At 73.6% G+C, this 57,671-nt stretch carries 45 protein-coding genes and 4 pseudogenes; 20 read left to right on the forward strand and 29 right to left on the reverse strand.

The window, feature by feature from the left end; genetic code table 11:
* Positions 1-134: 134 nt before the first annotated feature.
* Positions 135-1,055 (reverse strand): MBL fold metallo-hydrolase, encoded by a 921-nt coding sequence (locus RND61_RS26140; protein WP_315880563.1) that lies wholly within the window; start codon positions 1,053-1,055, stop codon positions 135-137.
* Positions 1,056-1,229: 174 nt separating this feature from the next.
* Between RND61_RS26140 and RND61_RS26145 the strand changes: the two genes are divergently transcribed.
* Positions 1,230-1,919, forward strand: a complete 690-nt coding sequence (locus RND61_RS26145; protein ID WP_315880564.1) for a TetR/AcrR family transcriptional regulator — start codon at positions 1,230-1,232, stop codon at positions 1,917-1,919.
* 422 nt (positions 1,920-2,341) lie between these two features.
* On the forward strand, positions 2,342-2,734 hold the full coding sequence (locus RND61_RS26150) for a hypothetical protein (RefSeq protein ID WP_315880565.1): 393 nt from the start codon (positions 2,342-2,344) through the stop codon (positions 2,732-2,734).
* 149 nt (positions 2,735-2,883) lie between these two features.
* Here RND61_RS26150 and RND61_RS26155 read toward each other — a convergent pair whose 3' ends face one another.
* Positions 2,884-3,837 (reverse strand): amidinotransferase, encoded by a 954-nt coding sequence (locus RND61_RS26155; protein WP_315880566.1) that lies wholly within the window; start codon positions 3,835-3,837, stop codon positions 2,884-2,886.
* Between the two features lie 944 nt (positions 3,838-4,781).
* Here RND61_RS26155 and RND61_RS26160 point away from each other — a divergent pair.
* From RND61_RS26160 to RND61_RS26180, 5 genes are all read left to right on the forward strand, one after another.
* Positions 4,782-5,516, forward strand: coding sequence for a 3-keto-5-aminohexanoate cleavage protein (locus tag RND61_RS26160; protein ID WP_315880567.1), 735 nt, complete (start codon positions 4,782-4,784; stop codon positions 5,514-5,516).
* Between the two features lie 334 nt (positions 5,517-5,850).
* Positions 5,851-6,900, forward strand: coding sequence for a pectate lyase family protein (locus RND61_RS26165; RefSeq protein WP_315880568.1), 1,050 nt, complete (start codon positions 5,851-5,853; stop codon positions 6,898-6,900).
* 15 nt (positions 6,901-6,915) lie between these two features.
* On the forward strand, positions 6,916-7,932 hold the full coding sequence (locus RND61_RS26170; RefSeq protein WP_315880569.1) for a pectate lyase family protein: 1,017 nt from the start codon (positions 6,916-6,918) through the stop codon (positions 7,930-7,932).
* 11 nt (positions 7,933-7,943) lie between these two features.
* A complete protein-coding gene (locus RND61_RS26175; RefSeq protein ID WP_315880570.1) occupies positions 7,944-8,963 on the forward strand; it encodes a pectate lyase family protein in 1,020 nt (339 codons plus the stop codon).
* A gap of 15 nt (positions 8,964-8,978) precedes the next feature.
* A complete protein-coding gene (locus RND61_RS26180) occupies positions 8,979-9,998 on the forward strand; it encodes a pectate lyase family protein (protein ID WP_315880571.1) in 1,020 nt (339 codons plus the stop codon).
* 434 nt (positions 9,999-10,432) lie between these two features.
* Here the strand turns inward: RND61_RS26180 and RND61_RS26185 are convergent, their stop codons facing one another.
* From RND61_RS26185 to RND61_RS26215, 7 genes are all read right to left on the reverse strand, one after another.
* The gene (locus RND61_RS26185; RefSeq protein ID WP_315880572.1) at positions 10,433-10,891 is read right to left on the reverse strand and encodes a nuclear transport factor 2 family protein; all 459 of its coding nucleotides are present in this window, start codon (positions 10,889-10,891) and stop codon (positions 10,433-10,435) included.
* A 401-nt stretch (positions 10,892-11,292) separates the two neighbouring features.
* Positions 11,293-12,114, reverse strand: a complete 822-nt coding sequence (locus RND61_RS26190) for a class I SAM-dependent methyltransferase (protein WP_315880573.1) — start codon at positions 12,112-12,114, stop codon at positions 11,293-11,295.
* Positions 12,111-13,364: an aminotransferase class V-fold PLP-dependent enzyme gene (locus RND61_RS26195; RefSeq protein WP_315880574.1), complete on the reverse strand. Its 1,254-nt coding sequence runs from the start codon at positions 13,362-13,364 to the stop codon at positions 12,111-12,113. The genes RND61_RS26190 and RND61_RS26195 overlap by 4 nt, the downstream gene beginning before the upstream one ends.
* A 3-nt stretch (positions 13,365-13,367) precedes the next feature.
* Complete coding sequence (locus RND61_RS26200) at positions 13,368-13,544, reverse strand: hypothetical protein (RefSeq protein WP_315880575.1); 177 nt, start codon at positions 13,542-13,544, stop codon at positions 13,368-13,370.
* A 392-nt stretch (positions 13,545-13,936) separates the two neighbouring features.
* The gene (locus RND61_RS26205) at positions 13,937-14,356 is read right to left on the reverse strand and encodes a hypothetical protein (RefSeq protein WP_315880576.1); all 420 of its coding nucleotides are present in this window, start codon (positions 14,354-14,356) and stop codon (positions 13,937-13,939) included.
* A 1,147-nt stretch (positions 14,357-15,503) separates the two neighbouring features.
* Positions 15,504-16,277, reverse strand: coding sequence for an MBL fold metallo-hydrolase (locus tag RND61_RS26210; protein WP_315880577.1), 774 nt, complete (start codon positions 16,275-16,277; stop codon positions 15,504-15,506).
* A gap of 323 nt (positions 16,278-16,600) precedes the next feature.
* A complete protein-coding gene (locus tag RND61_RS26215; RefSeq protein WP_315880578.1) occupies positions 16,601-18,247 on the reverse strand; it encodes a glycoside hydrolase family 27 protein in 1,647 nt (548 codons plus the stop codon).
* 366 nt (positions 18,248-18,613) lie between these two features.
* On the opposite strand from RND61_RS26215, the pseudogene RND61_RS26220 reads away from it, so the two are divergent.
* Positions 18,614-19,063: pseudogene (locus RND61_RS26220) on the forward strand (family 43 glycosylhydrolase); the annotation flags it as partial.
* A gap of 91 nt (positions 19,064-19,154) precedes the next feature.
* Positions 19,155-20,120: a glycoside hydrolase family 6 protein gene (locus RND61_RS26225; RefSeq protein WP_315880579.1), complete on the forward strand. Its 966-nt coding sequence runs from the start codon at positions 19,155-19,157 to the stop codon at positions 20,118-20,120.
* A 439-nt stretch (positions 20,121-20,559) separates the two neighbouring features.
* Here the strand turns inward: RND61_RS26225 and RND61_RS26230 are convergent, their stop codons facing one another.
* On the reverse strand, positions 20,560-21,012 hold the full coding sequence (locus RND61_RS26230; protein WP_315880580.1) for a VOC family protein: 453 nt from the start codon (positions 21,010-21,012) through the stop codon (positions 20,560-20,562).
* A 21-nt stretch (positions 21,013-21,033) separates the two neighbouring features.
* Between RND61_RS26230 and RND61_RS26235 the strand changes: the two genes are divergently transcribed.
* Both RND61_RS26235 and RND61_RS26240 read left to right on the forward strand, forming a co-directional pair.
* On the forward strand, positions 21,034-21,636 hold the full coding sequence (locus RND61_RS26235; RefSeq protein ID WP_315880581.1) for a CGNR zinc finger domain-containing protein: 603 nt from the start codon (positions 21,034-21,036) through the stop codon (positions 21,634-21,636).
* 5 nt (positions 21,637-21,641) lie between these two features.
* Positions 21,642-22,037, forward strand: coding sequence for an SRPBCC family protein (locus tag RND61_RS26240; protein ID WP_315880582.1), 396 nt, complete (start codon positions 21,642-21,644; stop codon positions 22,035-22,037).
* A 350-nt stretch (positions 22,038-22,387) separates the two neighbouring features.
* Here RND61_RS26240 and RND61_RS26245 read toward each other — a convergent pair whose 3' ends face one another.
* From RND61_RS26245 to RND61_RS26265, 5 genes are all read right to left on the reverse strand, one after another.
* Positions 22,388-22,930 (reverse strand): NPCBM/NEW2 domain-containing protein, encoded by a 543-nt coding sequence (locus RND61_RS26245; RefSeq protein WP_315880583.1) that lies wholly within the window; start codon positions 22,928-22,930, stop codon positions 22,388-22,390.
* A gap of 557 nt (positions 22,931-23,487) precedes the next feature.
* Positions 23,488-24,732, reverse strand: coding sequence for an ornithine--oxo-acid transaminase (gene rocD, locus RND61_RS26250; protein WP_315880584.1), 1,245 nt, complete (start codon positions 24,730-24,732; stop codon positions 23,488-23,490).
* Positions 24,732-25,532: a dimethylargininase gene (ddaH, locus tag RND61_RS26255; protein WP_315880585.1), complete on the reverse strand. Its 801-nt coding sequence runs from the start codon at positions 25,530-25,532 to the stop codon at positions 24,732-24,734. The genes rocD and ddaH overlap by 1 nt, the downstream gene beginning before the upstream one ends.
* Positions 25,533-25,709: 177 nt before the next feature.
* Positions 25,710-26,237: an Lrp/AsnC family transcriptional regulator gene (locus RND61_RS26260; RefSeq protein ID WP_315880586.1), complete on the reverse strand. Its 528-nt coding sequence runs from the start codon at positions 26,235-26,237 to the stop codon at positions 25,710-25,712.
* Positions 26,238-26,660: 423 nt separating this feature from the next.
* Positions 26,661-27,692, reverse strand: coding sequence for an ArsR/SmtB family transcription factor (locus tag RND61_RS26265; protein WP_315880587.1), 1,032 nt, complete (start codon positions 27,690-27,692; stop codon positions 26,661-26,663).
* A 541-nt stretch (positions 27,693-28,233) separates the two neighbouring features.
* On the opposite strand from RND61_RS26265, the gene RND61_RS26270 reads away from it, so the two are divergent.
* Together RND61_RS26270 and RND61_RS26275 are read left to right on the forward strand one after the other, a co-directional pair.
* Positions 28,234-28,767, forward strand: a complete 534-nt coding sequence (locus RND61_RS26270) for a putative immunity protein (RefSeq protein ID WP_315880588.1) — start codon at positions 28,234-28,236, stop codon at positions 28,765-28,767.
* Positions 28,768-28,905: 138 nt separating this feature from the next.
* Positions 28,906-29,865, forward strand: a complete 960-nt coding sequence (locus tag RND61_RS26275; RefSeq protein WP_315880589.1) for a 5'-nucleotidase — start codon at positions 28,906-28,908, stop codon at positions 29,863-29,865.
* A 254-nt stretch (positions 29,866-30,119) separates the two neighbouring features.
* Here RND61_RS26275 and RND61_RS26280 read toward each other — a convergent pair whose 3' ends face one another.
* Both RND61_RS26280 and RND61_RS26285 read right to left on the reverse strand, forming a co-directional pair.
* Positions 30,120-31,415, reverse strand: a complete 1,296-nt coding sequence (locus RND61_RS26280; RefSeq protein ID WP_315880590.1) for a cation:proton antiporter domain-containing protein — start codon at positions 31,413-31,415, stop codon at positions 30,120-30,122.
* A 607-nt stretch (positions 31,416-32,022) separates the two neighbouring features.
* Entirely contained in the window at positions 32,023-32,739 is a 717-nt protein-coding gene (locus tag RND61_RS26285) for a TetR/AcrR family transcriptional regulator (protein ID WP_315880591.1), read from the reverse strand.
* Positions 32,740-32,912: 173 nt separating this feature from the next.
* On the opposite strand from RND61_RS26285, the pseudogene RND61_RS26290 reads away from it, so the two are divergent.
* Positions 32,913-34,518: pseudogene (locus RND61_RS26290) on the forward strand (CocE/NonD family hydrolase).
* 73 nt (positions 34,519-34,591) lie between these two features.
* On the opposite strand, the gene RND61_RS26295 reads toward RND61_RS26290, so the two are convergent.
* The 6 genes from RND61_RS26295 to RND61_RS26320 all read right to left on the reverse strand — a co-directional run bounded on the left by RND61_RS26295 (position 34,592) and on the right by RND61_RS26320 (position 39,544).
* On the reverse strand, positions 34,592-35,335 hold the full coding sequence (locus tag RND61_RS26295; RefSeq protein ID WP_315880592.1) for a class I SAM-dependent DNA methyltransferase: 744 nt from the start codon (positions 35,333-35,335) through the stop codon (positions 34,592-34,594).
* Positions 35,336-35,701: 366 nt separating this feature from the next.
* The gene (locus RND61_RS26300; protein ID WP_315880593.1) at positions 35,702-36,094 is read right to left on the reverse strand and encodes a RidA family protein; all 393 of its coding nucleotides are present in this window, start codon (positions 36,092-36,094) and stop codon (positions 35,702-35,704) included.
* A 395-nt stretch (positions 36,095-36,489) separates the two neighbouring features.
* A complete protein-coding gene (locus tag RND61_RS26305; RefSeq protein ID WP_315880594.1) occupies positions 36,490-37,044 on the reverse strand; it encodes a Clp protease N-terminal domain-containing protein in 555 nt (184 codons plus the stop codon).
* The gene (locus tag RND61_RS26310; protein WP_315880595.1) at positions 37,045-37,254 is read right to left on the reverse strand and encodes a sigma factor-like helix-turn-helix DNA-binding protein; all 210 of its coding nucleotides are present in this window, start codon (positions 37,252-37,254) and stop codon (positions 37,045-37,047) included.
* Positions 37,255-37,421: 167 nt separating this feature from the next.
* Positions 37,422-38,318, reverse strand: coding sequence for an RNA polymerase sigma-70 factor (locus RND61_RS26315; RefSeq protein WP_315880596.1), 897 nt, complete (start codon positions 38,316-38,318; stop codon positions 37,422-37,424).
* A 29-nt stretch (positions 38,319-38,347) separates the two neighbouring features.
* Complete coding sequence (locus RND61_RS26320) at positions 38,348-39,544, reverse strand: NAD(P)/FAD-dependent oxidoreductase (RefSeq protein WP_315880597.1); 1,197 nt, start codon at positions 39,542-39,544, stop codon at positions 38,348-38,350.
* A gap of 354 nt (positions 39,545-39,898) precedes the next feature.
* Here RND61_RS26320 and RND61_RS26325 point away from each other — a divergent pair, with 354 nt between their 5' ends.
* A complete protein-coding gene (locus RND61_RS26325; protein WP_315880598.1) occupies positions 39,899-41,113 on the forward strand; it encodes a cytochrome P450 in 1,215 nt (404 codons plus the stop codon).
* 42 nt (positions 41,114-41,155) lie between these two features.
* On the opposite strand, the gene RND61_RS26330 is transcribed toward RND61_RS26325, so the two are convergent.
* From RND61_RS26330 to RND61_RS26345, 4 genes and pseudogenes are all read right to left on the reverse strand, one after another.
* Positions 41,156-41,644, reverse strand: coding sequence for an acyl carrier protein (locus RND61_RS26330; protein ID WP_315880599.1), 489 nt, complete (start codon positions 41,642-41,644; stop codon positions 41,156-41,158).
* Positions 41,645-41,743: 99 nt separating this feature from the next.
* Positions 41,744-42,211 (reverse strand): annotated as a pseudogene (locus RND61_RS26335) (ketoreductase domain-containing protein); the annotation flags it as partial.
* A gap of 115 nt (positions 42,212-42,326) precedes the next feature.
* Positions 42,327-45,686, reverse strand: a pseudogene (locus RND61_RS26340) (zinc-binding dehydrogenase); the annotation flags it as partial.
* Positions 45,617-48,454, reverse strand: a complete 2,838-nt coding sequence (locus RND61_RS26345) for a type I polyketide synthase (RefSeq protein WP_315880600.1) — start codon at positions 48,452-48,454, stop codon at positions 45,617-45,619. The gene RND61_RS26345 and the pseudogene RND61_RS26340, both read right to left, overlap by 70 nt.
* Here RND61_RS26345 and RND61_RS26350 point away from each other — a divergent pair.
* A complete protein-coding gene (locus RND61_RS26350; protein ID WP_315880601.1) occupies positions 48,429-48,941 on the forward strand; it encodes a hypothetical protein in 513 nt (170 codons plus the stop codon). The genes RND61_RS26345 and RND61_RS26350 overlap by 26 nt on opposite strands.
* A gap of 298 nt (positions 48,942-49,239) precedes the next feature.
* Here RND61_RS26350 and RND61_RS26355 read toward each other — a convergent pair whose 3' ends face one another.
* Positions 49,240-49,671, reverse strand: coding sequence for an RICIN domain-containing protein (locus RND61_RS26355; RefSeq protein WP_315880602.1), 432 nt, complete (start codon positions 49,669-49,671; stop codon positions 49,240-49,242).
* 1,505 nt (positions 49,672-51,176) lie between these two features.
* On the opposite strand from RND61_RS26355, the gene RND61_RS26360 reads away from it, so the two are divergent.
* From RND61_RS26360 to RND61_RS26375, 4 genes are all read left to right on the forward strand, one after another.
* Positions 51,177-51,380, forward strand: coding sequence for a cold-shock protein (locus tag RND61_RS26360; protein ID WP_315880603.1), 204 nt, complete (start codon positions 51,177-51,179; stop codon positions 51,378-51,380).
* Between the two features lie 248 nt (positions 51,381-51,628).
* On the forward strand, positions 51,629-53,077 hold the full coding sequence (locus tag RND61_RS26365) for a DEAD/DEAH box helicase (RefSeq protein ID WP_315880604.1): 1,449 nt from the start codon (positions 51,629-51,631) through the stop codon (positions 53,075-53,077).
* Between the two features lie 114 nt (positions 53,078-53,191).
* Positions 53,192-53,497, forward strand: coding sequence for an SCO5918 family protein (locus RND61_RS26370; RefSeq protein WP_315880605.1), 306 nt, complete (start codon positions 53,192-53,194; stop codon positions 53,495-53,497).
* Between the two features lie 380 nt (positions 53,498-53,877).
* Positions 53,878-54,681 (forward strand): class E sortase, encoded by an 804-nt coding sequence (locus RND61_RS26375; protein ID WP_315880606.1) that lies wholly within the window; start codon positions 53,878-53,880, stop codon positions 54,679-54,681.
* A 311-nt stretch (positions 54,682-54,992) separates the two neighbouring features.
* Here RND61_RS26375 and RND61_RS26380 read toward each other — a convergent pair whose 3' ends face one another.
* Positions 54,993-57,008, reverse strand: coding sequence for a glycosyl hydrolase (locus RND61_RS26380; protein ID WP_315880607.1), 2,016 nt, complete (start codon positions 57,006-57,008; stop codon positions 54,993-54,995).
* Positions 57,009-57,671 lie beyond the last annotated feature (663 nt).

Below are 57,671 nucleotides of genomic sequence, written 5' to 3' on the forward strand. Positions count from 1 at the left end.
TGGGGCCGGGGGCGTGCCGGGTCCGCCCGCGGTGTCGCGTTCGAGCCGTCCCCCGGCGGCCCGGCCGGTGGGGAAGGAGCACGCGGTGCCGTCGCGGACGCCCCCGCGTCGGCGGGCGGTTCCCGCGCCGTCCCCTACGACAGGTCCTTCTCGGTGCCGCGCGGCCGCAGGTCGACGAGCTTCTCGGCGATGCCCTGCTTCTGGAACGCCTCCACGAGCGACTCCAGGTCCTCGGAGTAGATGTTCCAGCTGTCGGTGTGCAGCGGGACCACCTTGCGCGGGTCGAGGTCCTTGGCCACCACGGCCGCGTTCTCGGAGGTGAGCGTCAACGGAGCGTTGTCGAGGATCGCGGGGGTGCGTGCCGCGCCGGCGAAGAGGATGGCCGTGTCGAGCGGGCCGAACTCCTTCCTGACGCGCTCACCGACCTGCCGGGCGACCTTGACCGAGGCGTTGTCACCGGAGATGTAGGTGGTGGGGACGCCCTCGCCGCTGAGCACGAAGCCGGTGACCTCGCCGTCCGCGCCGCGGTCCACCCCGTCGGGGCCGTGCAGGGCGGGCACGGCGGTGACCTTGATGACGCCGCCGGAGGTCCTCAGCTCCTTGGAGGACCAGCTCGTCATGGCCGTGACGTGATCGCCGAGACGCTGGTGCGCGCCGGGCGTGGAGAGCACGACGGGTACGTCCTTGAGCAGTTCGCGGCCCGTGTCGTCGAGGTTGTCGTCGTGCTGGTCGTGGGAGAGCAGCACGGCGTCGATCCGGCCGAGCCGGTCGGGGCCGAAGGCGGGGGCCTGCGTCTTCTCCAGGCCACTCTCGTACCTCTTGGGCTGGTCGAAGGTCGGGTCGAGCAGGATGCGCGCACCGGCGATCTCCAGGATCGCGGTCGGTCCGCCTACGTGCGTGACGGTGAACGCGCCGGCGACCGGGGACGGACGGTCCGCGGACGGCGAGGTCTTCGCGCCGTCGGCGGTCGCCTCGCCGCCGCACCCGGCGAGGAGGGGCACGCTCGCGGAAGCCACGACGGCGGCCGAGGCGGCGCGGAGGAACGGACGGTTCATGGGTGGATACCAACTCTCTCGCTAATGAACGGCCGGCGGCCTCGACGGCGCGCCGACCCGGATGTTTTCAACGCTAACACAGTTTGTTATCGATGATTACGAGAGGGGTGTGGGTCGGGTTCTGAGTGAGGGTTCGCCCAGGTCCGGACTGTTAGCGGTGTTATCGTGGGCGCCATGTCGACGGCACGAGAGCGCATCCTGGGAGCCACCGCGGAACTGCTCGCCACCAAGGACGCGCTGGCGATCTCGACCCGGGCCATCTGCGAGCGGGCCGGCGTCGGCATGCCCGAGATCTACCGCCAGTTCGGCGACAAGCAGGGCCTGCTCACCGCCGTGGCCGACCTCGGTTTCGAGCGCTTCCTCGCCAACAAGAGGCGCAACCCGCACACCGACGACCCGGTGGCGGACCTGCGGGCGGCCTGGGACAGCCACGTCGCGTTCGCGCTCGGCAACCCCCACCTCTACCGGCTGATGTTCACGCCCACGGGAGACGTCAAGCCCCGGGGGATCGAGGAGGCGCGGGCCCTGGTCCAGTCGGCCGTGGAGCGCTGCCGTGACGCCGGACGGCTGCGTACGGCCCCCGAACTGGCCGGCCGGTCGATCCTCTCCGCCAACGTGGGCGTGTGCCTGATGGCCCTGTGCTTCCCCGACCTGTTCGGCATGCTCGACATCTCGCAGTCGGTACGTGACGCCGTCGTCGGGGCGGTCACCGGGGACGACCGGGAGGACACGAGGATCGGCACCGCGACCGTCCTCGCCCAGGCGCTGGTCGGCACCCTCACGGGGACGGCGGCCGTTGACGCCGCCGCCCTCGACGGCCTGGTCCGCGCCCTCCGGCCGCCGGCCCCGCCCTCCGGTACGTGAACCGGCCGGCCGCCCGGTACCGGCCCGCCGCCACCGGCTCGGGACGAACGCCGGGTTCGGCGACGGACGCCTTCGGGGGCCGTCGGACGCCGCTCGGTGCCGCCGCCCGGTCCCCTCGGGTGACCCCCACCGGCAGGCCCGGCGTGCCCGCCCCGCCGGTGTGAGGGGGGTGTCCGCCGTCCGGGGAGGCCCGTTCGCACGCGCGTGGCGCGTTCCGCGTCCGCGCGGTCCGCTCCCACGGTGGACGAGCCATCCGCACCACCGTCCGTCCGGTGCCCAGGCTCCCGTTCGGGGAGGCCGACGACCACCCGCTCAGGAGCGGGATCCGCTGTGCGAACGTGTACGGCAGGCCCGGCGGACCCCACCCCGTAGGGGGCGCCCTCCTCCCACCCGCCACGAGCCCGCGACGGGCGGCGACACCGATGCCCGGGCGCCTCGGTCGGCCCTGGCTCCAACTCGCCGGCACTCTCCTCTGGCCGATCCCGATGGTCGTCCCCGCGCTCTCCTGCTACCGCCACCCCGAGGCCACCGCCGTCTACCTGGTCGGCGGTGGGCGGCGCGGCATCGCCCTGTACGCCGCCCTGGCCTTCGGCCGGTTCGTCGTCCGGGGACCCCCGTACCGGCGCACGTGCGAACCCGGCCCCGGCTTCTGGCGCTCCGTCGGCTGGGGCCTGACCCACTCCGTCTACCTGCTGGCTCTCTACGTCGTCCCGTGGTGGGCCGTAGGACGCGTGGTCGCCGGCCGCAACGGCTGGGCCAAAACCCGCCGCAACGCCGAAGCGCCCACCGGCGGCCTCGTCGCCAAGGAGACCTGACCACCGCGAGAACGGCGTCCGGGCCGGGCCGGGAGTGGCCGTCACCCGTCACGCCCGTACGCCGCGCCACTGCTTCGTCATCCGTCACGCCCGTACGCCGCGCCACTGCTTCAGGCGGTCGCCGTGCCGCGCCGTGGCCGGCTGCCGCGTCACGCGTCCAGTTCGCGCACCAGAGGGTGGTGGGCGCAGCGGAAGCCCCCGGCGAACGCGGTCACCGCGTCGAAGGGAAGCGTGTGAACGGTGGCGTTCCGCGCGGTCAGCGCTTCGGCGAGCCCCGTCAGGCGCTCGTCGACGAGCACCTCGCCGGGACCCAGGACGAGGCTGTTCCCCGCCAGGAGGTTCACGGCGTCCCGCAGGCTGACGTCGATGAGCTCCCAGTCGGCGACCTGTGCCGGTACGCCGTCGAGGAACTGCTCCCGGCAGACGACCGCCAGGCCCTCGCGGACGGCGGTGAGCCCGTCGTCCAGGTGGATCACCTGCTCACTGATCGGCACCCCGTGGACGCGGTACCCGTCCCCGAGCAGTCGCGCCAGCCACCGCGCGCCCTCCGGGTCGGACGCCGCCCCGCCCCGCCCGTGACCGACGAGGACGTCCCGGCCCAGGACCGCGACGTCGCCGCCTTCGAGGAACGGCCCGGTCGCCGACGCGAGCTCGGGCACCGGCACGGGCGACGGCGGGGGCATCACCGAGTAGCGGGCTCCGCGGGAGACGGCCTCCGCGAAGACGGGACGCAACCCGAAGCGTTCCTTGAAGCGGGCCGGCAACCGCAGGGCGGCCTCGATGACGTGGTCGCCGATGACGACCATCGGATCGCGGACGAACGTCTGCGTGCTGAACCGGTCGCCGTCGCCCCCGTACACGGACAGTTCGGGTCCGGTCAGCTCCCGCGGACGGTGGACGACGACCCCGTGGCCGGCCAGGAAACGGGCCAGCCCCTCGATCTGCTCGACGCTTCTCGCGTACCCCTCGGGGTCCGCGTCGGACCAGAGCCGTCCCGCCCAGCGCGGCAGCTCACGCCGGGTTCGGTCGGGCAGGAAGCGCAGTGGGTCCGGCAGCCCGGCGCCGAGCCCCCGGGGGACGCGGAAGTCGATGACACGGCCCACCACCGCTTCCTTCAGGACCCCCACTCGTGCGTGACGTTGATCCGGTCGAGCCGTTCGTTCCGTTCGATCCGGCCGGTCGGTTCGGATGCGGTCATGATCGGGTTCCTCCTCGCGGGGGGAGGGGGGTCGGGGCGGGGGCCCCGACCGGGGCGTGGAGACGGCCCCGGCCCGGAAAGGACTCCCGACCCGCGGACCTGTTCAACGTCTCACGCGGGACGGGGCGGCGCGTCCTCGAAAAGGCCCGAGGCCCACCGGACACTTCGGATGACCCGTTCCCGCCGGACGTCCTCCTCCAGGACGAGACGCCGCTCCGGGCCGGCGATCCGCCCCGTCCGCCTGCCCCCGCTCCCGCCCGTGGGCCGGCCGGAGGCGCCCCGATGGGTGCCCTCCCGCACCGCCGCCGGCCGCTCCCCGCCCACTGGTGAGACCTCGCGGGGTGATCGAACCCGCCGTCCCGGACCGGGCCCCGCGCCCCGCGAGGGGGAGCGGCCGGCCGGTCCCGGTACCGAGGCCGACGCGCTCCTGGGCCGAAGCGCACTTCGGGGTGGGCCGCGGAAGGCCCGCTCAGAACGGTGGCGGCCGAGTCGCTCGCCTCCACGTCGAAGACCGGCCCGCACCCCCCGACATGGGCCGGGGACACCGTGACGGTGGTGTGGCGCCCCTCCGGTCCGGGGGAGGCGGGGTCGGTGGCGGCGGCCCGCGCGGTGGCGACGGCCCCGGACGCCTCCGTGCCGAAGTGCCGGCCAGGCGGCTTGGTGCCGGGCCGCCTCCGGGCCGGAGCGGGGGCCGCCTTTCGGGGCCGGGACCGCGCGGACGCGGCAGAGGGGAGAACCACCGGCGTGGCACGCGGCCCCCGCGTCGGCCCGCACCGGACGCCGCCGGGGCGGGGGCGTCCCACCGACCGGAGGGGCGGCGCTCCGGCGGAGCTGTGGCACGATCAAGGAATGATCCAAGCCTGTCTGAACGGTCGGCGCACGACGGAGGACCACCCCGCGGTGCCCATCACGGCGCGGCAGTTGGCCGCCGACGCCAGACGGGTCCAGGACGCCGGGGCCTCCGGCGTGCACCTGCACCCCCGGGACGCCCACGCCCGGGAGAGCCTGGACGCGCGGGTCGTCTCGGCTGCCGTGCGGGCGGTGCGGGAGGCGTGCCCCGGCCTGCAGATCAGCGTGTCGACCGGCCTGTGGATGGGCGACGGAGACGTCGCCGCGCGCCAGGCCGCCGTGGAGGGGTGGGCCGCCGCCGAGGACCGCCCCGATGTCGTGTCGCTCAACCTCGGCGAGCCGGGATTCGAACGCCTGGCCGACACGCTGGGGGAGTTGGGCATCGGTATCGAGGCGGGCGTCTGGTCGGAGGCGGACGCCGTCCGCCTGCTCGACAGCGGACGCACCGCCTCGTGCAGCCGGATCCTCGTCGAGATGATCGACCTCCCCGCGCCGCGGGCCCTGTCGGAGGCCGATCGCATTCTGCGCCGGCTCGCGGGGGCGGGGGCCGACGTCCCCGTCCTCCTCCACGGTGAGGACGAGTGCGCCTGGCCCGTCCTGGACCGCGCCCTCGCCCTCGGCCTGGAGACGCGCATCGGCCTGGAGGACACCCTCACCGGCCCGGACGGACGCGACGCGGAGGGCAACGCCGCACTGGTCCACTGCGCCGTGGGCCGCCGGACACGCGTGCGCTGACACCCCGCCCGCGCGGAGAGCTCCTCGTGCGTTCTCCTCGCCCCGTGCTCTCCCGCTGCGCCGGGGCGATCTCGGGGAGGGGAGCCCTCCACCGGCTTCCCCGCTCGGCTTCAGGGTCGTGGCGCCTCCTCCCTCGGCAGGACTCTGTTTGTTTCTGTTGGGAACCTTCGCTTTTCGTGACCGTACGCGTCTGTTGACGCGCCCAAGACAAGAGCCCTACTTTCTGAATAGAAAGCGCTTGCTCAAGAGGTGGTCGCCATCCGGGCAGCGCAGCACACCAAGAAACGCCCTCTCCGCCACGCTCGGAAGCAGCTGTAGAAAGGGCTATCCCCCCATGCGATTACCCCCACGCCGTGCGTCCCGAGCCGGTCTGATCACCGCGCTGGTCGTCTCCTTCCTCGCCACCGCGTCCGCCGGCCCCGCCTCCCCCTCCCCCCTCCCGCCCCCGCCCTCGGTTTCCCCCCTGACCGCCGACGGCTTCGCCTCCGTCGACGCCCTGGGGCAGAACGGAACCACCGGCGGCGCGGGCGGCGCGGTCGTCACGGCCGCCACCACCGCGGAGTTCCTCGACTACATCTCCCGCCCCGGCCCCCTGGTGGTGCAGGTCAGCGGCACGATCACGCTGCCCACCGGCTCCAGCGACGGCATGCACCCGGTCGCCTCGGACAAGACCATCGTCGGCCTGGGCAGCACCGCCCGGCTGACCGGCGGCGGTCTGCACATCGGCCTCCCCGCGAGCGACCGCGTCACCTCGCCGCCCGCCGACGCGGTGCACAACATCATCATCCGCAACCTGTCGTTCGACGGAGCCACCGACGACCTGATCAACGTCCAGATGTTCTCGCACCACGTCTGGATCGATCACAACGACTTCTCCAACGGTGACGACGGCGCCGTGGACATCAAGCGCGGCTCGGACTTCATCACCGTGTCCTGGAACCGTTTCCACGACCACGACAAGACGCTCCTGCTCGGGCACGACGACGACAACGCCGCCCAGGACCGCGGACGGCTGCGCGTCACGTACCACCACAACTACTTCGACGCCTCCGACCAGCGCAATCCGCGGGTGCGGTTCGCCGAGCCGGTGCACGTCTACAACAACTACTACCGCGACAACAGCTACGGCGTCGCCTCCGCCATGGACGCCGGGGTGGTGCTGGAGGGCAACTACTTCCACAGCGTCAACAACCCCGCCCGGGTGGACTTCAGCGGTGACCTCGGCCGCCTGGTCGCGCGCGACAACGTCCTCGTCGAGTGCAACCACCCCGTCGAGACGCGGGGCTCGGTCGTCGAACCGCGCACGTACTACGCCTACACCCCGCACCGGGCGGCCGAGGTCCCGGCCGTCGTCCCGGCCGGGGCCGGTGTCGGCAGGATCTGAGAGACGGAGACGACGATGAGGAACCTCCCCTCCCTCACCCGCCGCGGCCTGCTCGCGGGCGCCGCCGCCACCGCGGCCACCGCCGCCCTGCCGGCCGTGGCGGGCCACGCGCGGGCCGCCGCGCCCGCTTCCGCACGGCGGTCGCGGGCCGCCGCGGTCGCGCAGGGCGCCGACGGCTTCGCGGGGGTCCCCGCCCTGGGCCTGTCCGGCACCACCGGCGGCGCCGGCGGCCCGGTGGTCACCGTCACCGACGCCGAGACGTTCCTGGACTACTGCGACCGTGACGCGCCCTACGTCATCCAGGTCTCGGGCACCCTGCGCATCAGCAGCAAGCAGGGGGTGCGCTCGAACAAGACCATCGTCGGGCTCGGCACCGACGCGGAGATCACCGGCGGCGGCCTGGACATGTACCGCAGACAGAACGTGATCATCCGTAACCTGCGGTTCACCGACGCCGACGACGACTCCATCAGCATCCAGCAGTCCTCGCACCACATCTGGATCGACCACTGCACCTTCAGCGCGGGCGCGGACGGCCTGATCGACATCGTGCGCGGCGCGGACTACGTCACCGTCTCCTGGAACCACTTCCACGACCACAGCAAGACCATGCTGATCGGTCACTCGGACGCCAACGGCAGCCAGGACCGCGGCAGGCTGCGGGTCAGCTTCCACCACAACTTCTTCGACGGCACGGCCCAGCGCCACCCGCGCGTCCGCTTCGGCGAACCCGTGCACGTCTACAACAACTACTACCGGAACAACACCCTCTACGGCGTGGCGTCCACCGAGGACGCGGGCGTGCTGGTGGAGGGGAACTACTTCGAGAACGTCGCCCACCCGATCTACTCCGGCTACGACGCCAGCGGACCCGGCCGGGTGGTGGAACGGAACAACGTCTACGTGAACTGCGGGAAGCCCGAGACGCTGGGCACGGTGATCGAGCCGCGCACCTTCTACGCGTACACCCTCGACGCCCCCGCGGACCTCCCCGCCGTCGTTCCCGCCGGTGCCGGCGCCGGCCGGATCTGAAGGAGCCCCCCGTGTCAGAACACCCTCCCCTCACCCGCCGCGGCCTGCTCGCGGGCACCGCGGCCTCCGCCGCCCTGCTGACCGTCGGCGCGGCCCCGCGCGCCCGGGCATCCACCGTCCCGGACCACCGGCTCGCCGCCGTGGCGGCGCAGCGCGCCGACGGCTTCGCGAGTGTCAGCGCGCTCGGCCTGCCCGGCACCACGGGCGGTGCCGCCGGCCCCACCGTGACGGTGACCACCGGCGCCCAACTCGCCGACTACGTGGGCCGCAACTCCCCCTGGACCGTCCTCGTCTCCGGCCGCATCGAGATCGACGGCATGATCACCGTGGTGGCCGACAAGACGATCCTCGGCGTCGGCTCCACCGCCGAGATCACCGGCGGTGGCCTTCAGCTCGGTTCCACGACCCGGCCCGGCAACAACGTCATCATCCGCAACATCCGCTTCACCCGCGCCTCCGACGACTCCATCAGCGTCACCAACCGTGCCCACCACGTGTGGATCGACCATTGCGACTTCTCGCAGGGGTACGACGGACTGCTCGACATCAAACGGGAGTCGGACTACGTCACCGTCTCCTGGAACCACTTCCACGACCACAGCAAGACGTGCCTGCTCGGCCACAGCGACAGCCACACCGCCGACCGGGGCAAGCTGCGCGTGACGTACCACCACAACTTCTTCGACGGCACCGACCAGCGCCACCCGCGCGTCCGGTTCGCCGAGCCGGTGCACGTCTACAACAACTACTACCGGAACAACCGGCTCTACGGCGTGGCCTCGACCGAGGACGCGGGCGTGCTGGTGGAGGGGAACTACTTCGAGAACGTCGCCCACCCGATCTACTCCGGCTACGACGCCAGCGGACCCGGCCGGGTGGTCGAGCGGAACAACCTCTACGTCAACTCCGGGGCGCCCCAGACGCTGGGCACGGTGATCGAGCCGCGCACCTTCTACGCGTACACCCTCGACGCCCCGTCCACCGTCCCCACCACCGTCCCGACCGGCGTCGGTGTCGGCAGGATCGCCTGAGCCCAGGAGGCACACGTGCACCGCAAAGGCTCCCTTCTCCTCACCGCCCTCACCGCGCTGGCCGTCACGGCCGCCGCTCCCGCCCCGGGCCCCGCTTCCCCGGCCGTGCTAGCGGAGTCGGCGCCCACCGGGTTCGCGAGCGTCGACGCATGGGGCCAGAACGGCACCACCGGAGGCGCGGGCGGTCCGACCGTGACCGTCTCCACCGCCGCCGACCTCATCGCCGCCGTCAAGGCCGAGGGCCCCAGGATCGTCCGCGTCAACGGCATGATCACGCTGCCCGCCGGGATGTACGACGTCAGCTCCGACAAGACGATCGTCGGTGTCGGCGCGAGTTCCGGCATCTCCGGCGGCGGTCTGAACATCGGCCTTCCGGCGAGCGACAGCGTCACGTCCCCGCCCGCGAACGCCGTGCACAACGTCATCATCCGGAACCTGACGTTCAAGAACGCCAGCGACGACTCCATCAACGTCCAGATGTTCTCGCACCACATCTGGATCGACCACAACGACCTGTCCGCCGGTTACGACGGACTGATCGACATCAAGCGGGGCTCCAGCTACATCACCGTCTCCTGGAACCACACCCACCACCACGCCAAGAACATGCTGCTGGGCCACTCCGACAAGAACGGCGCCCAGGACATCGGCCGGCTCAAGGTGACCTACCACCACAACTGGTACGACCGCACCCCGCAGCGCAACCCGCGCACCCGCTTCGGCGACCCGGTGCACATCTACAACAACTACTTCTTCGACAACAGCGACACCGGTCCGGCCTGCAACGCGGACTCGGGCTGCTTCATCGAGGGAAACTACTTCGACGACGTCGAGGAACCCATGACCAACAGCTACTCGGGCCCGGAAGGCAACATCGTCGAACGGAACAACGTCTTCGTCGGCGACACCGGCGAACCGGTCACCGGCGGCAGCGTCGAGGACCCGGCGGACTACTACGACTACACCGTCGACGACCCGCAGACCGTCAAGGACGCCGTGGTGCGGGGCGCGGGCCCCGGCACCATCGGCCTCTAGAGCGGATCCCGCACGTGCCTCGCCCCGGTCGGACGAGGCACGTGCGGATCCCCGGCCGGTGGCGCGGAAGCCGGCGTCGTCCTCTCGCCCGCGGCCTCCGGCAGCCGCCCGTACGGCCGCGCCGGCAGCCCGGTGAACGTCCCCGCGCCCCGACCCCCGACTCCCCAGCCGCACACGGGGAGTGACCTCCCCACGGCCGCCCGCGGCACCCTTCGGGGCCGCGGACGCGCCTGCCGCGTCGTGCGGCCCCGTGCCGGGCGACGTCGTGCGGCCCCGTGCCGGGCGAAGACCGAAGAGACCGGCGCCTGTTGAACGAACCGCATGAACACCACCGCCGCCCTGCGGCTCCGACAGGCCGTCCGCCGCCCGGCGCGGAACGCGCCGAGATCGACGTGCACCGGCTGCGCCCGGAAGTCGGCGCCCCGCCCGCGCACTCAGGGGGTGCAGGCCTCGGCGATCGACAGGCTGTTCTCGTAGAGGTGGTGCCGGGTGATCCGGCCGTCCTCGACGGTGAGGCGCAGCGCGAAGGGGCCCTCGAAGGACTTTCCCGTCGCGCGTACGGTCCCCGACACGTACCCCGTCAGGACGGCGTCGGTGCCGTCGACGAGGAAGGCGTCGACGGAGGCGCGCGCGTCCTCGGGCACGGTGTGCTCCATCAACTCCGTGAACTGCGCGGCACATTCGGCGGCGGTGGACCGCGGGCGGATCCACGGCACGACGGGGTTCTCGGCGAGCAGCCAGTCGACCTCGTCGGCGAAGAGCGCGACGAGCCGCTCGGTGTCCCCGGCCAGCCGGGCGGCGAGGAACTCCTGCACGACGGCCCGGGTGGCCTCGGTGACGGAACGCGCGGAGCTGGTCGAACTCGGCGTGCTGGCGGCGTACTCGGCGGACATGGCGCTCTCCTCGCGGCTGCGACCGGATCCCGGCGGGGGTTCCCGCCGATGTGCACGATCTTGCCGGGAGAAGGGAGAACGGTCGATTACCCCGGGGGTAATGAGCGCCCGGAGCGACCGTCGGGCCGCGGCGCCCGGCCAGGAGGCCTCGTCCTGTCCGGGCCGGTCGGACGGTACGGGCACCGGCCCACGGCAGGTACCCGGCCCGGCAGGGGACGGTGGCTCCGCCGCCGGTCCCACGACCGCCGAGCCTGCCCGAGCCGCGGACGGCCGGTTCGACCGCCGTACCCCTCCGTCCTGGACGCACGCCCTCGCCGGGTGGCGCGGGACCCGCGGCCCGCCGGACTGCCGGCCCCCCAGGGGTGTCGACGCGGACCGCGTCGCGCGGTGCGCCCGGAGTGTCAGCGGGTGGCGAGGATGATCTCCGCGCTGGTGGGGGCGGTGAGGGAGGCGTCGTGCCGGTAGGGGGCCAAGCGGCCGTGCACCGCCTCTTCCAGGTCCTGCCGGGCGGCCGGGGCCAGGGCGGTGAGGGCGTCGGCGAGGGGGGAGAAGCGGTAGACGTTCAGGAGGTCTGCCGTGCCGCCGGGGAAGACCGCGGGCAGCCGGGCCCGGTGGTGGCGCATGTCGGTGAAACCGGCCTGCTCGATCAGGTCACGGGCTTCGTGGGCGGGCAGCGCCCAGGGCCGGGCGAACTGCCTGCCGTGGTCGGGGCCGAGGAGGGCGGCAGCCGCGTCGTGCAGGGCCGCGAACAGGGGGTTGTCCTCCAGAGGGGCCCAGACCGCCACGGCCAGGGTGCCTCCGGGTTTGGTCACCCGGTACCACTCGGCGGCCGCGGCAGGGCGGTCGGGGAAGAACTGCAGACCGTGCTGGCAGCAGGTCAGATCGAAGGACCCGTCCGCGAACGGGGCCAACGGGGCGGCCGGTGACTGGTGGTAGACCTGCGGCGCGCCGGGGAGGACGGGTTTGGCGCGGGCCGCCGCCAGCATGGCGTCGCTGAGGTCGGTGCCGGTGACCGCGCCGGTCGGTCCGGCTGCGGCGGCCAGTACGCGTGTGAGCGCGCCGGTTCCGCAGGCCACGTCCAGCGCGTGCACGCCGGCGCGCGGACCGATGGCCCCGGCCAGGTAACACGCCCAGGGGTGGAAGACGGCGGGGACGAGGATCTGGTCGTACAGGGAGGAGTGGCCGGTGGTGGCGCCGGTGAAGCCGTGCTGCCAGTCGTTCATGTCAGGACCGTCCCGGGGGAGGAGGAGACGACGTCGACGAGGGCGTCGATGTCGTCGGTGGTGTTGTACAGGTAGGTCGACAAGCGGATCGACGCGTCGATGTCGAAGCGGTGGCAGGCCAGTTGGGCGCAGTGGTGCCCCGCGCGCACCGCGATGCCGGCGGAGTCGAGCCGCCGGGCCAGTTCCCCCGGGTCACAGCCCTCTTTGACGAAGGAGACGACCGATCCGCGCTGGTCGGCGCGGGAGGGTCCGAGCACGGTGATGTGCCGGTCGGCGCGCAGCCGGTGCAGCGCGTGTGCCACCAGGGCGTGGTCGTGACGGTGGACGCGGTCCATGCCCACCCCGCGCAGGAAGGTCACGGCCGCCGCCAGGCCCGCGACCTCCGCGATCGCCGGGGTCCCCGCTTCGAAGCGCCGCGGTGGCGGGGCGAAGACCATGTCGGTGGCGGAGAGGTCGTCCAGCATGTCCCCGCCGCCGAGGAAGGGGGGCAGGGCGTGCAGCAGCTCGGTGCGGCCCCACAGGACGCCGATGCCGGTCGGCCCGCACATCTTGTGACCGGTGAAGACCAGGAAGTCCGCTCCCAGGGTGGTGACGTCGACGGGTTGGTGCGGGACGGACTGGGTGGCGTCGACCACGAGCAGGGCGCCCACCTGACGGGCCCGTTCGACCACCGGGGTGAGGTCGTTGAGGGTGCCGAGCATGTTGGAGGCGTGGGCCAGCGAGACCACTTTCGTACCCGGCGTGATCACCCTGTGCAGACCGCTCGTGTCCAGGCGGCCGTCGGAGGTCAGGCCCAGGTAGCGCACGTGGCAGCCGGTGGCGCGGGCGGCCTGCCGCCAGGGGACGATGTTGGAGTGGTGCTCCATCTCGGTCAGCACGACGGCATCGCCGCGGCGTAACCCGTACGGGGCGTCGGCGTCGCGCAGGCAGTGGGCCAGCAGGTTCAGGGCCTCGGTGGCGTTCTTGGTGAAGACGATCTCCTGGGCGCCGGCGCCGATGAAGGAGGCGATCGTGTTCCGGTCCGCCTCGTACTGCCCGCTGGCCGCGGCGGCCAGGGCGTACGTGCCGCGGTGCACGTTGGCGTTGCGGTGCGCCATCGAGTGGACGACGGCCTCGATGGCCTCCCGGGCGCGCTGGGATGTGGCGGCGCTGTCGAGGTAGACCGGTGACAGCGCCGCGGAGTCGTCGGCGAAGTAGGGAAAGTGCTCGCGGACCTCGCGGACATCGAAAGCACGGTCACTCGTGTTCATGGCTCATCTTTCGTCGGGGAAATCGCCTGCGCGCGCGGGCGGACAGCCGGGAGGAAAAGCGACGCAGCCCTTCTCGCGGCCGTCCTTCACCACGCCCCGGCGTATGAGCGGGACGCCCTTGGCGCGCAAATATTTCGGATACGGCAGCCCTCGCCGCGCCGGCCGCGGGATTTTTTTCATGCCGAGCGTCCTCGCCGTCGGAAAAGCTGACGCTCCGGCGGCGGAGAACGCGATGGGTGTCCTTCCGGGAAATGAACCCTCCTCTCGTCGTCCTCCTGCGGCGTCCGGCCGTGGGATTCTCCGGTCCGAGCGGAAGCCGCACGGTTCGGCGGCGCCGTCCGCGCGGGGCGGAGCGGTCACGTGTCGCGGGCGCCCGAGCCGCGGGCCGGCCCCTCCCGCCGCGCACGACCGGTTGCCCGGACGCGCGCCCTTGCGGGTGGACCCGCCGGGCTGCGATGGTGCGAAGGCGTACTGGAGCCGGCCCAGGTCGATGGGGGGACGGCTCCAGCCGCCCTTGGGGCCTGCGCGTGACGGAGCGGTCAGCAGCCGTCACGTGCAGGCCGTCTCACGGCTCAGCGCACCCGGTAGAAGCGCTGGGTGACCTTGCCGTCGCCGGTGACGTCGAAGTGCCCGTAGGCGGCGACGCCGTTCAGGCGCTCCGAGGTGCTGTGCACGATGATCCCGCCGACCCAGATGATGCCTCCGCGGCCGTCGGGACGTCCCACGCCGTGGCCGGTCCACACCGCGACGGTCTCTCCCCTGGAGCCGGTGACGACGACCTCGGCCCTACCGTCGTACAGGCCGTCCGGACGCTCCTTCTGGACGTAGGTGACCAGGTCGTTCACCTGCTGCCCGCCGAAGGTGCCGGAATCGACGGTCGTGACCTCGATGACGGGGTACGGGGTGTCGACGCTCAGGACGCGGCGCCCCACGACCTTCCCCGTCAGGTGAGAGAAAAGCTCGTCTCTTGCCTGTTCGGTTTCCTCGCTCATTTATTTCCTCCTTGAGGGGGGATTTCCTTTGAATGTATATCTCCGTTCCGATGGGGCGGTAAGTGTCTCTTTCGGACAGCCGCTCCGAGGGGGCGTGTTTTCGGCCGACGGTGTTTCTGCCGGTCGGGCCGTGCGGCGCGCGCGGGTCTCCACGGGTTGGCTGGGGGAGTGGTTGATCGAATGGGACAGGGAGGGTGAATCATGGAAAGCTATGGCCAGAACTTCACCGTCGCTATCCGCGGGGTGTCCATTTCGGTTTGGCATACCTGACCTGGAATTAGCCTTTGCCCGCGGCCTTGCGTGAGGGTCCACCGGTTTTTTCGGCGGACCGTTTCGGCTGTTCAGGGTGGTCGCGGTCGGCCGTGGGGTCCGCCCGGCGCGCCGGCCGGGATCGCTGTCGGACGGCCGGAGACCGGCGGCGTGCCGCCGCCCGCGCTGCCGGTTCCCGCCCCATCCGCCCCGTCCGCGGCGGGCGGCCTGACGGAGACCTTCGTGGTGGCCCTGGGGTGGGGGCCGGTGTTCGACGCGGAGCCCGGCGCCGTGTCCAGGGAGCCTTTGCGTCGCGGGCTTCGGTGGGTTCGGCCCTGCCTCCGCCCTCCGGGCGGGTTCACCGGTGGGCGACGCGGTCCGAGCGGGGACCGGCCCGGTGGGGTGGGGCACCCGCGGTGCCGGCCCCGCGCCCGCCGCTCACCGCGGCCGGGTGCCTGCCGCCGGCCTGGTCGGGGCTGCGGGCCCACGCGACGCGCTCGTACGGGAGGAGCCCGATCCGGTGGCGGAGGCGGACGGCGAGCAGGGCCGTAAGGCCACGGCCGTGGGGGCGGGCACGCCGCAGGCGAACCCGTGGAAGGCGGCTGAGGGGCCTGACCGGGCGGCGCCGGAGCGGTTCACGTGGGAGGGCGGGGTGCGTGGCGGTGCGAGGAGCGGCGGGTCTCACCGGGCGCCAGGACGCCCCGCCCGTCGTCACGGCACCGCCCGGCGCCGTCCGCGCCGCCGAGGACGGGCGGCACGCCGAAACGGCGATCACGACGTCCCTCCGGCTCTGCGGGGCGACAGTGCCCAAGCCGCCCGGGAGACGCCGCCCAGGAGGTCACCGACGGCCGGGAGCGGTTCGGCGTTCCTCGGGCCCCGGCGGAGCAGCCGCGGCGGCTCAGCCGACCGGGAAGGTGGCACCGGGCGTGGCGTGTTCGACGGGGCCGGCGAACCGGGTCGAGGCGCGGGCCACGGCCTGCTGCGGGGTGAGGAAGCGCCCGACGTGCGTGACGATCAGCCGTCCCGCCCGGGCCGCGTCGGCGGTGCCACCGGCGTCTTCCGGCGTGTGGTGGACCTGTTGTTCCCCCACGCTCGGGGCCTGTGCGCTGTCGGCCTCGCACAGCAGTACGTCGCAGTCCTCGGCCAGGCTCGTCAGAGCGGGGCAGGGGGCCGTGTCCCCGGAGTAGACCAGGGACCGGCCCCCGGCCTCGACGCGCAGGGCGAAGGCCGGCAGGCCGTGCGCCACCGCCCGGCTGGTCAACGTGAGCGCGCCGACCCGCACCTGGTGTCCGTCGTACAGCTCGTCGACGGCGAACGCGGACTCGATCGGACTGCGGGTGGAGGTGTGGGTGAGGAAGTGCGCCAACCGGTCGGCGATGCCCGGCGGGCCGTACAGGGGGATCGGGGCGGCGAGCCGGATGTCGGCGTAGAGCGCCCCGTAGTAGGCGGTGAGGAGGTCCGCACTGTGATCGGCGTGCAGGTGCGAGATCCAGATCGCGTCCAACTCGTCCAGTCGGACGTGCCGTTGCAGCTGGGCCAGCGTTCCGCTGCCCGCGTCCACCCACACCCGGGTGCCCCCGCCGGACACCAGGTAGCCGGAGCAGGGGTTGTCCACGCTCGGGTACGGCGTCGCGCAGCCCAGAACCGTGAGGCGGAGGAGATCGCTGGTCATCCGCGCAGTCTAGAACGCGTGATCCACTGGTGCCGACCATTCCTCGCGGCTTCGGACCCGGCGCTCAGCCGCCGGCGCGTTCCGCCGGGGCTCCGTTCGAGCGCCGGACCCCCGGTCACGTCGGCGCACCCCCCGGACGGCGCAGGTGGCGCCGTGTGGGGTGTGGCAGCCGTGCGGGGGCCGTGAGCGGGGTGTTCCCGTCCCGGCCGTGGCCCGGTGCCGTGCCGCCCGTGCTCAGGACGGCCGGCGCCGCGACCACGGCGGGCCGCGCGAGGGTTCATGGCCCCGTCATCACGGGAATTCCCTTCTCGGAACGCGGTCGCTCACGCGCGGGACCACTTCTGGTTGGCCTGGCCGTTGCACGTCCACAGGACCAGCGGGGTCCCGTTGGCGGTGCCGGCCCCGTTGACGTCGAGGCACAGCCCGGCGTGGACGTTGCGGATCGACCCGTCGGCGCCGACGGTCCACTTCTGGTTGTTCTGGCCGTTGCAGGGCCAGGTGATGACACGGGTGCCGTTCGTGGTGCCCCGCTCGTAGGCGTCCAGGCACTTGTCGCCGAAGACGCGGATCTCGCCGCCGGCCCACGTGGTCCAGAGCTGGTTGGCGGCCGTGTGGCAGTCCCAGACCAGCACCGTGGCTCCGGCGGCGGTGGAGGCGTTGTCCACGTCCACGCAGCGGCCGGACGCGTTGCCCCGCAGACGCGACGTGGTGGCGGACAGCGGGCTGCCGCCGGTCACCCGGAACACGGCGACGCCGTGCGCGGGGACGCTCGCGGAGATCTGCCCGGACGTGCTCGACGTACCGCCGGTCCACAGGTCGGTGAGGGTGAACGGCCCCCCGGAGAGACCGACTTGCGCGGCCGACGTGGTGATCGTCGCGGTGGTGCCGCCGCGGTTGAACAGGCCGACCGCGACCGAACCGTCCGACAGCGCCTTGGCGAACACCTCGGTGGCGCCGTCGTCGCGCACCCTGCGCCCGCCCGCGCCCAGCGGATCCTGGTTCACCGCCAGCAGGCGCGGGTTGCGCAGGATCGCGCTGACGTCGGCGGACATGGTCCGGATGTCGTTGCCGGCCATGAGCGGGGCGCCCAGCAGGGCCCAGAGGGCGAAGTGGGAGCGGGACTCGGTCAGCGACAGGCCGGGACGGCCGACGACCAGCATGTCGGGGTCGTTCCAGTGTCCCGGACCCGACTGCGCCGCCAGCGGCGCGGTGACGTCCAGGACGTTGCCGACGCCCATCGGGTAGCTGTTGGTGTTGCCGTTCTGCCAGATGTCGAGGAGGTCCTCGGTCGTCCGCCACAGGTCGGCCACCTCGCCCCAGTTGTACGTGGCGCCGGTGATGGCGTGCAGGCTGTTGGGGTTGATGCTGTAGACGATCGGCCGCCCGGTGGCGCGCAGGGCGTCGCGCATGAGCGTGAACCGCGCGACCTGCTCGTCACGGGTACCGTTCGGGGAGCACCAGTCGTACTTGAGGTAGTCGACGCCCCACGAGGCGAAGGTCGCGGCGTCCTGTGCCTCGTGCCCCTTGCTGCCCGTGGATCCCGGGTAGTTCCCCACGGCCTGCGCGCAGGTGCGCTCGTTGGGCGCCTGGTAGATGCCGAACTTCAGGCCCTTGCCGTGGATGTAGTCCCCGAGCGCCTTCATCCCGCTGGGGAACTTGGTCGGGTTGGCCCGGAGGTTGCCCTGGGCGTCGCGCTGCGGGTCGAACCAGCAGTCGTCGACCACGACGTACCGGTAGCCGGCGTCCCGCATGCCCGAGGACACCATCGCGTCGGCGGCCTGGCGGACCTGGGCCTCGGTGATCCCGCACCCGAAGCTGTTCCAACTGTTCCACCCCAGCGGTGGGGTGAGCGCCGGACTGCCCGGCGCGGCCGAGGCGGTGGGCTGGGCCGAGGCCGTCACGGAAGCGGTCACCGTCAGCACGGCGGCCGTGAGTAAGCGGAGCAGTCGTCCGCCTGATCGTCTGGGCACCAGGGGCTCCTTCGACACGCAGGGAAAAGAGAAGACGTCCGAAAGTTTCGTATGTCCTTCGGAAAATCGGGAGTCTCACGGATCCTAGAGGGGTGCCCGATCGTGTCAATACCGCGGGAGCGCTCGGCTCTGTCGCGTGATCGGCATGAGCACAAAGGCAGCGCGCCCCGATTTTTGGGCAATGGCCTGCGGTGGCTCGGCATCAGGGCTTCACGAATGTTTCGGTAAGGCAGGCGAATCTTGCGAGAGGGGTTGACGGGGTGTGTCGGCCCCCTATCATCCAGGATGCTCGGCAAATCGATCTGAGTTCGGTATTTCGAACTAACTGGAGCTCTCCGTGTCGACGAAGCCAAGGAGAACCCCCGCATGGAGATGTCATGGCTTCATCAACCCCTCATGCGTCGTTACGCGTTGGCGGCCGGTGCCGGTCTGGCCGCGGGGGCGGTCCTTCCGTTGGCGGGTGCCTCTCGTGCCGCGGGTGTTCCTGGTCGGGGGCCTGTCCCCGCGGCGGCCGGGAGCTTCACGAATCCGGTGGTCTGGAAGGACTTTGCGGACATCGACGTGATCCGTGTCGGTGACACCTATTGCGCTTCGGCCTCGACGATGCACTACTCGCCGGGCGCGCCCGTCCTGCGGTCGTACGACCTGGTGAACTGGGAGGTCGCCGGTCATTCGGTGCCGGTGCTCGACTTCGGTGCCAAGTACGACCTGAACGGCGCCCGCGGCTACGTCAGGGGAATCTGGGCGTCGTCCCTGACCTGCCGCCCCAGCAACAGGACCTTCTACCGGCTCGGCCAGATCGACATCTTCCTCACCCGCCCCGCCCAGAACAGTTCCTTCCTCAGCGCGCCGCCCGCTCGGGACGAGAGCGTGCGACGCACCCCCACCAGGAAAACGAGGTTCAGTCATGCGTCGCAGAATTCGCGCCTTGGCCGCAGCGCTCTTCGCCCTGCCGCTGGCGCTCGTCGTCGCGCCGTCCGCCCATGCGGCCGACCCGACCACCATGACCAGCGGGTTCTACGTGGACCCCGACTCCAGCGCGAAGAGGTGGGTGGCCGCCAACCCCGGTGACGGCCGGGCGTCCGCCATCAACGCCTCGATCGCCAACACGCCGACGGCCCGCTGGTTCGGCTCCTGGAGCGGCACCATCGGCACCGCCACGGGTGCGTACGTCGGGGCGGCGGACCGCCAGGACAAGCTGCCCGTCCTGGTCGCCTACAACATCTACCACCGCGACTACTGCGGCGGGCACTCCGCCGGCGGAGCCACCTCCCCGTCCGCGTACGCGAGCTGGATCGCCCAGTTCGCCGGCGGGATCGGCAGCCGCCCGGCCGTCGTCATCCTCGAACCGGACTCCCTCGGGGACTACGGCTGCATGAACCAGGCGCAGATCGACGAGCGCGAGGGCATGCTCGTGGGCGCCCTCGCCGAGTTCAACCGCCAGGCCCCCAACACCTGGGTCTACATGGACGCCGGCAACCCGGGCTGGACGGACGCGGCGACGATGGCCCGGCGCCTCCACGAAGCCGGCCTCCGCCAGGCCCACGGCTTCTCCCTCAACGTCTCCAACTACTTCACCACGGCCCAGAACACCGCCTACGGCAACGCCGTCAACAGCGAACTGGCCGCCCGCTACGGCTACACCAAGCCGTTCGTCGTCGACACCAGCCGCAACGGCAACGGCTCCAACGGGCAGTGGTGCAACCCCTCGGGCCGCCGCATCGGCACCCCCACCCAACTGGGCGGCGGCGCCGAGATGCTCCTGTGGATCAAGGTCCCCGGAGAGTCGGACGGCAACTGCGGCGTCGGAGCCGGCTCCACGGCCGGCCAGTTCCTGCCCGAGGTCGCCTACAAGATGATCTACGGGTACTGACCCGCGGCCCCCGTGGCCCGGCACCCCCACGTCCCAGGGCCGGGCCACGGGCACACCCGCGCCGTTCCCCGAGTGCGCGGTGGGCCTCGCGGAGGTCCACGGGTCGTCCTGGCGGGACCGGCCGTGACCGCCGGCCCCCTCCTCCGCCGGTTCAGTGCGTCGTCGGCCGATGTCCGGTGGCGCGGTTCTCCTCCCGGACCGGGGCGCGGCGGGTCCACCTGCCGCAGACGGCCCTGTTCCCCCGAAGCCGCCGCGAAGTGGCGAGTGGCTCTCCGCGGCGGATCCCAGGCGCTCGCGGTGCCCGGCCCCCGCGCGGCGCCAGGGTCGGAGGCCCCGCGGCCTACACCGCACGGTACGGCCGGGTCGGCTTCCCGAGCGGCGTACGGGACCCGTCCGCGATGCCGGAGAACCAATGCTCCGCAGTGGACCGGGACCGGGCTTACGCCACGCAGAACTCGTTGCCCTCCGGATCCTGCATGATCCACCAGTGCCCGGCCGGCCCTTTGTCCACCTCCCGGACGCGGATCGCCCCCAGGGCTTCCAGCCTGGCCAAGAGCGTGTCGAGGCCGCCGGGTTCGCTGTGGACGTCGAGGTGCAGGCGGTTCTTGCCCCTCTTGCCCTCGGGCACGTCCTGGAAGAGCAGCCGTCGACCGCGGCCGATGCCGCTGGTCTCGTCGAACGGGTCCTCGGGGTGGCGGATCGCGGCATGGCCGCGGAAGGTCTTGCGGCCGCGATGCTCGGTGACCGCCTCCTCGCCGATCTGTCCGGCGGCCAGCAGTTGCTCGACGAGAGCGCTGGGGTCTTCCACCTCGTACTCCAGGGCCGCGGCCCAGAAGTCTGCGAGGACGGGTGCGTTCGTGCTGTCGATGACCAGCTTCCAACTCAGTGCCATGTAACCAGTTATATTGGTTACATGGACTCCTCGGCAACCAAGGGGCTGACGCTGCACTCCCACACCGGCGTCGCCTACCGGTTCGACCCCGGCGCGCTGTGCCTGGAACTGCTGACCACCGGCGGCCCCGGTCCCTACCGCCGGTACGAGGTCCTGCACGGGCCCGCCGACCTGGCTGCCTGGGCGGACCGGTCGCGGCTGACCCCGACGCCCGCACTGGACATCTCCGAAGCGGAAGTGGCCGACATGCGGGGGCTGCGCGACGCGCTCTTCCGGGTGATCACGGCCCACACGCGCGGCGAGCCTCACCCGCCCCGCGACCTGGAGGCCGTCAATGCGGCAGCCGCCCGTCCGGCCATGGCCCCCGCCATCACGCCGACCGGGGAGCGACAGTGGGCCGGAACCCCCACCGGAACGCACCTGGCGGCCACCGTCGCCCGGGATGCCGTCGAGCTGCTGACCGGCCCCTTCGCGCACCGCATCCGCACCTGCGCCGCCGAGGACTGCCACCTCGTCTACGTCGACACCTCACGCCCCGGCCGCCGCCGCTGGTGCTCCATGGAGCACTGCGGCAACCGCCACAAGGTCAGGGCGCTGCGCGCCCGCCACGCCGAGGAAGGGTGACCGTCGTGCCCACAGGGCTCACCAAGGACGCCGGCTGGCAGATCGGCGTGTCCCGTACCCTGCCCCATCCCGTGGCCATCGTCTGGGACTTCATCAGCAGCCCCGAAGGCACCGCCCTCCGGCTCGGCCCGGGCGCGGTCCTCGCCCCGGAACGCGGCACCCCCTACCGGACGGCCGGAGGAGTGCCGGGTGAGGTGCGCGGCTACCGCCCCGCGGACCGCATCCGCGTCACCCACGGCACCACCACGGTCCAGGTCGCCCTCGCCCCCGCAGGCGACGGAGCCCGGACGATGCTCCGCTTCCACCAGGAGCACCTGGCAAGCGCTGAAGAGCGCGAACGGCGACGGGCTCACTGGCGGCGCGTCATGGACCAGGTCGCTACCGCCCTCGACCGGCGGTGACCACGGCACGCGACACCTGGCCGGAGACCGACCCTGCGAGGTGAGGCGGCTCGGTCGCGACGCAGCCCGGCCCGCCGCGCTCGCCGCCCGCGGAACAGGGCCCAGACGTACGGCAGCCGGCGGCTCCCCTGCGCCCGGCCGAGGACGGGGGCCGTCGGCGGCGCCCCGGAACGGCTCCCCGCCGCGGTCCTGGCAGCCGGTGCCGGTGGCGGCACCGGCTGGGCGGTGTCAGCGGATGCCACCGTCCGCCGGACCCACCGGAACGCCGCCGGGCCGGGGGAAGGAGGCACCCGGCCGGTCCGGCCCCGGTGGTCGTCCCTTCGGGCACTTCCGCGGCGGGACGAGCGGGATCACGAGTGGAGCGTGGCGTCGGCCAGGGCGAGGACGATTCCGCTGTTGTCGCACTCGCCGGTGGAGCTGATGCGGAGTTTGACGACCCCGGTCATGTCCACGGTCACGGTCTGCGGCCGGTTGATATCCGTGCCCACGGTCTTCCGGACCCGGTCGTCGCCGTACACCATCACCTTGATCAGCTCGGCCGTGCCGTTGTCGTCCAGCCCGACGGTGAAGGTGAGCGACCTGTACCGCTCGTTGATGCTGTACTCGATGGACGTGCTGTCACAGGGGTAGGTCAACGCCATGGCGTGCTCGTAGGACTTCGCCCCCATGGTCACCGACTGGATGTGGAACGCGTCGCCGCCGCGGATGGGGGAGAGGTCGGTGAGCGGCACGGCACCCGAGGGCAAGGGCGCCGGACTCGACGGCTTCGCCGCGCCGTCCTCGCCGGAGCCGGAGCCGGACGGGGACGGGCCCGGGGCGGGCGCCGTCACCGTGACCGTCGCCGTGGTCGTCGCGGTGGCCGTCAGGGTGCGCGCGGTGGGCGAGTTGACCACCGTCGGGAGGCCGAAGAAGCCGAGGAGGACACCGGCGACGGCCGCGAGGGCGGAGATCAGCGCCGCGACCTCACCGAGTGTGCGCCTGGGCGGCGGGGCGGGCGCGGGGGACGGAGCCGGGCCGGGCGGAACCGGTGGGCCCGGTACCGGGGCCGGTGGTGGGGGCGGCGGATCCGCGGGAACCGGAGGAAGCCCGTTCGACGACGCTCCACTCACGCTCTGCCCCCTTCGGACGCGACCGGACCCACCACATTGAACCCGAACGCGCCCGGGAGAGACAGAGTCCCGCCGTACGAACACCTCCTGCCCGCGGTCCGGGCGGAAGCGGTGGACGGCGCTCGGCCCCGACGCGCCGGTTCCGGGACGGGCGCCGGCACCGGCGTCCGGGGCGGGTACTCGGTCCGAGCCGCCGGTGGGCCCCTTCGGGGCGGTGCCGCCCGGTGCGAGGAACTCCACCCGCACCCGGGGCGGGCCGGACGGCTCACCGCCGACCGCCGGATCACCCGTACCGCCGGGTGCCCGTACGGCGTGGACACCGCCCGACCCGGGACGGGCCCCTACGCCAGGACCTTCCTCAGGGCTTCGAGCGCGGTGTGGAGTTCCTCCTCCGTGATGGTCAGCGGCGGCGCCAGCCGGAGCGTGGACCCGTGGGTGTCCTTGACCAGCACGCCTTCGGCGAGGAGGCGCTCGCTGATCTGCCGTCCCGTGCCGATCGCGGGGTCGATGTCCACGCCCGCCCAGAGGCCGCGGGCCCGGTAGGCGATGACGCCCGTGCCGGTGAGCGCGGCCAGGCCGCGGTCCAGTACGTCGCCCAGCTCGGCGGCCCGCCGCTGGAACTCGCCGGTGGCCAGCAGGTCGAGGACCGCCGAACCGACCGCGGCCGACAGCGGGTTGCCACCGAACGTCGAACCGTGGTCACCGGGCCGGAGCACGGAGAGCACGTCGCGGTGGGCGACCACCGCGGAGACCGGGACGATGCCGCCGCCCAGGGCCTTGCCCAGGAGCAGGACGTCCGGCACCACCGATTCGTGGTCGACGGCCAGCGTGCGGCCCGTGCGCCCGAGGCCCGACTGGATCTCGTCGGCGATGAAGAGGCACCCCAGGCGCCGGGTCAGTTCGCGGACGCCGGTGAGGTAGCCCTCGTCGGGGATGACGACGCCGGCCTCACCCTGGATGGGTTCGATCAGCACGGCCGCCGTCGTCTCGTCCACGGCCGCTTCCAGCGCGGCGAGGTCGTTGTACGGGACGGCACGGAAGCCGGGGGTGAAGGGCCCGAACCCCGCACGGGCCGCCTCGTCCGTGGAGAAGCTCACGATCGTCGTGGTGCGGCCGTGGAAGTTGCCGTCGGCGACGACGACGGTCGCCCGGCCCGGTGCGACGCCCTTGACCTCGTACGCCCATTTGCGGGCCACCTTGACGGCGCTCTCCACGGCCTCGGCGCCGGTGTTCATCGGCAGCACCATGTCGAGGCCGGTCAGCTCGGCCAGGCGCTCGGCGAAGCCGGCCAGCCGGTCGTTGTGGAAGGCGCGCGAGGTGAGGGTGACTTCGTCGAGCTGGCGGTGCGCGGCTTCGACGATCGCGGGATGGCGGTGCCCGAAGTTGAGGGCCGAGTAGCCGGCCAGCATGTCGAGGTAGCGGCGGCCCTCGACGTCCTCGACCCAGGTGCCCTCCGCCCGGGCGACGACTACGGGCAGCGGGTGGTAGTTGTGCGCCACTACCGGGGCCTCGGCGCGGATCAGCTGCGCCGACGAACGTGTCCCGGAGGCGGACCCGGACGCGGGGAAGGTGGTGGGGCTGGTCATCAGCGGATCTCCTGAGTGCAGCACTTGATGCCCCCGCCGGCCTTGTGGAACTCCGAGAGGTCGACGGGGACGGGGACGTATCCACGGTGGGCGAGCTGGTCGACGAGGTGGTGGGCCTGCGGGGCGACGAAGACGTGGCGGCCGTCGGACACGGAGTTGAGGCCGAACGCCAGGGCGTCCTCCTCGGTGGCGATCAGCGCGCGCGGGTACAGCCGCCGGAGGACCTCGCGGCTGCCCGGGGAGAACGCCGCCGGGTAGTACGCGACGTCGCCCGCGCCCGTCCCGTCGCCCTCACCGTCCTCCTCGCCGAGGAAGAACAGCGCGGTGTCCAGGTGGTAGAAGCGGGGATCGACCAGGTCGAGGCTGATCACGGGCCTGCCGAAGAACTCCTGCACCTCGCGGTGGGCGGCCCGTTGCGTGCGGAAACCGGCGCCGGCGAGCACGAACCGGCCGGCCGGGACGAGATCGCCCTCGCCCTCGCAGACCGACCGGGGGGTGTGGACGTCGTAACCGGCCGCCTTGAACCAGGTCGCGTACGCGGCCGACTCCTGCCGCCGCTCGGGCGCGCGGAAGGACGAGCCGAAGACCCGACCGTCCACGACGAGGGCCGCGTTGGCCGCGAACACCATGTCGGGCAGGCCCTCCACCGGAGCCACCGTCTCGACCGTGTGGCCGTGGTCGCGGTAGGTCTGGACCAGGTTCCCCCACTGCTCACGGGCGAGCGCGCGATCGACCGGCGTGTCCGTGTCCATCCACGGGTTGATGGCGTAGCGCACCTCGAAGTAGCGGGGCTCGCACATCAGATAGCGCCTGCGACTTCGGCCGCGGCCGAGCGGGGCACGTCCTACGGGCACGGGGAGCTCCTCCGCTTCCTGCGGCGACGATCGGGAGGTCCTCCCACCGTAGGAAGGGGCCGATGCATCCGACAAGAAAGGGAAACTGCGCGCATACGCAGGAATGCTGCGTGGACCGGCGGCTCAGGGCAGGTTCGTTGCGTCACCCGTTGCGCCGCCGGGGACGGCGACCGGCGCGGACTCGCTGGCCCCCGCCTCCGGGCTCTCCGGCAGCAGGTGGGACAGCACCATGTAGCTGATCGTCTTGCGGATGAAGGGCTCGCTGCGGATCCGCTCCAGCACCTCCTCGAAGTGCTCCACGTCGGTGGCCCTGACGTGCAGGAGCGCGTCGGCGGCCCCGGTCACCGTCATGGCCGCCGCGATCTCCGGGTACTTGCGCGCCACCTCCGCGATGCGCCTGGGCGGTGCCGCGCTGTCGCAGTACACCTCGATGTACGCCTCCGTGCGCCAGCCGAGCGCGGCGGGGCGGACCGTGGCCCTGAAGCCCGTGATCACGTCGGTCTTCCGCAGCCGGTCCACCCGGCGTTTGACGGCGGTGGCCGACAGGCCGACGACCGCGCCGATCTCGGCGAAACTCGCCCGGGCGTTCTCGATCAGGATCGCGACGATCTTCCGGTCGAGCTCGTCGAACGGAGGGGACTTGTCGGTCATGGCGGGCGATCTTCTCCTCGTGCCGCTCCGGGCAGGGGCCGTCTGCCTCCCCATCTTGCCGGACCGCCTCGTACCGGACCGGGCCCTCCACTCCGGCACCGCGTCCAACGCTCCCGCACCGGCCGCGACGAGGGCCCGTCCGGGTCCGGGACGAGTCCGGTGGGTCGCGCCGGGCCTCGACCGGGGCCGCCTCACCGTACGGCTGCGGCTGCTGCCCGGCCGTACGGCCGTACGGCGGGCCCGGCCGCTCCGGCCGCCCGCGCCGCGGAAGACCTGCGCCGACCGCGCGGGGAAGGGGCCGGAGACGCCGCGCCCGCGGAGCCCGCCCCGGGAGGATCCCGCCTTCCTCCGGTACCGGGCACGGGCCGCCGGCTGGTCCCCACGGCACGGCCAGGGCCTCGACGGGCAGCGGGCGGTGCCGCTCTACGCGCTGCCGGCGGACGACGGGGTGCCGTTGAGCATTGTGGTGCCGAGGGGGGTGAGGCTGTGGAGGACGGCGCTGCCGTGCCGGGTGGTGGTGATCAAACCGGCCTTCCGCAGCACGGTCGCGTGTTCGCTGGCGGAGGCAGGGGACACGGAGAGCCGTTGGGCGAGCCGGCCGGTGGTGCAGGGGCCTTGGCCGATGGCGTCGAGGGCGCGGGCGCGGGTACGGCCGAGGAGCGACTCCAGCGCCCTCAGTTCGGCGGTCCCCCTGGGCGTCAGCACGGCCGCGGCGTCGGCGATGGTGCGCACGACGGGGAAGAACAGCAGCACGGGCGCCTGGGGGTCGACAGCGCTGACGAAGTTGGAGACGAGCCTCGTCTGGCAGAAGACGGAGGGCACCAGGGTCAGGCCGCGGCCGGCGGGCCGGGACTCCCCGACCGACTTGCCACGCCCGACCTCCAGGACGGGCGGGCGCCAGCGGAACCCCGGAGGCAGCGCGGAGAGCATCGCCTCCACCCCGTGCTCGGCGAGGATCCGGGCATAGCTGGTCTGTTCGGCCTGTAGGCGCGCGAGGACGCGCGGCCAGTGGGGAAGCACCGCGGCCCGGTGGTAGGCGTCGATGAAGTCCAGCAGGCTCTGCCGGTCGGCCCTGTCGTGTGCGGGATCCCCCCAGTCGGCGCCGGACCAGGCGGGCGCGTGCGGGAAGTAGCGGGCGTGGCTCTCCCCCGCGCCGACGATCTCGGCTTCCACGTGGCGCGGATGCGCCGCCCGCAGGGCTTCCATGCCCTCCTCCAGGGAGGCCGCGCGCCCGGTGAGCGTGAACAGGTCCAGGACCTCGTCCCGGAAGAGCGCCGCGGCGGGGTGGCGGGCGGCGGGAATGCCGTGGGTCCGCCGGTGCCAGCCCGCGAACGCGGGCGGCGGGTCGTGCCGCTGCAGGGTCATCAGGCTGAAGAACGTCTCGCCCAACGGTCCCCAGGTGGTCGCCACGCGGGTCTTGGCCAGGTCCTCCCTCGTGAAGTGGATGCGCAGCACCGAGGCCCTCCTCGCTCGCTCGTCGAAGAGGCCACTCTCCCGTCGCGCCCCCGGTACGGCCAGACCCCTTCACGTCAGGCGCTTCGGCGCTGACCGAAAGGCTTCGCCCCCTGTGCGCGGGGCGCGCAGAATCTTCGGTGACGGCCGGCGGCGCGGCACACCGCACCGGGGGAAGCGGCACACGAGAGCCGCCGGCCGTCCGGGGGACCGGCCCCCTTCCCGCCCCTCGGGGCGCCACGGGCGAGACGCGGGGTCGGGGCGGTCCGCGCGGCTCCGACGCCGGCCGCGCGGGGCGCGGCAGCGGGTTCTCCACGTGGCCCCGCGCGTACGCGAACCATCCGGGCCTCCACGGGCCCTGTGCCGATCGCCGCGGGCCGGCGCGGGTGCCGCGTACCGCACGGGCCTGGGGCGCGGCAGCCGCGGAGGGCCTCCGTCAGCGTCCTGGACGCACCCGCCCGGGCTCCGCGGCCGGACGACACGAGGGGGAACACCCGTACGCCCTGCCGCCCCGTCGTCTGGCGCGGTGGTCGAAGATGGGACCATGACAGGGGAAGCGGGCGAGGTCGTTCTGAGCAAGCAGGACCTCCGCGAGGTCACCGCGTTCGCCGCGGCGTGCGCGGAGGCGGTACTCGAGGTGTTCGAGGCCGATCAGCCGGACGACTCGCGGCCGCGGGACGCGATCGGTGCCGCCTGGGAGTTCGCCCGGGGCGGTGAGCGGGGGAAATCCCTGCGCGACACGGCGTGGGCGGCGCTCAGGGCGGCCAAGGGCGCGGACACGGCGGCCGCGCGCGAGGCGGCGTGGGCGGCGATGTCCGCGGCGGGCGCGGCCTACTTGCACCCGTTGGCCAAGGCCACCCAGGTCAAGCACATCCTCGGCGCGGGCGCCCACGCGGCCAGAGCGGCCGAGCTGCTCGCCGGCGACGACCGGGCCGTCGGCGCCGAACACGTCGAGCACGCGGTGCGTCGCGCGACCCCGGTCGTCGTCGACGTGCTCGAACGCTTTCCGGCGGCACCGGCCGGCGGCGGACGGGTCGGCGAGTTGATCCGCATGCTGGACGCCGGCCTCCGTCCCTGACCACCGCTGGACACCCTCGGCACCCGGCCGGCCCCCCGGCGTTCGACGGCGGCACCACCGGACGCCCGAACCCGACCGGGCCGGTGTGACGATGAGATGATCGGGGGCCAAGGGAACGGACTGGACAAAGGGGTTGCCGTGGCCGCCTACGACCTTGAGAACCGGCTGGTCATCGGTATCGCCTCCAGCGCGCTCTTCGACCTCGCGGAGTCGGACGCCGTCTTCCGGGAGCAGGGCGAGGACAGCTACCGCGCCTACCAGGAAGAACACCGTGACGACACGCTCCGCCCCGGAGTCGCGTTCCCGTTCATCCGCCGGCTGCTGTCGCTGAACGACCTGGGCGAGGAAGACGACCCCTTGGTCGAGGTCATCGTCCTCTCCCGGAACGACCCCGACACCGGGCTTCGCGTCATGCGCTCCATACAGGCCCACGAGCTGCCGATCAGCCGGGCCGTCTTCATGCAGGGCCGCTCGCCCCACGCGTTCATGCCGGCCCTCAACATGTCGCTGTTCCTGTCGGCGAACGCCGGCGACGTACGCGAGGCCGTCGCGGCGGGACTTCCCGCGGGCCACGTCCTGGGAGGGCCCTACGAGGACGACGTCGACGACCGCGACCTGCGCGTCTCCTTCGACTTCGACGGCGTCCTCGCCACCGACGAGTCGGAGCGGGTCTACCAGACGGGGGGCATCGAGGGATTCCGGGCCCACGAGGTGCTGAACGCCGCCGTCCCGCACGATGCGGGACCGCTGAAGGACTTCCTCGCCAACATCAACCGCATTCAGCGGCGGGAGGAGGAAAAGCGCCGGAAGGACCCCGACTACCGGATCCGCCTCCACGTGTCGCTCGTCACCGCGCGCAACGCGCCCGCGCACGAACGGGCGGTGATGAGCCTGAAGCGGTGGGGGCTGACGGTGAACGACGCGTTCTTCCTCGGCGGCATCGACAAGGGCGAGATCATGAAGGTCCTCAAGCCGCACATCTTCTTCGACGACCAGGCGAGCCACCTGGCGAGCACCTCAAGGACCACGCCGAGCGTCCACGTCCCCTTCGGGAAGATCAACGAGCAGGTCGCCGAGGCCGTCCGGCCGCCCGCCTGACCCCCTCCCCGTACCGGAGCCACGGGGACCGGCTCGCAGTCGGTGGTCCGGAGCCGGGCCGCGGGGCCGGCGGGCTGCCTCGCCGCCCCGGCCGGCAGGCCCCCGGCGGAGGGCCGGGTGAGCCCGCGGTGCCACGTGGACGCTCGGCGGTGGGAGACGGGGACCCCCGTGCGGAGCCCGCCGGGGGCCGTGCCGCGCGGGGGTCCCCGCCGTGATCGGCGCGCCGGTGCCGACGGCGCGCGTGGTCGGTGCGGCTACGCGGTGGGGCCTGCCGTGCGTTCGGGCGCGGTGGTGGCCTTGGCGGCCCCGGGGGGTGCGTCGGTGCCGGTATCGACGAGGTCGTCGCCGGTGGGCCGCCCCAGGAGCCAGGTCAGCAGGGGGCCTGCCATCGCGGTCGTCACCACGGCCATGACGACCATGAGCGAGTAGAGCTCCTGCTGGAGGAAGCCCAGTTGCAGGCCCACGTTCAGGACGATGAGTTCGGTGAGGCCGCGGGTGTTCATCAGGGTGGCCAGCGCGGCTGACTGCCGCACCGGCATCCGGTTCAGACGGGCGGCGGCGAACGCGCCGATGAACTTTCCGCCCACGGCCACCAGCAGGATGAGGCCGAGGTCCCCGAGCCCGCCCGCGTCGAGCCCGGAGAGGTCGACCCGAAGGCCGGCGACGAGGAAGAACACGGGCAGGAGCAGCGTGCCGCTCATCTGGCCGAGGCGGTCGTGCACGTCGCGGCGGAGCTGCTCGGTGCCGGAGCGCGGGAGGACGACGCCGAAGAGGAACGCGCCGAAGATGTAGTGCAGGCCCAGCCACTCGGTGGCGGCGGCGGACAGCAGCAGGCCGGCGAGGATGCAGGCGAAGACGGTCGGGGTGAGCCGGAGCGAGGCCCGGCGCTCCGCCATCCGGCGCAGCGCGGGACGCAGCAAGAACATCATGCCCAGCAGGTACGGGACGGCGAGCAGGATCCGCCACTCGTCGGCGCCGGCCGAACCGCTGAGGGCGACCACGGCGGCGAGCAGGAACCAGGCGAGGACGTCGTCGATGGAGGCGCAGGCCAGGGCCACCACACCCAGGGGAGTGCGGGCCATGCCCCTGTCGGTGAGGATCCTGGCCAGCACCGGGAACGCGGTGATCGACATGGCGATGCCCATGAAGAGCATGAACGCCGTCCTGTCACCGGTGCCGTGGTCTTCCATCAGGTAGAGGGCCAGGGCCGCGCCGAGGCCGAAGGGCAGCAGGATGGAACTGAGCGAGACGCTGGGGGCGATGGCCCCGCTCCCCCGGATCAGGGCCGCGTCCCACTCCAGCCCGACGATGAACATGAAGACGGCGACACCGACCGCGGCCAGGGCGCCGAGCAGGGGCCGTATGGTGTCGGGTAAGAGGACGTCGGATATCGCCCCGTGGAAGAGGGTCGGCCCCAGCGCGATGCCGGCGAGCACCTCGCCGATCACCGCCGGTTGGCCCAGGCGTCGGGCCAGTGCTCCGAGCAGCCGTGCCAGGAGCACCATGGCGGCGAGGCCGACGAGGAGTGAGATGGTCTGTTGCGTGGTCATGCGATCCGTTTCCGTCCGTAGCGCTCCGGCCCGCGGCCTCGTGTGTCGAGCGAGGCGGGGCTGGATGGGCAGGTGGGCTGTCTGAGGGCAGGGCGGGCGGCGGGGCCCGTCCCTTCGCGGGGACGAGGTGTGGCGGAGGGGGCGCCGGATGCCGGACCGACGCGGGGGCACTCCCCGAACGTCACGATCATGGCAAGCGCGCGTGGCGGTACCTTAGAGGAGCACCCGTCGTCGGCGGGGCCGGCGAGCAGCACAGTTGAACATCGCGCCCGAAGCGCGGGGACGGGCTTGCCGCTCCGCGGTCCGCCCGAGGGGCGCGCAACTGCCCACAGGGGCGCATCGCCTTCCCTTCCCGGCGAACCGAAAGGTCCGCGTCTTCCTCGTCCGTCGCCGATCGCCCATGGTAGGAACGGACCTCGGGAGGTCGCAGGTCGTTCCGCGCGAATGACGTGGACGGGACGGGAACCACGCGGTTTCGGACAGCACCCGTCGACGGGTGTCGACCGCGCGAGCAAGCCGCTCCCCACCGATCACGCCCGCGGTCGGCCCCGGTCCGGGAGGCGCCGGCCACCGGTGAGGACGGACGCGGTGACGGGGGAGGGCGGGATCAGTCGGCGTCGAGGCCGTCGACCAGGCGGTTGAGGAACCGGGTGAACGTGGCTTCGGGGGCGGGGGAACGGCCGGGAGCGGAAAGCGCCTCGGCGAGTTCCGGGTGACGGCCGTCCGCGGCGACCGCGGCCAGGTAGCGCGCCTCGGCTGCGGCCCGTTCCGCGGACCGTGAGGCCGCTGCCTGCGCGATCTCGTGGGTGACGTGTCCGGCCACGAACGCGGTGAGCTGGGCGAACACCTCCAGCTTCGCCGCGCCGTCCAGCCCGGTGGGACGCAGCACGGCGAGCGCGCGTTCCAGGAAGGCCAGCGTGTTGGGCCCCGGAACGCGACGGGTGGACAGGACGGCGGGCAACCAGGGGTGGCGCAGCATGTGGGCGCGCTGGAGGTGGGCGATGGCCTTGAGGTCGGCGCGCCAGTCGCCGGTGGGCGCGTCCGTGACCGACAGCTCGCCGCTGACGTGGTCGACCATCAGCTCCAGCAGCGTCTCCTTGTCGGGAGCGTAGCTGTAGAGCGACATGACCCCGGCCCCGACCTCGGCGGCCACCCGCCGCATGGTGACCGCTTCGAGTCCCTCCGCGTCCGCGAGGGCGACGGCCGCCGCCGTGATCACCTCACGGCTGAAGGAGGGTCTGCGGCCCCTGCGGGGCTCGGCGGGACGCAGCCAGAGCTGTTCGGGGTCGACGCCCGCGGCGCCGGACCCTCCGTCGTGGGGCACGGTCTCGCGCTCCTTCCCCTGGTGGTCGAGGCGGCTCCTGCGGAGGCCATCCAAGCATGCCGTATTCTCGTACAACGTACGGAATATAGGAGGGGAAGATGTCGCCACGCACGCCCGGTACCGCGGCCGGAGCGCCACCTGCAGCCGGAAGGCCGCCGCTGTCCTCGCGGATGATGAGGGCGACCTGGCGAGGACTCCCGGCGAAACGGCACGAGGTCGGATGGGAGCCCGGGCTGGTGGTGCCGGCCGCCGACGGCAGCCCGCTGATCACCGACCACTACTTCCCGCGCGCGGAGGGCGTTTTCCCCCACCCTCCTGGTCCGCTCGCCCTACGGCCGGGGTCTGCCGTGGTCTCCCATGTACGGCCTGCTCTTCGCCGAACAGGGGTTCCACGTGGTCCTGCAGAGCTGCCGCGGCACCGGCGGGTCGGGCGGCGCGTTCGACCTGTGGCGCAACGAGACCGCCGACGGCCGGGCCACGGTGTCCTGGCTGCGCGGGCAACCGTGGTTCAGCGGAACGCTGGGGACCGTCGGTCCCAGCTACCTGGGCTACGTGCAAGGGGCCCTCGCCGCGGATCCGCCGCCGGAACTGAAGGCGATGGTGGTGCAGGTGGGCCTGCACGACCCCTACGCCCTGTTCCACGCGGACGGTGCGCTGCGCCTGGAGAACGCCCTCGCCGTCGGCGTGGGCATGACCTACCAGCACCGGGGCCCGGCGCCGTTCCTGAGGGCGGCACTGCGCCTGCGGCGCCGCCTGCGCGCCGTCACCACCGCGCGGCCCCTGCGCGGAGCGTACGCGTCCGCCCGCGGGGGCGAAGTGCCCTGGCTGGACGACGTGATGACGCACCCGGACGCCGAGGACGCGTACTGGCGCGGCGCCTCACCGGCGGAGCCGGCGGAGCGGTTCCGCGTGCCCACGAGCCTGATCACCGGATGGCACGACGCGCTGGTCGACCAGACCTTCGAGCAGTACCACCGACTGCGTCGGGCCGGGTGCGAGACGGCCCTGCTCGTCGGCCCCTGGACCCACGCCTCCGCCCTGCGACAGGGATGGCCCGAGGTGTTCGCCGAGAGCCTCGCGTGGCTCCGCGCCCACCTGTGCGCGGACCCCTCCGGCCTGCGTCCCACCGCGGTGCGCGCGCACATCGGCGGCGAGAACGCCTGGCGGGACCTCGACGACTGGCCACCGGTCACGGCCACCTCCTCCTGGTACCCCCTCCCCGGCGGGCACCTCACCGAGCAGGCCCCCACGGACCCCACACCCGTGACGGCGTTCCGCTACGACCCGGCCGACCCCACCCCGTCCCTCGGCGGCCCTCTGCTCTCCGCCGGCGCCGGTCCGCGCGACAACCGCGCCCTGGAAGCCCGGGCCGACGTCCTGACCTTCACCACCCCTCCACTGACCGCGCCCGTGGACGTCCTCGGCCCGGTCTCCGCACGGCTGAGCGTCTCCACGGACACCGGGCACGCCGACGTCTTCACCCGCCTGTGCGACGTGGACCCGGACGGCCGCTCCGTCAACGTCTGCGACGGGCTCGGCCGGCTCCGGACGACCGGACGGACCCCCTCGCAGGCCACCGTGCCGATGAGCTCCACCGCCCACCGCTTCGGCGTCGGCCACCGCATGCGCTGGCAGATCAGCGGGGGTGCCCATCCGCGCTACGCCCGCAGCCCCGGCACCGGCGAGTCGCCGGTGGACGTCACCGCCTTCGTACCGGTGCGCGTCACGCTCCACGCGGACTCGGCGTTGATGCTTCCCCGCAGTTCCGGGCTCACGTGACGCCCCGGGCCCATGGGGGACGGCCGGCCGGGCGTTCCGCCCGCCCTCCGGGGCGGCACCGACGCGAAGGAAGCTACCGCGTCTGCGGGATCCGGTACACGGAGACGTGGGAACGCGACTCGGCGGTGAACTCGGCACCGGCCCAGTCCGCGTCCCTGGCCTCCAACTCGAACCCGGCCAACTGGGCCATGAGGTCGAGTTCGGCCGGCCAGACGTAGCGGTGGGGGCTGCGGGACAGCCGCGCCTGCCGGGTCTCGTCGAACCGGAAGTGGTGCGACACGACGCGCTGCCGCAGGACGTCGTAGGTGTCCAGACCGATGTAGCCGGTCTCGGAGTGCCAGACGGTGGCGGTCTGGCCCGGGGGGAGCTTGCGCAGCTCGGGCACCCACAGCTCGACCACGAACCGGCCACCGGGTACGAGGTGGCGAGCGGCGTTGCGGAAACACTCGACCTGCTCGGCCTGGGTGAGCAGATTGGAAATCGTGTTGTAGACGAGGTAGACCAGGGTGTGCTCCCCGGGTACGACGGTGGTCGCCATGTCGCCGATGACCACCGGGATCGTCGCCTCGTCCACCTTGGTGCGCAGTTGCTCCACCATCGGCGGTGACAATTCAATGCCGGTCACCGGGACCCCCCGCTCCGCGAGCGGAACGGCCACCCGGCCGGTCCCGATGGCGAACTCAAGCGCTGCCCCACCCCCGGCGAGCTGGGCGAGTCGCTCCACGGTCGGCCCCAGGACCTCCGGCGCGAACATGCCGGACCCTGGTGTGTCGTAACCCCGTGCGGTCTCCGCGTCCCAGATCTGCTCCTGCTGCACGCCCCCACGCTCGCCGTTGCCGTCAGCGCTGTCCAGCGGATATTCGCTTCCCGCCGCGGTGCGGGGTCGAGAGCGCCCGCCGAAGGCTCCTCCCCGTACCGCTCGGTCCGCGCCCCGCCGTCCTCGGCGGCCCGGTGATTTCCGCGGGCACCACCGCGGGCGCCTCGACGACCTCGACGCGTGCCGTCCCGCTCCGCGCGGGTCCTGAAGGGGACGCGCGGCGTCCCCGGCCAGGGCCGCTCCTCCTGCCGGTCGGAGGACCCCGCCCGGGGCGAGACCCGGCGCCGTCCGCCCTCCCGCCGGGGCCGGTGGCGAAGGTGCTGGTCACAGCCGTCGACGAGCGGTTGCGACCAGCACCTTCGCGGGTCAGTCGAGGATGGCGTCGAGCTCTACCTCGACGAGCCAGTCGGGGTCGATGAAACGTGAGACCTCAACGAAGGTGCAGGCCGGGCGGATCGACGCGAACCGCTCACCGTGCGCTTGCGCGGCCTCCCGCCAGCGCGTCACGTCCGTGAGCATGATGCGGGTCCGCACGACGTCCTCCAGCGACGCCCCGGCTTCCTTCAGTGCGGCCTCGGCGATCTCCAGGCACCTCACGGTTTGGGCACGGACATCGCCTTGCCCCACCGTCGTTCCGTCGTCCCCGATGGGAGCGGTACCGGCGACCGCGACATGCTTCCCCTTGCGGACTGCCCGTGAAAACCCGATGCGGGGCTCAAGCGGCGACCCGGAACTGATCATCTGTCGAGCGTGTTCCATCGCACCATGATCTCAGAGCACCGCACTTCCGATACGCCCCGCCCCACCGGCCCGGGCCGGAACCCCGCGTGCGCCTCCCGCGGGGCCCGGCCCCGCGGGAGGCGCACGCGTCGTGCCCGCCGCGGGGGCCCTTCCCCGGCGCCGGGTGGCCCGGCACCGGGCGGCGGTCGGGGCACCGCGTCGAGCGGGCGGTGGAGCCGGGCGCGTGGGGTGTGCGCGGACGGACCGCGCCTTCGGGCCGGCGGCTCGCCGCGGCGCGCGCGGGAGCACTCCCGGGCCGCCCTCGGGCCCCCTCGTGCCCGTACCGACGGCGCCGCCCGCTGCGGGCCCCGCACGGCGATGTCACGCCTGTGCCCAGGGGGAGGCCGCGGCGGACTGCCGGGACCGGTCGGCCGTCAGGCTGTCAGGCCGCGTTCCGCGTGGGCGTAGGTGACGCCGTGGTCCGCCAGGACCTCGGAGACCGGGCCCGGTCGGGCGGCGAGGGCCAGGACCAGGTGCCGGGCCCCGATCTCTTTGTCCTTGCGGCCGAGGGCGACGCGCAGGGACTGTTCCAGGGTCTGCTTGGCCCCCTCGGTGAACGGCCGGTGGGAGCGCGGCCCCGGCTCCCGGCGGCCGAACAGGGACGCGGCGAAGCCGCGGGCGCGGGGTGCGGACGCGCCGAGGGCGCCCTCGCCGTGGGTCCGCTCGACCCGGGAGACCACCTCGGTCAGGTCGATCCCCAGCCCTGCCAGGGCCTCCTCGTCGGCCTTCGACAGGCCGCCCCGGCGCCGGGCCGCGGCCAGTCCCGCGCGGATGGCGGCCCGGTCCACCCCGAGGGGGTCGAGTGCGCCCTGCTCCAGCAGGGACAGCAGCAGGTGTTCCTCCGTGACCCAGGCGGCACCGGCCTTCGTGGCCTCCGCCTGCGCTCCGACCACCGCCGAGCGCGCCGCCGTCGTGAACCTCTCGAACATTCACGCCCTCCCGTACTTCTTGTGCACGGCCTGGCGGCTGACGCCCAGTTCGGCCGCGATCTCCTGCCAGGACCAGCCCTGTGCGCGGGCGCTGCGTACCTGGACGGACTCCAGTTGTTCCAACAGCCGCCGCAGCGCGGCGACGGCCCGCAGCCCCACCCGGGGGTCGCGGTCGCCGGCGCGGGCGGCCAGATCGGTCGCTTCGGTCATGCTTGTCAATCTAGGTTGACAAGGGTCGACTGTCAACCCAAGTTGACGAGCTCGGGGGGTGCCGGCCTCTCCCGCCCCGCCCGCACCGTCGCCCGGCCCGGTACGGCGGCGGAGACCGGGCACCGGGCGGCCCCCCGGGCGGGCGGGGGACCGGCACCCCGGCCTCCTCATCGCAGGGTGAGCGGGGTCTCGGTCCCGACGCGGGTCAGCTTCTCCGGGTTGCGGACGTAGTAGACGCCCGTGATGCGGCCCTCCTCGACCCGCAGCCCCATGACACCGTCGATCTCACCGTCCAGGTGCAGGACCAGTGCCGGACTGCCGTTGACCAGGGTCGGCTCGCAGGTGATCGTGGCGCCGGTCTTGGCGGAGCCGCCGAGGTAGAAGCGGACCAGCTTCCCGGCGCCGACGACCGGCCGCAGCGCGGTCCGCTTCACGCCGCCGCCGTCGCTCACCAGGACGACGTCGGGGGCGAGCACGTCCAGGAGGCCCTGGGGGTCCCGGGTTTCGAGAGCACGCCGGAACGACTCCACGACCGCCCGGGCGTCGCTCGGGGAGACCGCCTTCCGGGGGCGCCGGGCGCTGACGTGCCGGCGGGCGCGGTGCGCGATCTGGCGGACGGCCGCCGGGCTCTTGCCGACGGCCGCCGCGATCTCGTCGTAGCCGATGTCGAAGACCTCGCGCAGCACGAAGACGGCACGCTCGGTCGGCGACAGCGTCTCCAGGACGAGCATCAGCGCCATCGACACGCTCTCGGCGAGCTCGACGTCCTCGGCCACGTCCGGCGTGGTGAGCAGCGGCTCGGGCAGCCACTGGCCGACGTACGCCTCCCTGCGGCGCTTCACGGCGCGCAGCCGGTTGAGCGACTGCCGGGTCGTGATCCGCACCAGGTACGCCCGCCGGTCGCTCACCCGCTCCAGGTCCACCTCGATCCACCGCAGCCAGGTCTCCTGGAGGACGTCCTCGGCGTCGGCCGCCGATGCCAGCATCTCGTAGGCGATCGTGAAGAGCAGATTGCGGTGGGCGACGAACGCCTCGGTCGCCGGGTCGGTGGTGTGGTCGGTCATGTCTCGGTCCCTCTTCCCCGAACGCCCGGTCAGGCCGTCCGTTCCGCGGCGGCCGGCGCCTCGCCGTGCTCGGCCCGCAGCAGCCGCCGGCACCTCTCCCCCTTGGGCCAGGTGTGCGAACCGGGCTTGCGTGCCTCGTCCGCCAGGTGCTTGACGCTGAACCGGCAGGAGACCTCCTTGAGTTTCGCGCCCGCGCGCCCGCCGACGTAGAGCCTCATCGCGGTGTCGTCCTTGTGCGCGAACTGGAAGATGCCGGCGCGGCGTCCCAAACTGACGCACAGGGCGGGGAACGACAGGTCGATGGGCGCGGGCCGCTTCCCCGCGATGCGGTCGAGCACCGTGTCGGCGGCGTGCGCGCCCAGGCAGCCCGCGGCATAGGCGCTCATCCGGAACGGCAGGTCCGACGGCGCCGCCGAGTCCCCGGCGGCGACGACGCGCTCGTCGTCCACGCTGGTCAGCGTCTCGTCCGTGAGCAGGCGCCCCATCGCGTCGGTGCGCAGCCCGCTGCGCGCGGCCAGATCCGGCACGGCGAAGCCGGCGGCCCAGACGGTGACCTCGCTCGGCAGCTCACGGCCGTCATCGAGGTGCACGGCGTGGCGGGTCACCGCCGTGACCTTCGTACCGGGGCCGTCGAGCACGTTCACCCCGAGCCGGGCGAGCCGCTTGGCGGCCGTCCGCCGGGCCCGGGGGTGCAGGTACGGACCGAGCGCGCCCCCGCAGACCAGGGTCACCCGGCGGCCCTGCTCCGCCAGTTCGGCGGCGGTCTCGATGCCCGTCGGACCGGCTCCGACGACGGTCAGGGCGGCTGTCGCGTGCGCGGTCTCGACGACCGACCGCAGCCGCCGCGCGGCCTCCAGGGTGGCGACCGGGTGGGCGAACTCGGCGGCGCCGGGGACGCGCGGGTCGGTGCTGCCGCTGCCCACCGCGTAGACCAGGTGGTCGTAGCCGATCGCGTCGCCGCTCGCCGGCGCCACGCTGCGTCCGGCCGTGTCGATCCGGGTCACGGTGTCGACGACCAGCCGGACGCCTTCGGCCAGGACCTCGCGGTAGTCGACGACCGCGTCGTGGGTCCCGCCCACCAGTTGATGCAGGCGGAGCCGCGGAACGAAGACCGGGCGCGGGTTGATCAGGGTCACGGTCACGTCGTCGCGCTGCGTCAGGCGGTTGGCCGCCATGACGCCGGCGTATCCGCCGCCGATCACGACGACGTCGGTGTTCTCGGTCACGGTGTCTCCTCCGTCTCAAGGGGGGGTCGGCCTCAAGACACCGCGTGACGGGCACCTGTGACAGGTTGTGAGGCAGATCACTCCCGGAGGCGGGGCCCGGGCCGTCCGCCCCGTCCGCGACGAGGACGAGAGCGGTACCGGAGCTCCTGAACGCCGTGCCGTGGTCGACGCCGAACGGGGGGAAGGCCGGGCATGCCGCGGCCCCCGCGCCCGGCCGGTTCGGCTCCGGCCGCCCGGGACCGGCGCGGAGCCCCCCGCGCTGGACCACGGCGCCGCCGACGCCGGGTTCCACCGGCGTGGCGTGTGGACCCCGCGGCCGCATGCCCGCCCCGGCCCCGGGGGATGCTCCCGACGATGGCCAGTGAATCGCAGGCCCGCCGCATCGCGGTGAGCGCCGACTTTTGGGACCACCTGCCGTTCGACATGCGCGGGGAAGCGTTCCGCGCCGATCCGTACCCCGCCTACGAACGCCTGCGTGCCGAAGGGCCGGTGGCGTCACCGGGGGAGGGCGTCCTCCTCGTCACCGGGTACCACGCGGGTGCGGCGGTCCTCGGTGACCCGCGCTTCGGACTGGGCGGCGGCGCGTTGGAGTCGCAGTCCTTCCTCCTGGTCGACCCGCCCGAGCACCGGTGCCGCCGGGCCCGCGTCTCCGGCCCGTTCAGCGCCCGCGCGGTGGAGCGGCTGCGCCCGGCGGTCCGGCACCGCACGGCCGGCCTCGTCCGCGCCGCGGCGGCCAGGGGCGAGGCGGACGTGGTGGCCGACCTCGCGGTCCCCCTGGCCCTGGAACTGATCTGCACCGTGGTGGGGGTCCCGCTGGTGGACCGGCCGCGGTGGTACGGGGCCCTGTCCGGGATGGGCCTCGCCTTCACCCCTCCCGGACTGCTCACCGAAGAGGACACCGCCCGCCTGGCGGCCGCGCGGCTCGAATTCGCCCACTACCTCGCCGCGTTGATCGAGGAACGCCGCAGAGTGCCCCGGGACGACCTGGTGAGTGCCCTCCTGACGCCGGGGCCCGAGCACACGGCCCTGACCGAGCAGCAGGTCATCACGGCGGTCGGGCAGTTCGTGGTCGCCGGGTACGAACCCGTCGCCCTCCAGATGGCGAACGCCGTGTACGCCCTGCTGCGCCATCCCGAGCAGCTCGAACACCTCCGGGCGCACCCCTCGTACGCCCCCGCGGTGGTCGAGGAGGCCCTGCGCTACGACCCGTCCCTCCACCTCATCACCCGGATCGCCCTGTGCGACGCGGACGTCGCGGGCCGGCGGGTTCCGGCCGGCACGGTGGTGGGCGTCCTGCCCGGTGCCGTGGGCCGCGACCCGGAGGTGTTCGCCGATCCCCGCCGGTTCGATGCCGCGCGTGGCCCGCAGCACCTCGCCCTGGGGCGGGGCGAGCACTTCTGCCTCGGTGCGCACCTGACCCGGGTCCAGGCACAGGCCCTGGTCACCGCCGTGGCGCGGTACCGCCCCGTGCTGACGGGGGAGTCCGTCCGGCAACGGCTGTCCGGCGTGCTGTGGGGGGTCGAACGGCTGCCCGTGGTACTGGCCGGGCGGCCCGGGACCGAGGACTGACGGCGCCGCCCCGGGGTGTCGCCCGGGGCGGCGCCGGGCGCGTCACCGCGCGGGCTGCCGGAGTCGGCGCAGGCAGCGCCGGGCCAGATCACCGACCGTGGTGCTGTCGAGCACCTCCACGGCCGGCAGGGTGCAGCCCAGCCGCTGGTTCACGGCCGTCAGCAGCTCGGCGCCCATGAGCGAGTCGAGCCCGAGCTGGTCCAGGCGCCGGTCGGCGGGCACCCGGTCGGCGGTGGTCTGCAGGATTCGGCAGAGGACGTCGGTGAGGACCTCCGCCACCCGTACGAGGGCCTCCTCCGGCGGCATCGCGGCCAGCGCCTCCAGCAGCGCGGCCCTGCCCCCGCCGCCGGCGTCGGCCCCGGCGGGGCACACGGCGTCGAAGCGGGGGCCGAGCACCGCCGCGAAGGTGTTCCGTGCCGCGCCCCAGTCCACCCGGGTGACGACGGCGACGTCGTCACCACGCCCCAGCAGCGTCTCCAAGGCGTCCAGCGCCCCGGCGGAGGGCATCGGGTCGAGGCCCAGCCGCCGCATGAAGTCGCCGATGTCCTGCCGGGCGACGTAGCCGACCTCCTCCAGGGCGCCCCAGGCGACTGCGAGACCCGGCCGGTCGGCGTCGCGGCGGGAACGCGCCAGAGCCTCCAGGAACAGGTTGGCGGCGTTGTAGCCGGCCTGGCCCTGGTTGCCGATCAGGGCGGCGACGGAGGAGTACAGGACGAACAGGTCCAGGTCGCGGTCGCGGGTCAGGCGGTGCAGGACGTCCGCGCCGCCCGCCTTGGGCAGCAGCACCCGCCGTACCCGCTCGGTGGTGAGCCGGGCGAGCGGCGCGTCGTCGACGACCATGGCGGCGTGCAGGACCCCGCGCAGCGGGGGCCCGGCCGCGTCCACGGCCCCGAGCACCTCCTCCATGGCCGCCGGGTCGGCCGCGTCCGCCGCGTGCACGGTGACGGACACCCCCCGCCGCCGCAGATGGTCGAGGAGCGCCGGGGCCTCCGGCGTGGCGGCGCCACGCCGTCCGACCAGGGCCAGGTGTCGGGCGCCGCGGTCGGCGAGCCGGCGTGCGGTGGCCGCGCCGAACCCGGTGAGCCCCCCGGTGATCAGATAGGTGCCGTGCGGGTCCGGCGCGTAGGGCCGCGGCCAGTGTGTCGAGGTTGGCGGCGCTGAACGTGATGCCGTTCAGGAACGGCCCCAGCGGCAGCCTGCCGTCCGCGTACAGGTCGCGCTTGCCGAGCTCGACGAAGCGCCCGCCGGGGCGCAGGACCTCCAGTCCGCGCGCCATCGCCTCACCCGACAGCGAGTTGAGGACGACGTCCACGCCGTCACCACCCGTCACCTCCCTGACCTGTTCGGCGAACCCCGGCGACCGGGAGTCGAGCACGTGCGGTACGCCGAGCAGCCGCAGCAGGTCGCGCTTGGTGGGGGTGCCGGCCGTGGCGACGACCCGGGCGCCGGCCTGCCGCGCGTACTGCAGGGCGGCCAGCCCCACGCCGCCGGCGGCGCCGTGGACGAGGACGGTCTCCCCGGCGGCCAGGCGCGCCAGGTCGTGCAGGGCGTGGTGGACGGTGAGGAACACCACCGGGAGCGTGGCCGCCCGGCAGTGGTCCATGTCGTCGGCCAGGCGGGCGGCCATGGTGGCGGGGACGGCGACGTGGGAGCGCAGCGTCCCCCTTCCGAAGGCCATCACCCGGTCGCCGGGCGCGAAGCCGGTGACGCGGGACCCCACCGCGACGACCCTACCCGCGCACTCCATGCCGGTGGTGAACGCGCGGCCCCCGGCCTCTTCCTGCTGCTCCTCGATGGGCATCGTGCCCAGGGCCTGCAGGACGTCCTTGTAGTTCAGGGCGGCGGCGCGCACGGCGATCAGCAGGTCGTCCGGTCCGGGTGCCGGCGCGGGCGCCGGTGCCCAGTCGAGCCGGTAGGAGCGGCCGGGGCGGCGCAGGCGCAGGGCGTAGGGGGAGGCGCCGCGGGTCCGCGGGGCGCGGGCCGTGCCGGCCTCCTCGCGCACCCGGGGTACGAAGCGGCCCGACCGGGTGAGCAGGATCTCGTCCTCGGGGCCGGGGTCCGTCAGTTCGGCGGCCAACCGATCCGCGTCCGCCCCGGTGCCGGTGGTGTCCAGGGAGATCCGGCGGACCGTCAGGTCGGGGTACTCGTTGCCGAGGGTGCGGGCCACCGTGGGGTGCAGCGGCCGTTCGGGCGCGGGCAGGGCCCCCGTCGGCGGCGTGACCAGCCACAGCCGCACCCGTGTCCCCTCGTCCCTCTCCGTACGGCGCCGGGCGGCCAGCGCCAGGGCGCGCAGGAGGGACGTGTGCTCCAGGGCCCGCTCGGCGTCCAGTTCTCCACCGGGTGCGCGATCGGGTGCCGGGTCCTCGCCCAGCACGACCACGACGCTGGTGGACGGCGGCTGTGCGGCCAGGAGCGCGTCCCAGTGCCGGTCGTCGCCCGTCGGGGGTACGAGAAGGGCGTGCGGGCCGCCGCCGGGGGCCAGGCGCGCCGACAGGGCCGCCGCGAGCGCGTGACGCGCCGGTTCGGCGACGACGATCCAACCGTGTTCCGGGTCGGCCGGTGCCGGTGCCGGTGCCGGCGGTCCCAGCGGGACGGGGCGGGGGGCGCGCCGGGCCAGGAAGGTGGAGCTCTCGCCCTCGCCGGGCCCGCCCGCCGGGACCGGGCGGCTGATCTCTTCGAAGCCCTCCTCGGCCAGCAGCCGCCGCCAGGCGTCTGCGGACAGCAGCGGCCCGTTCGGGCGCAGACCGGTGTCCTGCTGGTCCCAGAAGCCGGGCAGGAACCCGGACATGAGCGCCAGGTCGGCCGTCCGGTGCGGCTCCACGGCCAGGAGCAGGCCGTTGTCGGCCAGCAGCCGCCGGACGTGCGCCAGCGCGGCCCGCAGGTCGCGGGCGGTGTGCAGGGCGCCGCCCACCACCACGAGGTCGTGGGAGCCCTCCGCGAACCCCTGCTCCAGCGGGTCGCGGTCGAGGTCGAGGGCGCGGTGGTCGACGAAGTCGTGGGCGGCGAAGCGGTGCCGGGCCCGGGGGAAGAACTCCTCCGAGACGTCGGTGTACGTGTACCGCGTGCGCTCCGGCGGCAGTTCCGGCAGCAGGAACGCGGCCGTGCCCCCGCTGCCGGCACCGGCCTCGAGGACCCGCAGCGGCCTGTCGGCGGGCCACCGGCGCACGAGCGCGCGCACGACGGCGCGGGCCACGCGGTGGTGGAACGCCGCCGTGCCGCCGTCGGTGTGGAACTCCTCCAGCAGGTACCGGTCGGTCTCGGAGAAGACCTGCTCCGGGTCGTGGTCGCCGCGCAGGACGGCCGTCAGCCGCTTCCCGCAGCGGCCGAGCAGTGCCAGCTCCGCGGCGAGGCCGGGGTGCCGGGCGGCCAGGGCCTGGAAGCGTTCCTCCGGCTGTGCCGTCCCCACCAGGCGCCACCGCCCGGCCCCCGGGCCCGACTCCGGTTCTGCCAGACCGTGGGCGTGCGCGTGGGGCAGGAGGACGTCGAACAGCCTGGTGTACTGCGCCGGCATTCCGGCGCGGACGAGATCCGCGACCGTGAACGGGCGCTCCCCGTGCCCGGACCCGGACAGCAGGTCCCGTACGGAACGCGCGGTGAAGTGCGCCGTCAGCTCGCGGGTCACCGCGGCCGCCGACCGCCCGTCACCGCCGTCCCACGCCCGCGCGGCCCGTCGCAGCTCGTCCGCGCACTCGCGTGCGATCTCCCCGGGCGTCGGCGCGCCCGTGCCTGCCGGGTGCGCAGGCCCGGGGCGCGGTGCCGCCCGCATCACGGTGGTGACGAGGGGCGCGGTCGTAGGGCCGCCCTCGTCGAACCGGTGCATCCGGCAGCCCTCCAGGGTGAGGCAGACCAGTCCGCCGGGGGCGGTCACCGTGGCGTCGCACAGGACCTCGCGCGCGGAGACGCGGCGCACCTGTACGAGGACGTGGCCGGCTGAGGGCACGCGTCGCCAGGCCCGGACCCGGTCGACGGTCACGGGCAGGTACCGGGCCCCGGGCATGCGCTCCTCGACGACGGGCGCGACCGCCTGCAGCGCGCCGTCGAGGAGCGTGGGGTGCGCCTCGTGGTCGGAGGTGTCGATGCGGGCGGCGTACCGGGCCAGCACCCGGCTGTCGTCGAAGCGCAGGTCGTCGAGGACGCGGAAGGCGGGGCCGTAGCGCAGGCCGCAGCGTTCGCCGCCCGCGTAGTGCTCCTCGCGGGTCCTGCTCCGCGGCAGCGGACGGGCGGTGCCGTCCACGTCGAGGAGTCCCGGTGCCGGGGCGTACAGCCGCCTGACGCGGCCCCGCGCGTGGTGGTTCCACGCACCGTCGCCGCCGGTGCGTGAGGCGACCGTCACGATGCCGTCCTCGCGTGTCAGCGACGTCTGGATCTCCAGGCCGCGCTCGTCATCGGGGTCGAAGGGCAGGAGCAGCGCCTGGTGGATGGTCAGGCCGGTGATCTCGACGGCCCCCTCGTACACGCGCCGCCCTGCGGCGAGGGCCATCTCGGTCATCCCCGCGGCCGGCATCACGACCGCGTCGCCGACCTGGTGGTCGGCCAGCCAGGGGGCCGGGCGGGTTCGAAGGGGCCGTGCCAGGTGGGTTCGGCGACCGCCGCGCGCTCGCCGAGCAGCGGATGGTCGATCGTTCCGTCCCCGCAGCCCAGTTGCCACAGGCCGGGATGGCCGTTCCAGTGCCGCTCGCGCTGCCAGGGGTAGCCGGGCAGGTCCACGACGCGCCCGCGGCGGGGGAAGAACACGGTGTGGTCGGCGCGGACGCCCGCGGCCAGGAGGCGGGCCAGGCAGGCGCGCACGCCGGAGGGCCCCGGCGCGCCGCGCCGCATCATCGGCACCACGGTGCTCCGGGACGGCCCCTGTTCCACGTCGGCGGCGCGGGCGAGACTGCCGGAGAGCACCGGATGCGGGCCGACCTCGACGAAGACGGAACAGCCCGCCTCCCGCAGCCGGGCCGCCGCGACACCGAACAGCACCGGCCGGCGCAGGTTGCGCCACCAGTAGTCGGCGTCCAGTTCGGCGCCGGTCAGCAGCGTGCCGGTGGTGGCGGAGGCGTACCGCGTCCGCGCCCGCCGTCCCTCCAGCCCGACGAGGGCGTCGAGGAGGCCGGCGCGCAACGGGTCCATGACCCGGCTGTGGAAGGCGTAGCCGAGGCCCAGGTCCCGGAAGAAGACGCCCTCCCGCCCGAGCCGGTCCCCGAGATCGGCCACGGCGGCCCGGTCGCCGCTGACCGTCACGTCCCGCGGGCTGTTGACCGCGGCGATCTCCAGCCGGCCGCCGTAGGGCGCCAGCCACTGTTCGACGCGTTCGGGGCCGGCGCCGACGGCGGCCATGCCCCAGTCGCCCGCCGTCGACGCCTGGGCCCGCGAGCGCGCGACGACGACCCGGGCCGCGGTGTCCAGGTCGAGGGCGCCGGCCGCCCAGGCCGCGGCCATCTCGCCCGCGCTGTGCCCGACCACCCCCGCCGCCCGGACGCCGTGGGCGCGCAGGACGGAGACCAGGCCCACCTGCACCGCGCACAGCAGGGGCTGTGCGACATCGGTGGTGTCCGGGCGGCGCCCTCCGGCGTCCGCGGCCAACTCCTCCAGCACGGACCAGCCCAGGTGCGGGCGCAGGGCCTCGTCGGCCTCCGCCACACCGGCGCGGAACACCGGCTCCTCCTCCAGCAGGTCCTGCCCCATGCCCGCCCACTGCGCCCCGTTGCCGGAGAACGCCAGGGCGACGGGAGCGCCGTCGGTTCCCTCCGCGAGGGCGCCGTCCACGTCCCGCTCTCCCCGGGCGAGGGCGTCGAACCGCTCGGCGGCCTCCTGGGGCCCGCGGGCCAGCACCAGGGCGCGGTGTTCGTGCCGCCCCCGCCGCAGGAAGGAGGTGTGCGCCAGGTCGTAGAACTCCTCCGCCGGACAGCGCCGCAGGTGCGCGGCCATGCGGCGGGCGGCCTCGGCGGTCGCGGCGGGGGTACGGGCGGACACCAGGACCGGCAGCCGTGCGGCACCGTCCGGGACGGGGGAGGGGGCCGGGGCCCGCGGTGGCGGGTCGGCGAGGGCGATGTGGGCGTTGGCGCCGCCGAAGCCGAAGGAACTGACGCCGATCACGGCCCGGCCGCCGGACGGGACCCGCAACGGCGCCGGCTCCACGACCGGGGCCAGGCGCAGGCCGTCGAAGTCGACGGCGGGGTTGAGGGGAAGGGCGTACAGACTCGCCGGAACCCGCCGGTGCCGCAGCACCAGCAGCGCTTTGAGCAGGCCCGCCATGCCCGAGGCCGGTTCCAGGTGGCCCAGTTGGCTCTTGACCGAGCCCACCGGCAGAGGGCTGGAGGGCGGTCGTCCGGCCCCCAGGGCCCGGCCCACCGCCCGGCACTCGGCGGGGTCCCCCACGGGGGTGCCGGTACCGTGCATCTCCACGTAGGCGACCTCGTCCGGACGCACGCCCGAGGCCGTGTACACCTCGCGCAGCAGCGCCTCCTGCACCTCGGCGCTGGGCTGCGTCAGGTTCGGGGTGCGTCCGTCGGTGTTGACGCCGCTGCCCAGGATCACGCCCCGTACCCGGTCGCCGTCCTCCAGCGCGCGGGCCAGCGGCTTGAGCACGACGAGACCGCCGCCCTCGGAGCGCACGTAGCCGTCGGCCTGCGCGGAGAAGGGACGGCACCGGCCGGTGGGAGAGAGCATCGACGCCCGGGCGAACCCCACGAACTCCACGGGGCTGAGCAGCAGGTGCGCGCCGCCCGCCAGCGCCATGCCCGAGCGGCCGTGCCGCAGCGCCTCACAGGCGTGGTGCAGGGCCACCAGGGACGAGGAGCAGGCGGTGTCCACGGCCACGCTCGGCCCGCGCAGCCCCAGGGCGTACGAGAGGCGGTTGGCGGTGTTGGCGGTGGCGCCGCCGGTCATCGTGTAGGCGTCGACCGTGGCGGGGCCGAGCCCCTGGAGGTGCCAGAAGGACTGGCTGGAGACGCCGACGTACACGGCGGTGTCGGAGCCGGCGAGCGAGGAGGCGGGGCACCCGGCGTCGTCGACGGCCTCCACGGCCATCTCCAGGAGCATGCGCTGCAGGGGGTCCAGACGCGCGGCCTCACGGGGCGACATGTCGAAGAACTCCGCGTCGAAGCTCTGTACGTCCGTCAGGAAACCGCCTCTGGCGACGTACGTCTTCCCCGGGCGCCGCGGTTCGGGGTCCAGCCAGCGGCTCGCGTCGAAACGGTCGGGCGGCACGGCGCCGATCACGTCACGCCCCTCGACGAGGGCGGACCACAGCTCGTCCAGGGTGTCGATGCCGGCGGGCAGCCGGCAGGCCGCGCCCACGATGGCGACGGCGTCGTCGGGGTGGCCTGCGGTGGAGGTCGCGGAAGTCGGCGGCACGAAGGTCTCCTCGGTGGTCTGCTACGGCCGGCACGCCGCCTACGCGGACTACTGGTGGCTGCTGCCCGTCCTGGGAACCGGAACCGGACTGCTGTTCGTACCGGCCGTCATCACCCTGGTCGGACGCGCGCCCGCGGTCCACGCGGGTACGGCCTCGGCGGTGGTCGACACCCTGCGGGAAGTGGGCGGCGTCATCGGCGTGGCCGCGCTCGGCGCCGTCCTGACGGCACGGATGCGCGGCTCCCTCCACGACCGGGCGACCGGCGCGGGCCTCACGCCGGACGCCGCGGATCACCTGGTGCGGACCGTCGTCACCGACGGCTCCGCACCCGGATCCGGTACGTCGCACGTGACGGCCTGGGCCGGGGACGCCTTCGTCGACGGCCTGCACCTGGCCCTGCGTTGCGGCGCGCTGACGCTGGCCTGCACGCTCGCGCTCGTCCTGATCCTGCTGGCGTACCGGCGCGCACGGGTCCGGCCGGGCTGACGGAAGGCCGCCCGCCCCGGGGGCGAGAAGCGGTCGGCGGTGAGCGCGCCCGTCCTCCGGCTCGGGTCGCACCGCCCGGTGGCCCCGGTGCGGGCCCCGTGGGGCACGCCGCCCGAGTCCCACCGGTTCCCGCTGCCGGCCGGCCACCGGTTCCCGCCCGGGGCGTCAGCGGGGGCGGCGCGTCCTGCCCGCGGCCGGAGGGCTCACGGTGAGGCGTCCGGCCACGGCCCGCCGGCCCGACCGTCTTCGCACGCGGTTCCCGGCCGTCGCCCCGCCCGGTGGGGGACGCCGTTCGGCGTCACTGGTCCTCCCACCGCTGGTTGGGGTCGCGGATGTCGCAGCCCTTGGCATAGACCACGCTGCTTCCCAGGCTGTTCGCCAGGCACAGGCCGGTCGCCCGGTTCATGTAGACGCTGGACCCCATGTGCTGCCACTGCTGGTGCTGGTTGCCCGTCTGGCACGGGCTCGTGTAGACCTTGCCGTACCTGTCGGAGTCCAGACAGCGTCCCGTGGCACCGTGCACCCACCAGCCCCTGTCGTACTGCTGGGCCCACGTCATCCACGGGTTGAAGGACTGGCAGGTGCTGGCGTACACGTCACCGGCCGCGTTGCCGTCCAGGCACTTGTCCGAGTTCATGTTCGCGTACCGGGTGAACGCTCCGTCCGCCTGTGCCGTTCCGGCCATCATCCCCGTGCCCGCGACCGTGAGCGCGAGGCCCGCTGCGGCCACCGCGAGCCTCCGGAGGCGGCCCGACGACTCCGTGCTCCGCGTGATCCTCGGCAGACCCCACCGCGCGCGATGCTTTCGCATGTTCACTGACTCCCGTTTTCCGTGTTCCCGATTCCGCCGGGGCGCTCTCGTCCCGGCTCGCCGGCCGACGGGTGTACGGCCTCAGACGCGCACCCCGATCAACCGACGTGGGTAGTACACCGCGAAGACGTGCTCACTTGACTGCCCGATCCGTGCTCAACCCGTGCTCACTACGGGCCACTACGTACCGCGTGGGGAAGCGATCGGTAGGTCCTCGGGCCTCCCGCCGCCCCGGCAGCCCCGGATGCCGGGGCGGCGGGCCGCCGCGGCGTGCCGCACCGGGCGCGCACGCGCCGGCTCCCCGCCGGGCGCGGGGGAGGGGACACCGCGGGCAGCCGCCGTTCGTCCCCGCTCTGCCGCGGCGCGTCCCGCGCCACGTGCCGGAGGCGGGGAAGGAGCCGGTACCGGACGACGCCGCCGTGATCGGCGCGCCCGGCACGGCCGCCGAGGCGGCCCGGGCCCACGCCCTGGTCCGGCGGCCCGCTCCCACGGCCCGCCACGCCCACCGGGCCGACCAGCCCTCTTCGACACCTGACGTGCACGAACCCCCCTCCCCTTCTTCGGACGCGCAGGCCACGGACCGCCCCGTGCGGCCGGCTCGACCGCCTGCGCCGTACCCCCTCCTCGCCGCGGTGCGGACGTGGTCCCCTCGACACCAACGCCGTGGGGCCGGCCGACGTCCTCGACGCCACCACGGCCCGGGACATCGACACCGCTCTCCTCGCGCCCCTCCCCGCGCTCTCCCGAGACCGGATCGACCGGGGACACGGCGTGGCGAGCGCGTCCCGGGCCGTCGAGTCACTGCGGAGAGCCGCGTGAGCACCGGGCCGACGGGGCCGGTGCTCACGCGGCCCCGGTAGGGCACGGCCGCCGGTACCGGCACAGGGCGAACACGAATATCTGGAGCGGTGACTGCAGATGCCATCTTTTTCCGAGGGTGCGCTCCACCGCCCGCCGGCCGAGCGGCCCCCCGGCAGAGGGTGGACGTGCGCCGCGCCGGGCCGACCGCGGAGGCGGCGGCGTCCGTTCGCCGGCCGGCCTTCCCGCGGCCTTCGCGCGGGAAGGCCGGCGACCGGGCCGGAACCGCCGCAGGGGCGCGCCGGGACCCGGCGGGCGGCCGCACGTCCCCCGTCACCACACGGCACTTTTCCGCGCCGACAGCGAATATCTGTTTCGGCGCGTACAGAAATTCCGCCCCGCGAAATGGCCGGCGAGTGTCTTCCTGTCCTGCTCCTGTTTTTCGTGCTACTGTCTATTTCAGTTGCAGTTGTGGTTCCCAAAAACTTCAAGTGCCCCCACCGTCCTGTGTGCCGGTGGGAGCGCTTTTGTGTGCCGGTCTTCATTCCCGGACGGGGCGATCATTGCGGCGACTCGGGGCTCGCACAGTGTGGGCCCCTGGGCACTGCCCCGTAAGGAGATATGACATGGCTACTGGCACCGTGAAGTGGTTCAACGCGGAAAAGGGCTTCGGCTTCATCGAGCAGGACGGTGGCGGCGCCGACGTGTTCGCCCACTACTCGAACATCGCCGCCTCCGGCTTCCGTGAGCTCCAGGAAGGCCAGAAGGTGTCCTTCGACATCGCGCAGGGCCAGAAGGGCCCGACGGCCGAGAACATCGTTCCGGCCTGACGCCGTCGCTGACGCGTACCACGTAGCTGGGGCCCGCACCTTGGGTGCGGGCCCCAGCTCGTTGCTTTTCACCGGACGCCCGGGCCCCGAAGCCCGGGGAGACCTGTCCGTGCGGGGCGTGTCCGCCCCCCGCAGCGCTCTCTCCACACCGTCCGGATCCCATCTTTTCTCCGGCCCGTTCTTGCGATTCCCCCTCGGCCCCGCCGCTGGGAATTCCCGGATACGCGCCGCATCGAGGAAGGTTCTTCATGAACCGCGTATCCCGCTCGAACAATCGCCGCTCCACCCGTTCCTCCCGCCCCTACGGGGGCGGCTCCGGCGACCAGCACCGGTCAGCCCCTTCGCGCCGTTTCGGCGGTCCCGGCCGCCGGGCGGCCGCAGTGACGGGTGAGTTCGCCCCGCCGGTCACCTTGACCCCCGCGATCCCGCCCGCCGAGACGTTCGCCGACCTGGACCTGCCGGCGCCCCTGCTCGCGGCGCTCGGTGCCCAGGGCGTGACCGTGCCGTTCCCGATCCAGGGGGCGACGCTGCCGAACTCGCTCGCCGGCCGGGACGTCCTGGGCCGCGGTCGCACCGGCTCCGGCAAGACCTTGGCCTTCGGCCTGGCCCTGCTCGCCCGTACGGCCGGACAGCGCGCCGAGCCCAAGCAGCCGCTGGCGCTCGTCCTCGTACCCACCCGGGAACTGGCCCAGCAGGTCACCGACGCGCTCACCCCCTACGCCGCCTCGATGCGCCTGCGGCTCGCCACCGTCGTCGGCGGCATGCCGATCGGCCGCCAGGCGGGCGCGCTGCGCGCCGGCGCCGAGGTCGTCGTGGCGACCCCCGGCCGGCTCAAGGACCTCATCGCCCGCGGCGCCTGCCGCCTGGACCAGGTCGGCGTCACCGTCCTGGACGAGGCGGACCAGATGGCCGACATGGGCTTCATGCCGCAGGTCACCGCACTGCTCGACCAGGTGCGCCCGGACGGCCAGCGGATGCTGTTCTCCGCCACCCTGGACCGCAACGTCGACCTGCTCGTACGCCGCTACCTCCACGACCCGGTGGTCCACTCCGTCGACCCGTCCCAGGGGGCGGTCACGACGATGGAGCACCACGTGCTCCACGTGCACGGCGCCGACAAGCACGCCACGACCACCGAGATCGCCGCCCGCGACGGCCGCGTGATCATGTTCCTGGACACCAAGCACGCCGTGGACCGGCTGACCAAGGACCTGCTGTCCCTCGGGGTCCGTGCCTCCGCGCTGCACGGCGGCAAGTCCCAGCCGCAGCGCACCCGCACGCTGAACCAGTTCAAGACCGGGCACGTCACGGTGCTGGTGGCGACCAACGTCGCGGCACGCGGCATCCACGTCGACAATCTCGACCTCGTCGTGAACGTCGACCCGCCCACCGACCACAAGGACTACCTGCACCGCGGCGGCCGTACCGCCCGGGCGGGCGAGTCCGGCAGCGTCGTGACGCTGGTCCTGCCCAACCAGCGCCGTACCGTGAGCCGACTGATGGCGGACGCCGGCATCACCCCGCAGTCCACCCAGGTCCGGTCCGGCGAGGCGGAGCTGAGCCGGATCACCGGGGCCCAGAGCCCTCCCGGCGTCCCCGTCGTCATCACCGCGCCGGTCGTGGACCGGCCGCGCGGGGCCTCCTCCTCCCGCGGCCGCGCCCGGCGCGGCCGCGGGCGCGCCGGCGCGGCCGCGTAACCACCGGCCCGGCCGGCGGCGGGCCGCCCCGAGGGGGGCTCGCCGCCCGCCTCCAGCCCGACCCGCACGGGGCTCCGCCCGCCGTGCGGTTCCCCTCCGAACACGTGAGGCACCATGCGCTGTGTCATCGCCCGTTTCCCCTTCGACTTCGTCAAGGACGAGGTCCGGCAGTCGATGAAGGGCGTCAGGCCCGAAGCCGTCACCGGCGAATCCGTGACCATCGGACGCCGCCGCTACCCCGTGAAGCAGGTCGGTGAGGTCATCACGCGGCAGGACCGCCGCGACTTCACCGCCGGGGAGATGACCCGCGCGCTGACCCGTCTCGGCTTCACGTGCAACCCGGCCCCCGCTCCGGTCCCCGCCGCCCCCGCCTCCTTGGAGGCGGCATCGGCGATGCTCGGCGCCCCCACTCCCGGGTAACGGCCGACCGTCGGCGCGCCACGCCGAGCTCCGAGCCGCGATCTCCCGCGCCCACCGCCCGCCACCGGCCCGGCCGCTCCCGGTGCCGGTGCCGGGCGGGAAGGCGGTGGGTGGTGGGCGACGCGCCGTGGCGGCCGTGCTCGCCGGTGCGCCGGCCTCGAAGCCCGGCAGGACCGGGGCGAGGCGGAAGCCGTCGGCGCGGCCTACTGTGCGGGCAGTGATCGCGTCGCTTTCCGCACGCCACCGCGCCCTGCGGACCGCCGGGCTCACGCACGGGGACCCTGTCATGGGAACGTACAATCGAGATTGATGCCGGTTTGTCCCGCAGGTTTCACCCCTGCCGCGTGACGTGACCGCCCGGCCCGTCGATCTGGAACGCCATGCCGAACCACCCAACCGTCCCCGCGCTGCTCGCCGCCGTCGTGGGAGCCCTGGTCGGTTGCTCCGCCGGGCCCGCCCCGGTGAGCGGCGACGGCAGACCGGCGGTCGTGCCCGCCGCTGTCTCCTCCGCGAACGCGCAGACCACCCCGGCCGCCCCCACCACCGTGTCCGTCACGGCCCCGACCGCGGTCGGGACCGTGACTTCGACCGCCCTGCCCTCCGTCGCCGTCGAGCCGCCGCCCGAGCCGTCGCCCTCGAAGGGCGATGCGCGTACCCGGCCCGCCCTGCTCACCATCCCGGAGATCGGCCTGGAGGACCTGCGCGTCGTACCGTACGAGGGCACCACCGACGACCGGGCCGGCACGCGGATCCAGGACGAGGGCCTCGCCGCCAGCCCGTACGGGGACGAGGGCGGCGTGGGCCCCGGCGAGATCGGGAACTACCTGGTCACGGCACACCGGCTCACCGCGGGCGGGCCGCTGCGCGACCTTCCGTCCCTGGACACCGGCGACCCGGTCCTCGTCACGGCGGGCGGCGTGGTGCACGAGTACCGGATCACGGAGACCAGGAAGACCTCCTTCCGGTCGGAGCGCTCCCTGACCGAGCAGCGGGCCGCGGTTCCGGGCCGGCCGGGGGAGAGGCCCACCAAGGCGATGATCACGCTTTCCACCTGCGCGACGCCCGAGGACAACGCCGCGGGCAACTTCTGGCGCGACGACCGCGGCAACCCCGAGCACCGCATCGACAAGATCGGCGTCCTGGTCTCCTCGAAGCCCACGGCCGACGCGCCGAACACCCCGTAGCGCTCCGGCGCGGTCCCGTGGTCCGTTCAACGGGTCCGTCGGCGGACCGCCGTCGGTGGTGGCCGCGGGCACAGCGCAGCGGGCCCCGCACCGACCGGGTCGGCCGTGGTCCGCCTGTCCGGCCGACTGCCGGCGGTCCTTCCGCCCGGCGCCCGGCAGCGGTCCGCGCGGGGGCGTGGGCGGTCCCCCGGGTCCCCGTCCGGCCGAACCGGCCCGCGATCCGGGCCGTGACCCGGCCGGACGTCGCCCGCCGTGCCGGGCTCCCCGCCCGCGACGGCCCCGTCTCCGGGGGCCGTCGCGGGCGGCGGCGGTCATTCGGCCCTGATGTCGTCCACGTACACGGTCCCCTTGGTCGGGGCGCCGCTGCTGTGGCCGAGGTACAGGTTGAACGTCGTCACCTCGGCGAGGTGGGCGGCGTCGAGCACGGCCCCGGCGTGCGCGGTGTCCCAGGGGGCGGGCCTGAACTCGCTGAACGGGGCCCGGACCTCCCGTCCGCTGGTGTCGGACAGCGGGATCCCGTACTCGAAGTAGGCGCCCCTGGACACGACCTGGAGCGTCGCGCCGTTCGCCGAACCGTCGCCCCGCAGCCACAGCACCAACGACGAGAAGGCGGTCCAGTCCGCGTCGACCGACTTGCCGATGCCGGTGTACCCGGCGCTGCCGAGGTCGTACGAGTAGGCCAGCCCGTACGAGCCCGAGGCCTTGTGGTCGGCCGACAGGGTCGTGGTGTTGGCGTTGATGTGGCTGTAGGCCTCGCTGAGGGTGGCGTCGTCCCCGGCGTACCCCTCGAAGTCGTCGATCCATCCGGCGGGCAGGGGGGCGACCTCGCCGAGGAGGACCAGGGCCGAGTCGGTGAGGGTCTTGCCGTTCACCCGGGCGTCCACCGAGAGGGTCACCGACCGGTTGTCCAGCCAGGCCGGGTCGATCGACCAGTCACCGGAGTAGAAGCCGTCGGCGTCGAGGCGGAGCCGCCGGGAGCGTCCGCCGTTCACCGAGTAGGTGACCCGGCTCGCCTCCGCGTGCGTGACCCGCACCCGGACGGTGCTCCCGGTGCTCGTCAGGCGCTGCCGGTCCGTGGGGGTCACGAGGTGCATGAACGGGGCGTTCCGGACGGCGGTGGTGCGCGCGGCGTACACGCCTCGCAGGTCACCGGCGAACACGGTGTAGGGGTCCCGGGCGTACCGGACGAAGTCCGCGTGCAAGGCGTGGCCCGGGGTCGGCACGTAGGACCGGGTGCTGCCCCCGAAGTTGGCCCACGTCTGCATGTAGGTCACCCGGCGGGCCAGCGGGTCCGCCTTGATGGCGCCCAGCAGCCTCGTGAACCACTGCGGGTTGCGGCCCTCCTCCCCGCTCTCGCCGAACTCGGTGTAGGCCGGGACCTTGCCCTTCTCCTCGGCCAGGCGGACCACCATCGCCAGGTCCTTCACCAGGCTCTCCAGCCAGGCGTCCGATCCGGCGGAGTTGTCGTAGGCGTCGTAGCCGAGGACGTCGACGTAGCCGTCGCCCGGGTAGGTCTTGAGGTAGCCCGTCGGGTCGCCGCCGAAGCTGGAGTTGGGCGAGTACGAGTAGAGCAGGTTGCGGACGCCCTTGGTGTCCCGCAGGTACTCGACCGTGTAGCGGAAGACCTCGATGTACTCCGCCGAGGTGGTGTGGCCGGCGCCCCACCAGAACCAGCCGCCGTTGTTCTCGTGGAAGGGCCGGAAGATGACCGGGATCAGGGTGCCGTCCGGCCGACGTGCGCCCTGGACCGCCTTCGCGATGCGGTCCAGGAAGGCGTTGAACCGCGCGTGCTTCGCACCTCCGGGGAGGATCTGGCTGACGACGCGGCCCCCCGTGTCGTAGAAGTTCTCGCCGGTGACGAAGTTCGGCATGTGCGCGCTGAGCGTGTTGATCCCACCGCAGGCGTCCGCCTGCCGGAGGCACCGGGTGAGCGCGGCGATGTTCTCGGCCTCGGTCGCGTCCCTGCTGCCGGGGCGCTCGTCACCGTCGAGGATCAGGGTGTCCCAGCCGAACAGCGCGGGGTGGTCGCCCACCGCCGCCTTCGTGTCGGACGCCTTGCCGTCCTGCTGGGTGAAGGTGAAGCCGTAGGACAGGGCGTGCTGGTGGCCGAAGAGGATGCCCTTGCCCTGTTGCCGCATCAGGTACGCGAACAGCGCGCGCGTGGCGCTCGTCGCCTTGTCGTCGACGATCCGGACGCGCATCGGCGCGCCGGCCGGTGCCGCGGTGGGGGCCGCCGCCGAGGCCGTCGGCATCCCGGCGCCCGCCGCCATGGCGACCGTGGCGCCGAGGAGGACGAACGAACGGCGGTTCACGACGGGGTTGTGCATGGCTGTCTCCTTGGACGTGGCCGGCTCTCGCGATGAGGGGAGGTGTTCACCGCAGGCCCGGGAACGGAACGCGAACCGCGCACGGACGGTCCGCTCGTCGACCTCCCGACGTGCCCGATCCTGTGGCCTGCGCGGTCGTGGTGCCGACTGTGCCGGATGGCGACAACGTTGTCTACGCTGGTACGGCAGTTAAGTAACCGGTTTAGTGGATTGCTGAAGAACGCATTCTTGTGCTACTGGAGACGGCTTCGCCGTCGCGCCGGCCCGCCAGGCGCCCACCCCGCCGGACGGCGACCCGACGCGACCGCCCCGACGACGGCCCACCGGCGAACCCGCATCGCGTTGCGCGTCCCGCACATCGTCCTCGCACTGTCCTCCGGCGTCGCGAGGGCGGCGGGGGCGCCGCTCCGGTGTCCCGACGACCACGTGGCGACCACCGCGGCACCGGAGGGCGGGGCCCGGAGAGGGCGAGGCGGGGCCCTTCCGTCGCCGACCGCGAAACGAAGTCGCGTCCGCCGCACATGCCGTTCACGAACACCGTTTCACGCGGGCCCATTTCACTCCTCTGTCATTTCGATTTCCGAAGGACCCAAACAGGAAAGATCGTTGAAATCTTCTTGCGTCACCTGAGTCGGCAGGTCACCATCGTGCTGCCGGCAAGGG

Source organism: Streptomyces tamarix, assembly GCF_032423885.1.
Lineage (GTDB): Bacteria > Actinomycetota > Actinomycetes > Streptomycetales > Streptomycetaceae > Streptomyces > Streptomyces tamarix.

What these genes read in the sequence shown, in the direction of transcription:
- RND61_RS26140 (WP_315880563.1), bottom strand. Translation starts at nt 1,055, where the DNA reads ATGAACCGTCCGTTCCTCCGCGCCGCCTCGGCCGCCGTCGTGGCTTCC.
- RND61_RS26145 (WP_315880564.1), top strand. Translation starts at nt 1,230, where the DNA reads ATGTCGACGGCACGAGAGCGCATCCTGGGAGCCACCGCGGAACTGCTC.
- RND61_RS26150 (WP_315880565.1), top strand. Translation starts at nt 2,342, where the DNA reads ATGCCCGGGCGCCTCGGTCGGCCCTGGCTCCAACTCGCCGGCACTCTC.
- RND61_RS26160 (WP_315880567.1), top strand. Translation starts at nt 4,782, where the DNA reads ATGATCCAAGCCTGTCTGAACGGTCGGCGCACGACGGAGGACCACCCC.
- RND61_RS26165 (WP_315880568.1), top strand. Translation starts at nt 5,851, where the DNA reads ATGCGATTACCCCCACGCCGTGCGTCCCGAGCCGGTCTGATCACCGCG.
- RND61_RS26170 (WP_315880569.1), top strand. Translation starts at nt 6,916, where the DNA reads ATGAGGAACCTCCCCTCCCTCACCCGCCGCGGCCTGCTCGCGGGCGCC.
- RND61_RS26185 (WP_315880572.1), bottom strand. Translation starts at nt 10,891, where the DNA reads ATGTCCGCCGAGTACGCCGCCAGCACGCCGAGTTCGACCAGCTCCGCG.
- RND61_RS26190 (WP_315880573.1), bottom strand. Translation starts at nt 12,114, where the DNA reads ATGAACGACTGGCAGCACGGCTTCACCGGCGCCACCACCGGCCACTCC.
- RND61_RS26195 (WP_315880574.1), bottom strand. Translation starts at nt 13,364, where the DNA reads ATGAACACGAGTGACCGTGCTTTCGATGTCCGCGAGGTCCGCGAGCAC.
- RND61_RS26200 (WP_315880575.1), bottom strand. Translation starts at nt 13,544, where the DNA reads ATGAAAAAAATCCCGCGGCCGGCGCGGCGAGGGCTGCCGTATCCGAAA.
- RND61_RS26205 (WP_315880576.1), bottom strand. Translation starts at nt 14,356, where the DNA reads ATGAGCGAGGAAACCGAACAGGCAAGAGACGAGCTTTTCTCTCACCTG.
- RND61_RS26210 (WP_315880577.1), bottom strand. Translation starts at nt 16,277, where the DNA reads ATGACCAGCGATCTCCTCCGCCTCACGGTTCTGGGCTGCGCGACGCCG.
- RND61_RS26225 (WP_315880579.1), top strand. Translation starts at nt 19,155, where the DNA reads ATGCGTCGCAGAATTCGCGCCTTGGCCGCAGCGCTCTTCGCCCTGCCG.
- RND61_RS26230 (WP_315880580.1), bottom strand. Translation starts at nt 21,012, where the DNA reads ATGGCACTGAGTTGGAAGCTGGTCATCGACAGCACGAACGCACCCGTC.
- RND61_RS26235 (WP_315880581.1), top strand. Translation starts at nt 21,034, where the DNA reads ATGGACTCCTCGGCAACCAAGGGGCTGACGCTGCACTCCCACACCGGC.
- rocD (WP_315880584.1), bottom strand. Translation starts at nt 24,732, where the DNA reads ATGACCAGCCCCACCACCTTCCCCGCGTCCGGGTCCGCCTCCGGGACA.
- ddaH (WP_315880585.1), bottom strand. Translation starts at nt 25,532, where the DNA reads ATGTGCGAGCCCCGCTACTTCGAGGTGCGCTACGCCATCAACCCGTGG.
- RND61_RS26260 (WP_315880586.1), bottom strand. Translation starts at nt 26,237, where the DNA reads ATGACCGACAAGTCCCCTCCGTTCGACGAGCTCGACCGGAAGATCGTC.
- RND61_RS26270 (WP_315880588.1), top strand. Translation starts at nt 28,234, where the DNA reads ATGACAGGGGAAGCGGGCGAGGTCGTTCTGAGCAAGCAGGACCTCCGC.
- RND61_RS26280 (WP_315880590.1), bottom strand. Translation starts at nt 31,415, where the DNA reads ATGACCACGCAACAGACCATCTCACTCCTCGTCGGCCTCGCCGCCATG.
- RND61_RS26300 (WP_315880593.1), bottom strand. Translation starts at nt 36,094, where the DNA reads ATGGAACACGCTCGACAGATGATCAGTTCCGGGTCGCCGCTTGAGCCC.
- RND61_RS26305 (WP_315880594.1), bottom strand. Translation starts at nt 37,044, where the DNA reads ATGTTCGAGAGGTTCACGACGGCGGCGCGCTCGGCGGTGGTCGGAGCG.
- RND61_RS26310 (WP_315880595.1), bottom strand. Translation starts at nt 37,254, where the DNA reads ATGACCGAAGCGACCGATCTGGCCGCCCGCGCCGGCGACCGCGACCCC.
- RND61_RS26315 (WP_315880596.1), bottom strand. Translation starts at nt 38,318, where the DNA reads ATGACCGACCACACCACCGACCCGGCGACCGAGGCGTTCGTCGCCCAC.
- RND61_RS26325 (WP_315880598.1), top strand. Translation starts at nt 39,899, where the DNA reads ATGGCCAGTGAATCGCAGGCCCGCCGCATCGCGGTGAGCGCCGACTTT.
- RND61_RS26330 (WP_315880599.1), bottom strand. Translation starts at nt 41,644, where the DNA reads ATGCGGCGGCTGGGCCTCGACCCGATGCCCTCCGCCGGGGCGCTGGAC.
- RND61_RS26360 (WP_315880603.1), top strand. Translation starts at nt 51,177, where the DNA reads ATGGCTACTGGCACCGTGAAGTGGTTCAACGCGGAAAAGGGCTTCGGC.
- RND61_RS26365 (WP_315880604.1), top strand. Translation starts at nt 51,629, where the DNA reads ATGAACCGCGTATCCCGCTCGAACAATCGCCGCTCCACCCGTTCCTCC.
- RND61_RS26370 (WP_315880605.1), top strand. Translation starts at nt 53,192, where the DNA reads ATGCGCTGTGTCATCGCCCGTTTCCCCTTCGACTTCGTCAAGGACGAG.
- RND61_RS26375 (WP_315880606.1), top strand. Translation starts at nt 53,878, where the DNA reads ATGCCGAACCACCCAACCGTCCCCGCGCTGCTCGCCGCCGTCGTGGGA.
- RND61_RS26380 (WP_315880607.1), bottom strand. Translation starts at nt 57,008, where the DNA reads ATGCACAACCCCGTCGTGAACCGCCGTTCGTTCGTCCTCCTCGGCGCC.